The sequence below is a fragment of the Agrococcus sp. KRD186 genome, from assembly GCF_017168255.1.
Lineage (GTDB): Bacteria > Actinomycetota > Actinomycetes > Actinomycetales > Microbacteriaceae > Agrococcus.
In genome coordinates this window covers 321,750-379,420 of the sequence record NZ_JABFAP010000001.1, presented here as the reverse complement: position 1 = coordinate 379,420, position 57,671 = coordinate 321,750, and the positions used below count along the sequence as shown (strand labels likewise).

Annotated in this window: 49 protein-coding genes and 2 pseudogenes; 13 read left to right on the top strand and 38 right to left on the bottom strand. The window is 72.1% G+C overall.

Annotation, left to right across the window (positions count from 1 at the left end; translation table 11 throughout):
- Positions 1-31: 31 nt before the first annotated feature.
- The 3 genes and pseudogenes from J1M46_RS01920 to J1M46_RS01910 form a co-directional block, all read left to right on the top strand.
- Positions 32-538: pseudogene (locus J1M46_RS01920) on the top strand (transposase); the annotation flags it as partial.
- A 6-nt stretch (positions 539-544) separates the two neighbouring features.
- Positions 545-751, top strand: a pseudogene (locus J1M46_RS01915) (IS3 family transposase); the annotation flags it as partial.
- 25 nt (positions 752-776) lie between these two features.
- Positions 777-1,094 (top strand): hypothetical protein, encoded by a 318-nt coding sequence (locus J1M46_RS01910; protein ID WP_206446291.1) that lies wholly within the window; start codon positions 777-779, stop codon positions 1,092-1,094.
- A gap of 102 nt (positions 1,095-1,196) precedes the next feature.
- Here the strand turns inward: J1M46_RS01910 and J1M46_RS01905 are convergent, their stop codons facing one another.
- The 12 genes from J1M46_RS01905 to truB all read right to left on the bottom strand — a co-directional run bounded on the left by J1M46_RS01905 (position 1,197) and on the right by truB (position 10,527).
- Complete coding sequence (locus tag J1M46_RS01905) at positions 1,197-1,679, bottom strand: hypothetical protein (RefSeq protein ID WP_206446290.1); 483 nt, start codon at positions 1,677-1,679, stop codon at positions 1,197-1,199.
- A 46-nt stretch (positions 1,680-1,725) separates the two neighbouring features.
- Positions 1,726-2,697: a hypothetical protein gene (locus J1M46_RS01900; protein WP_206446289.1), complete on the bottom strand. Its 972-nt coding sequence runs from the start codon at positions 2,695-2,697 to the stop codon at positions 1,726-1,728.
- Positions 2,698-2,784: 87 nt separating this feature from the next.
- Positions 2,785-3,726 (bottom strand): cation diffusion facilitator family transporter, encoded by a 942-nt coding sequence (locus J1M46_RS01895; RefSeq protein WP_206446288.1) that lies wholly within the window; start codon positions 3,724-3,726, stop codon positions 2,785-2,787.
- Between the two features lie 13 nt (positions 3,727-3,739).
- On the bottom strand, positions 3,740-4,696 hold the full coding sequence (locus tag J1M46_RS01890; RefSeq protein ID WP_206446287.1) for an aldehyde dehydrogenase family protein: 957 nt from the start codon (positions 4,694-4,696) through the stop codon (positions 3,740-3,742).
- Positions 4,696-6,135, bottom strand: coding sequence for an aldehyde dehydrogenase family protein (locus J1M46_RS01885; RefSeq protein ID WP_206446286.1), 1,440 nt, complete (start codon positions 6,133-6,135; stop codon positions 4,696-4,698). The genes J1M46_RS01890 and J1M46_RS01885 overlap by 1 nt, the downstream gene beginning before the upstream one ends.
- Before the next feature lie 8 nt (positions 6,136-6,143).
- Positions 6,144-7,154: a deoxyribose-phosphate aldolase gene (gene deoC, locus J1M46_RS01880; protein WP_206446285.1), complete on the bottom strand. Its 1,011-nt coding sequence runs from the start codon at positions 7,152-7,154 to the stop codon at positions 6,144-6,146.
- Positions 7,155-7,223: 69 nt separating this feature from the next.
- The gene (locus tag J1M46_RS01875; protein WP_241248979.1) at positions 7,224-8,192 is read right to left on the bottom strand and encodes a bifunctional riboflavin kinase/FAD synthetase; all 969 of its coding nucleotides are present in this window, start codon (positions 8,190-8,192) and stop codon (positions 7,224-7,226) included.
- Positions 8,189-8,602 (bottom strand): hypothetical protein, encoded by a 414-nt coding sequence (locus J1M46_RS01870; protein WP_446698586.1) that lies wholly within the window; start codon positions 8,600-8,602, stop codon positions 8,189-8,191. The genes J1M46_RS01875 and J1M46_RS01870 overlap by 4 nt, the downstream gene beginning before the upstream one ends.
- A 12-nt stretch (positions 8,603-8,614) precedes the next feature.
- On the bottom strand, positions 8,615-8,926 hold the full coding sequence (locus J1M46_RS01865; RefSeq protein WP_206446283.1) for a type II toxin-antitoxin system PemK/MazF family toxin: 312 nt from the start codon (positions 8,924-8,926) through the stop codon (positions 8,615-8,617).
- Entirely contained in the window at positions 8,923-9,198 is a 276-nt protein-coding gene (locus tag J1M46_RS01860) for a hypothetical protein (protein WP_206446282.1), read from the bottom strand. Before J1M46_RS01860 ends, J1M46_RS01865 begins: the two co-directional genes overlap by 4 nt.
- Before the next feature lie 39 nt (positions 9,199-9,237).
- The gene (locus J1M46_RS01855) at positions 9,238-9,609 is read right to left on the bottom strand and encodes a hypothetical protein (protein WP_342384223.1); all 372 of its coding nucleotides are present in this window, start codon (positions 9,607-9,609) and stop codon (positions 9,238-9,240) included.
- A gap of 12 nt (positions 9,610-9,621) precedes the next feature.
- Positions 9,622-10,527 (bottom strand): tRNA pseudouridine(55) synthase TruB, encoded by a 906-nt coding sequence (gene truB, locus J1M46_RS01850; protein ID WP_206446281.1) that lies wholly within the window; start codon positions 10,525-10,527, stop codon positions 9,622-9,624.
- A gap of 33 nt (positions 10,528-10,560) precedes the next feature.
- On the opposite strand from truB, the gene J1M46_RS01845 reads away from it, so the two are divergent.
- On the top strand, positions 10,561-11,565 hold the full coding sequence (locus J1M46_RS01845) for a ketopantoate reductase family protein (RefSeq protein WP_241248978.1): 1,005 nt from the start codon (positions 10,561-10,563) through the stop codon (positions 11,563-11,565).
- On the opposite strand, the gene J1M46_RS01840 is transcribed toward J1M46_RS01845, so the two are convergent.
- Positions 11,562-12,263 (bottom strand): uridine kinase, encoded by a 702-nt coding sequence (locus J1M46_RS01840; protein WP_206446280.1) that lies wholly within the window; start codon positions 12,261-12,263, stop codon positions 11,562-11,564. The genes J1M46_RS01845 and J1M46_RS01840 overlap by 4 nt on opposite strands.
- 76 nt (positions 12,264-12,339) lie before the next feature.
- Positions 12,340-13,623 carry a DUF418 domain-containing protein gene (locus J1M46_RS01835; RefSeq protein ID WP_342384222.1) on the bottom strand — a complete coding sequence of 428 codons (1,284 nt, stop codon included), beginning with the start codon at positions 13,621-13,623 and terminating at the stop codon, positions 12,340-12,342.
- Between the two features lie 38 nt (positions 13,624-13,661).
- Between J1M46_RS01835 and J1M46_RS01830 the strand changes: the two genes are divergently transcribed.
- The 3 genes from J1M46_RS01830 to J1M46_RS01820 all read left to right on the top strand — a co-directional run bounded on the left by J1M46_RS01830 (position 13,662) and on the right by J1M46_RS01820 (position 16,648).
- Positions 13,662-14,534, top strand: a complete 873-nt coding sequence (locus J1M46_RS01830; RefSeq protein WP_241248977.1) for an A/G-specific adenine glycosylase — start codon at positions 13,662-13,664, stop codon at positions 14,532-14,534.
- 93 nt (positions 14,535-14,627) lie between these two features.
- A complete protein-coding gene (locus J1M46_RS01825) occupies positions 14,628-16,040 on the top strand; it encodes an RNB domain-containing ribonuclease (RefSeq protein ID WP_206446279.1) in 1,413 nt (470 codons plus the stop codon).
- 134 nt (positions 16,041-16,174) lie between these two features.
- The gene (locus tag J1M46_RS01820; RefSeq protein ID WP_206446278.1) at positions 16,175-16,648 is read left to right on the top strand and encodes a hypothetical protein; all 474 of its coding nucleotides are present in this window, start codon (positions 16,175-16,177) and stop codon (positions 16,646-16,648) included.
- Between the two features lie 414 nt (positions 16,649-17,062).
- Here J1M46_RS01820 and rbfA read toward each other — a convergent pair whose 3' ends face one another.
- From rbfA to nusA, 4 genes are all read right to left on the bottom strand, one after another.
- Positions 17,063-17,506 carry a 30S ribosome-binding factor RbfA gene (rbfA, locus tag J1M46_RS01815; RefSeq protein ID WP_206446277.1) on the bottom strand — a complete coding sequence of 148 codons (444 nt, stop codon included), beginning with the start codon at positions 17,504-17,506 and terminating at the stop codon, positions 17,063-17,065.
- A gap of 65 nt (positions 17,507-17,571) precedes the next feature.
- Entirely contained in the window at positions 17,572-20,274 is a 2,703-nt protein-coding gene (gene infB / locus J1M46_RS01810; RefSeq protein WP_206446276.1) for a translation initiation factor IF-2, read from the bottom strand.
- A gap of 110 nt (positions 20,275-20,384) precedes the next feature.
- Complete coding sequence (locus J1M46_RS01805; RefSeq protein ID WP_206446275.1) at positions 20,385-20,633, bottom strand: YlxR family protein; 249 nt, start codon at positions 20,631-20,633, stop codon at positions 20,385-20,387.
- Between the two features lie 28 nt (positions 20,634-20,661).
- Positions 20,662-21,651 carry a transcription termination factor NusA gene (gene nusA, locus J1M46_RS01800; RefSeq protein WP_206446274.1) on the bottom strand — a complete coding sequence of 330 codons (990 nt, stop codon included), beginning with the start codon at positions 21,649-21,651 and terminating at the stop codon, positions 20,662-20,664.
- 150 nt (positions 21,652-21,801) lie between these two features.
- On the opposite strand from nusA, the gene J1M46_RS01795 reads away from it, so the two are divergent.
- A complete protein-coding gene (locus tag J1M46_RS01795; protein ID WP_206446273.1) occupies positions 21,802-23,280 on the top strand; it encodes an amino acid carrier protein in 1,479 nt (492 codons plus the stop codon).
- Here J1M46_RS01795 and J1M46_RS01790 read toward each other — a convergent pair whose 3' ends face one another.
- Complete coding sequence (locus J1M46_RS01790; RefSeq protein WP_206446272.1) at positions 23,281-25,044, bottom strand: proline--tRNA ligase; 1,764 nt, start codon at positions 25,042-25,044, stop codon at positions 23,281-23,283.
- Positions 25,045-25,137: 93 nt separating this feature from the next.
- Between J1M46_RS01790 and J1M46_RS01785 the strand changes: the two genes are divergently transcribed.
- Entirely contained in the window at positions 25,138-26,607 is a 1,470-nt protein-coding gene (locus J1M46_RS01785) for an IS1182 family transposase (RefSeq protein WP_446698548.1), read from the top strand.
- A gap of 184 nt (positions 26,608-26,791) precedes the next feature.
- Here J1M46_RS01785 and J1M46_RS01780 read toward each other — a convergent pair whose 3' ends face one another.
- The 8 genes from J1M46_RS01780 to ispG all read right to left on the bottom strand — a co-directional run bounded on the left by J1M46_RS01780 (position 26,792) and on the right by ispG (position 34,533).
- On the bottom strand, positions 26,792-27,553 hold the full coding sequence (locus J1M46_RS01780) for a hypothetical protein (protein ID WP_206446271.1): 762 nt from the start codon (positions 27,551-27,553) through the stop codon (positions 26,792-26,794).
- Positions 27,550-28,542 carry a vWA domain-containing protein gene (locus J1M46_RS01775; RefSeq protein ID WP_241249202.1) on the bottom strand — a complete coding sequence of 331 codons (993 nt, stop codon included), beginning with the start codon at positions 28,540-28,542 and terminating at the stop codon, positions 27,550-27,552. The genes J1M46_RS01780 and J1M46_RS01775 overlap by 4 nt, the downstream gene beginning before the upstream one ends.
- Positions 28,542-29,531: a VWA domain-containing protein gene (locus J1M46_RS01770; protein WP_206446269.1), complete on the bottom strand. Its 990-nt coding sequence runs from the start codon at positions 29,529-29,531 to the stop codon at positions 28,542-28,544. The genes J1M46_RS01775 and J1M46_RS01770 overlap by 1 nt, the downstream gene beginning before the upstream one ends.
- A complete protein-coding gene (locus J1M46_RS01765) occupies positions 29,522-30,019 on the bottom strand; it encodes a hypothetical protein (RefSeq protein WP_206446268.1) in 498 nt (165 codons plus the stop codon). Before J1M46_RS01765 ends, J1M46_RS01770 begins: the two co-directional genes overlap by 10 nt.
- Complete coding sequence (locus tag J1M46_RS01760) at positions 30,006-30,860, bottom strand: DUF58 domain-containing protein (RefSeq protein WP_206446267.1); 855 nt, start codon at positions 30,858-30,860, stop codon at positions 30,006-30,008. The genes J1M46_RS01765 and J1M46_RS01760 overlap by 14 nt, the downstream gene beginning before the upstream one ends.
- A 43-nt stretch (positions 30,861-30,903) precedes the next feature.
- A complete protein-coding gene (locus J1M46_RS01755) occupies positions 30,904-31,911 on the bottom strand; it encodes an AAA family ATPase (RefSeq protein ID WP_342384221.1) in 1,008 nt (335 codons plus the stop codon).
- 146 nt (positions 31,912-32,057) lie between these two features.
- Positions 32,058-33,389 carry an MFS transporter gene (locus J1M46_RS01750; RefSeq protein ID WP_206446265.1) on the bottom strand — a complete coding sequence of 444 codons (1,332 nt, stop codon included), beginning with the start codon at positions 33,387-33,389 and terminating at the stop codon, positions 32,058-32,060.
- Position 33,390: 1 nt separating this feature from the next.
- Positions 33,391-34,533, bottom strand: coding sequence for a flavodoxin-dependent (E)-4-hydroxy-3-methylbut-2-enyl-diphosphate synthase (gene ispG, locus J1M46_RS01745; RefSeq protein WP_206446264.1), 1,143 nt, complete (start codon positions 34,531-34,533; stop codon positions 33,391-33,393).
- Positions 34,534-34,869: 336 nt separating this feature from the next.
- Here ispG and J1M46_RS01740 point away from each other — a divergent pair, with 336 nt between their 5' ends.
- On the top strand, positions 34,870-35,841 hold the full coding sequence (locus J1M46_RS01740; protein ID WP_206446263.1) for an RNase H family protein: 972 nt from the start codon (positions 34,870-34,872) through the stop codon (positions 35,839-35,841).
- Positions 35,842-35,853: 12 nt separating this feature from the next.
- On the opposite strand, the gene J1M46_RS01735 is transcribed toward J1M46_RS01740, so the two are convergent.
- Positions 35,854-37,182 (bottom strand): M50 family metallopeptidase, encoded by a 1,329-nt coding sequence (locus J1M46_RS01735; protein WP_206446262.1) that lies wholly within the window; start codon positions 37,180-37,182, stop codon positions 35,854-35,856.
- 47 nt (positions 37,183-37,229) lie between these two features.
- On the opposite strand from J1M46_RS01735, the gene J1M46_RS01730 reads away from it, so the two are divergent.
- Entirely contained in the window at positions 37,230-37,889 is a 660-nt protein-coding gene (locus J1M46_RS01730) for a hypothetical protein (RefSeq protein WP_206446261.1), read from the top strand.
- On the opposite strand, the gene dxr is transcribed toward J1M46_RS01730, so the two are convergent.
- Complete coding sequence (gene dxr / locus J1M46_RS01725) at positions 37,886-38,974, bottom strand: 1-deoxy-D-xylulose-5-phosphate reductoisomerase (RefSeq protein WP_206446260.1); 1,089 nt, start codon at positions 38,972-38,974, stop codon at positions 37,886-37,888. The two genes, J1M46_RS01730 and dxr, sit on opposite strands and share 4 nt — an antisense overlap.
- The gene (locus tag J1M46_RS01720) at positions 38,971-39,468 is read right to left on the bottom strand and encodes an OsmC family protein (RefSeq protein WP_206446259.1); all 498 of its coding nucleotides are present in this window, start codon (positions 39,466-39,468) and stop codon (positions 38,971-38,973) included. Before J1M46_RS01720 ends, dxr begins: the two co-directional genes overlap by 4 nt.
- A 61-nt stretch (positions 39,469-39,529) precedes the next feature.
- Here J1M46_RS01720 and J1M46_RS01715 point away from each other — a divergent pair, with 61 nt between their 5' ends.
- Together J1M46_RS01715 and ald are read left to right on the top strand one after the other, a co-directional pair.
- Positions 39,530-40,864: an aminotransferase class III-fold pyridoxal phosphate-dependent enzyme gene (locus J1M46_RS01715; protein WP_206446258.1), complete on the top strand. Its 1,335-nt coding sequence runs from the start codon at positions 39,530-39,532 to the stop codon at positions 40,862-40,864.
- Entirely contained in the window at positions 40,864-41,976 is a 1,113-nt protein-coding gene (gene ald / locus J1M46_RS01710; protein ID WP_206446257.1) for an alanine dehydrogenase, read from the top strand. The genes J1M46_RS01715 and ald overlap by 1 nt, the downstream gene beginning before the upstream one ends.
- On the opposite strand, the gene J1M46_RS01705 is transcribed toward ald, so the two are convergent.
- The 8 genes from J1M46_RS01705 to J1M46_RS01670 form a co-directional block, all read right to left on the bottom strand.
- Positions 41,943-44,777 carry an FtsK/SpoIIIE domain-containing protein gene (locus J1M46_RS01705; RefSeq protein WP_206446256.1) on the bottom strand — a complete coding sequence of 945 codons (2,835 nt, stop codon included), beginning with the start codon at positions 44,775-44,777 and terminating at the stop codon, positions 41,943-41,945. The two genes, ald and J1M46_RS01705, sit on opposite strands and share 34 nt — an antisense overlap.
- 66 nt (positions 44,778-44,843) lie before the next feature.
- Complete coding sequence (locus J1M46_RS01700) at positions 44,844-46,997, bottom strand: transglutaminase-like domain-containing protein (RefSeq protein WP_206446255.1); 2,154 nt, start codon at positions 46,995-46,997, stop codon at positions 44,844-44,846.
- Positions 46,994-48,172 (bottom strand): DUF58 domain-containing protein, encoded by a 1,179-nt coding sequence (locus tag J1M46_RS01695; protein ID WP_206446254.1) that lies wholly within the window; start codon positions 48,170-48,172, stop codon positions 46,994-46,996. The genes J1M46_RS01700 and J1M46_RS01695 overlap by 4 nt, the downstream gene beginning before the upstream one ends.
- A gap of 14 nt (positions 48,173-48,186) precedes the next feature.
- On the bottom strand, positions 48,187-49,164 hold the full coding sequence (locus tag J1M46_RS01690; protein WP_206446253.1) for an AAA family ATPase: 978 nt from the start codon (positions 49,162-49,164) through the stop codon (positions 48,187-48,189).
- A gap of 7 nt (positions 49,165-49,171) precedes the next feature.
- Positions 49,172-54,901 carry an Ig-like domain-containing protein gene (locus J1M46_RS01685; RefSeq protein WP_206446252.1) on the bottom strand — a complete coding sequence of 1,910 codons (5,730 nt, stop codon included), beginning with the start codon at positions 54,899-54,901 and terminating at the stop codon, positions 49,172-49,174.
- Complete coding sequence (locus J1M46_RS01680) at positions 54,898-56,256, bottom strand: serine/threonine-protein kinase (RefSeq protein ID WP_206446251.1); 1,359 nt, start codon at positions 56,254-56,256, stop codon at positions 54,898-54,900. The genes J1M46_RS01685 and J1M46_RS01680 overlap by 4 nt, the downstream gene beginning before the upstream one ends.
- Complete coding sequence (locus J1M46_RS01675; RefSeq protein ID WP_342384220.1) at positions 56,256-57,098, bottom strand: PP2C family protein-serine/threonine phosphatase; 843 nt, start codon at positions 57,096-57,098, stop codon at positions 56,256-56,258. The genes J1M46_RS01680 and J1M46_RS01675 overlap by 1 nt, the downstream gene beginning before the upstream one ends.
- A gap of 71 nt (positions 57,099-57,169) precedes the next feature.
- Positions 57,170-57,671 (bottom strand): hypothetical protein (locus J1M46_RS01670; protein WP_206446250.1); only part of this gene is annotated, 502 nt, incomplete at its 5' end.

The window sequence follows — 57,671 nt, the reverse complement described above, 5'->3', positions numbered from 1 at the left end:
CAACCGGCCTGTAAACAGTCGATCACACACAGACCGCTGCCGACGCCGGATCCAGCAGACCATCCACGGCCGCAAGGGCAACCCGCTCTACGCCGCCCGCCACACCCTGCCCACCGGCGCCGGCCTACTCACCGAACGGCAGCAACGATGACTCGAGACGCTGTTCGACGCCGACGAGGACGTCGGGGTCGAGGTGACCTGGGACATCTATCGACGCATGATCACGGCCTCCCGAGATCCTGACCGGGCGCACGGCCGAGCGCTCCTGCGGGCGCTGATCGACTCGGTCAGCAGCGGCGTCCCCGACGCGCTCGAGGAGGTCATCACGCTCGGGCGGACACTGAAGCAGCGCGCCGCCGACGTGCTCGCCTACTTCGACCGACCAGGCACCAGCAACGGACCGACGGAGGCGATCAACGGCCGCCTCGAGCACCTCCGCGGCTCCGCGCTCGGCTTCCGCAACCTCGCCAACTACGTCGCCCGATCCCTGCTCGAAGCCGGCGGCTTCAGACCGCTACTACACCCTCAAATGCGATGAGCCGTCAATGCCGTGGCCGAGTCGTGGTTCTCGATGCTGAAGAACGAGATGTACTACCGGCAGCGGTTCGCCACGAGGCGCCGCGCACGCTTCCACGTGATGCAGTACATCGAGGTGTTCTACAACCGGCAGCGGCTCCACTCGAGCCTCGGCTACCGCACCCCCGCCGAGGCGCGCGCCGACTACGACATTCAGGCCGCGACCGCGGCCTGATCCGCATAGAGATCGTCTACGAAACTTGACACAGCCCAAGCTGACCGTGCTGCACGGGCACGGGCCGAGCCTCGAGAGCCCCTCGATCGGCGCGGGGTGGGACGACATCACTGCGGCGATCGCGCGACTGCGCCCCGACGTGCTGACCGTGCCCTACGTCATGCTCGGCTGCACCGACGGCCGGCACGCGCACCGCATCACCGACCGCGTCTACCGCTTCGCGCCGTTCGAGATGAGCGCTGCGGAGCGGCTCACGCTGCACGCACGAGACGAGCGCATCCGCATCGACACCTGGCTCGCCGGCTGCCACTGGTACGCGCAGCTGCTGACGACCGCCTGCTGAGCCCCTACTTCGTCTGCGACAGGGCGTGCGAGTGCGGGCTTCTCCCTAGCGCCCGACTTGCGGAAACTCAGATCAACACCATGCCAAACGCCGGCGCGAGCCTCAAGCATGCACGTGCGGCTCGTGCTCGACGTTCGCGGCTGCCAACCTTGCACGATCGTTCTTCGTCGGTATGGGCAACGCAGCCAGAACCAGACCGAGGAGGCCCCCAATCGTTGCCGCAACGCCGACCCACACGATGACGAAAGCCGGAAGCTCCGCAGCACTCGTTATCCCCCGAGTATCAGCGATTGCGCTGCTCATCGTGCCCGAAGCGAACAGCGAACCAGTAAAGATGACCCCGACAAGCAACATTGCGCCAGCAACCAGCACAACACGTCGACGAATCTTGCCCCATGGGGCCTTGAAATGATCCAGCATCCAGGCCATACCGACCGTAAGCGCGATGCTCGTGAGGGACCAGCAGATACCCAACACGATCGCTGGAACCAAGTTGGGACCCGCCGCTAACTCCACATACGCGACACTCAGTTCGCGGTCAACAGCCATGGGCGCGGCCACAAACGCACCCAGCGTGCCGACCACGATCGACGTAGATCCTGTGACGAGAATCGATTTGCGCATGATCTCGCTACCAATTGCAAACCGCTGATACGGGCCAAACGGTACCTATTCGGGACATCCAGTTGGGGTTGCTGGGCCTAGCAGTCTCGAGATCCCAAGTCCCATACTCCAGGTGACCGCCTAGGACGTGGCATTTCCATTGCTGCTTCATACTGTCCCGCACTGCTCCAGCGGGCATATAAGCACCGAAGCTGCCGACCAGAAGACTCCAGCCCTCATTGCTGAACTGAGTGATGTCGCCGCCCGAATACATCGCCCGGCCGTAGGCAGACAGCCATGCCGACAACTTTCTTCCTGGATTGCTAGCGAGATAGTCCGAGATGAACGCCTTTAGCAAGACCTTTCCAGACCAGGTCGGATCTGCGATGAGCGGATACGTAAAGTCGCCGGAGGCATGGTCCACCACCTGAACGAGGCTTAAGCCATCGACGACATACCGGGTCGGCACGGTTCGGCCAGTTGCATCGAACGCCCACGGTGCTTCAACGGCGCCGATCGTCCTACCTTCCGAATTGAGAGTCAAGACCTCGCCTAGGTCGTTCAGTTCGAGAGCCGCGATGTCGCCGCTGAACTCGTACAGGTACTCGGTGGGGGAATCCTCGGAAGCGATGACCGTCGTGACCTGCACAGCGGTGTCCTGAATCGCAAGAACCGACGCGTAGTTCGCGTCTTCTGAAGTAAAGACCAGGGTTCGGTCCGCACTTTCGAATGGCGTTTGGTCCGACAAAGGGAAACCAAACGCCACGGACACCCCGTCGAGGTCGACTGTGACTTCATCAGCATCAGAGTTCGCCAGCGACCCAGCCGCATCGAGCTCGCTGGACAGCCGCATTCCTGGGCTCGCCGCTACTGCATCAGCGACCTGGTCGGGGCTGCTCAGATCTATAACCTGCTCGTCGGAAGATGGTAGTGCCATACCGCAAACTGCGAGCGCTCCGACCGCCGCGCCTGCGATGATGGATTTGCGCCGAGGTTGCACGACATCTCCTTTGGTGACGTTCTGCAGAGACTATGTTACTTTGACGCGCCGTGGCAACGGATCGAGCACACCCGACACCGCGATCGGTCAGGCGTGCAGGTGGGGCTCGTGGGCGGCGTGGCCAGGGGGCTCGAGCTGGAAGGTGGCGTGCTCGAGCTTGAGCGGGAAGTGCTCGGCCGCGCATTCCTGCAGCGCGTCGAGGATGCGCGGCGTGTGGCCGTCGCCGAAGCAGCCCTCCGCCACCACGACGTGCGCGGTCAGCTGGTGCATGCCGGTGCCGAGCGTCGAGACGTGCAGGTCGTGCACCGAGACGACATGCTCGATCTCCATCAAGTGGGCGCGCACGTCGTCGAGGTCGAGCTGCTCGGGCGCCGACTCCAGCAGGATGCGGCCGGTGTCGCGCAGCAGCACGATCGAGCGCGGCACGATCAGCGCCGCCACCAGCGCGCTCGCGATCAGGTCGGCCTGCTGGAAGCCCCATACCCAGATCGCCACCGCCGCCGCGATCACCGCGACCGATCCGATGGCGTCGTTCAGCACCTCGAGGAACGCCGCGCGCAGGTTCAGGCTCGATCCCCGGCCGCCGGCGAGCACCGCGAGCGAGACCAGGTTGCCGGCGAGGCCGACGACGCCGAAGACCAGCAGCAGCGGCCCGGGCACGTCGGTCGGCTCCCCGAGCCGGCGCACGCCCTCGATCACCACCACGAGCGCGACGATCAGCAGGGCCGCGGCCTGCGCGGCCGCCGCGAGCACCTCGACCCGCACGAGGCCCCAGGTGCGGCGGCCCTGCGGCGGCCGCCGCAGCAGCCGCTGCGCGCCGAGCGCGACGCCGAGCCCGGCGACATCCGTCAGCATGTGCACGGTGTCGACCAGCAGCGCGAGCGAGCCGGTGACGATCGAGCCGACGATCTGCGCGAGCAGCAGCACCGCGGTGATGCCGAACGCGACGGCGATGCGCGTCGTACCCGACGCATCCACCCCGCCCGAACCTGCCGCGATCCCGTGCGCGTGCGCGTGACCCCCCGACATCGCTATCGGGGCGCTACAGGCGCGACTTCGTGTGCCAGATGGTCTTCGTCTCCGTCAGGGCGAGGATGCGCTGCGGCGTCTCGGGCGCGATGCCCGGCTCCGGGCGGATGACGCGCTTCAGCGTGTCGGCGGCGGACTGCTCGAGCGAGATCCAGTCGAGCGAACCCGCCCCGGTGAGGTCGAGCGCGTTGACGTCGGCGTGGCTCGCGAGCCAGGGCGCGAGCTCTGCCGCGTCGCCCGTGAGCACGTTGACGACGCCGCCCGGCATATCGCTGGTGGCGAGCACCTCGGCGAGCGAGATCGCCGAGAGCGGCGCGGATCCGGGCACCACGACGACGCTATTGCCCATCACGAGCGCGGGCGCGACCACCGAGGTGAGGCCCAGCAGCCCCTCGCTCTGCGGCGCGATGATCGCCACGACGCCGGTGGGCTCGGGCACCGAGATGTTGAAGTACGGCCCCGCGACGGCGTTGGCGTTGCCGCCGATCGCGGCGATCTTGTCGGTCCAGCCGGCGTGCCACACCCACAGATCGATGGCGGCCTCGACCTGCTTCGCCGCGCGCGCGGCGGTGAGGCCCGAGGTCTGCACCAGCTCGTCGACGAACTGCGCCTTGCGGCCCTCGAGCACCTCGGCGACCCGGTAGAGCACCTGGCCGCGGTTGTAGGCGGTCGCTCCCGCCCAGCCGGGCTGCGCCTTGCGGGCGGCGCGCACGGCCTCGCGGGCATCCTTGCGCGACGCCTTCGCGACGTTCGCGACGAAGCGCCCACGGGCATCCGTCACCTCGGTGACACGGCCCGACTCGCTGCGCGGGAAGGCGCCGCCGATGAAGAGCTTGTAGGTCTTCGGCACATCAAGGCGAGCGGATGCGGCGCGTGCGGCCGCGCGGGAGCCGGCCGGGCGCGCCGTGGTCGCCTCGGTTGCCGCCGCCTTGGTCGCGGTGGCCGTCTTGGAGGTCTTGCTGGTGGCCATCACTTGCCGCCCTTCAGGTACGCCTGCATGCCCTGCCGGCCGCCCTCGCGGCCGTAGCCCGACTCCTTGTAGCCGCCGAAGGGGCTCGCGGGGTCGAACTTGTTGAACGTGTTCGTCCAGACGACGCCCGCGCGCAGCTTGTCGGCGACGGCCAGCACGCGGGAGCCCTTGTCGCTCCAGATGCCGGCCGAGAGGCCGTAGGGGGTGTTGTTGGCCTTCGCGATCGCCTCGTCGGGCGTGCGGAAGGTGAGCACCGACAGCACCGGACCGAAGATCTCCTCGCGCGCGATCGTCGAGGAGGCCTCGACGCCCGTGACGACCGTCGGCGCGAACCAGTAGCCCTCCTTGGGCAGCTCGCAGGGGGCGCTCCAGGCCTCGCCGCCCTCGGCGATGCCGGCGTCGACGAGCCGCGTGATGCGCTCGAGCTGCGCGGTGGAGTTGATCGCCCCCACGTCGGTGTTCTTGTCGAGCGGGTCGCCCAGCCGCAGGGTGGCCATGCGCTCCTTGAGACGATCCATCACCGCGTCATGGATGTTCTCCTGCACCAGCAGGCGACTGCCGGCGCAGCAGACCTGGCCCTGGTTGAAGAAGATGCCGTTGACGATGCCCTCGATGGCCTGGTCGAGCGGGGCGTCGTCGAAGACGATGTTGGCGCCCTTGCCGCCGAGCTCGAGGGTGAGCTTCTTGCTCGTCCCGGCGAGCGCCTTGGCGATCTCGCGGCCCACCGCGGTGGAGCCGGTGAAGGCGACCTTGTCGACATCGGGGTGGCGCACGAGCGCCGACCCGGTCTCGCCGGCGCCGGTGATGAGGTTGACGACCCCTGCGGGCAGGCCCGCCTGCTGGCAGATGTCGGCGAACAGCATCGCCGTCAGCGGCGTGGTCTCGGCGGGCTTGAGCACCACGGTGTTGCCGGCGGCCAGCGCCGGGGCGATCTTCCACGACAGCATCAGCAGCGGGAAGTTCCAGGGGATGATCTGCGCGGCGACGCCGTGCGCTTGCGGGTTGGCACCGAGCCCGACCCAGTCGAGCTTGTCGGCCCAGCCGGCGCAGTGGAAGAACCACTGGGCGACCAGCGGCACGTCGGCGTCGCGGGTCTCCTTGATGGGCTTGCCGTTGTCGAGCGACTCGGCGACCGCGAGCTCGCGCGCCCGCTCCTGCAGGATGCGAGCGATGCGGAAGAGGTACTTGCCGCGGTCGCGGCCCGACATGGGGCCCCAGACGTTGCGGTAGGCCTTGCGCGCGGCGGCGACCGCCGCATCCACGTCGCCTTCGTCGGCGGCGGCGAACATGGCGATCTGCCGCTCGGTGGAGGGCGAGACGGAGGCGAAGCTCGTGCCGCCGCCCGGGCGCCACTCGCCGCCGATGAACAGGCCGTACTCGTCGCGCAGACCCAGGATGGAGGTCGACTCGGGAGCCGGTGCGTAGTCGAGGAATGTCATCGCGTGCCTCAGTCGATCGTCACGTAGTCGGGGCCGGAGTAGCGGCCGGTGGTGAGCTTCTGGCGCTGCAGCAGCACGTCGTTGAGCAGGCTCGAGGCGCCGAAGCGGAACAGGTGCGGGTCGAGCCACGCCTCGCCGCAGGTCTCGGCGACCGCGACCAGGTACTTGATGGCGTCCTTCGAGGTGGAGATGCCGCCGGCGGGCTTCACGCCGATGCGCTCGCCCGTCAGCCGCTCCCAGTCGCGCACGACCTGCAGCATGAGCGCCGTCACCGGCAGCGTCGCCGCCGGCTGCACCTTGCCGGTGGAGGTCTTGATGAAGTCGCCGCCCGCGAGGATCGACAGCCAGGAGGCGCGGCGCACGTTGTCGTAGGTGACGAGCTCGCCGGTCTCGAGGATGACCTTCAGATGGGCGTAGGTGCCATCGTCGCGGCGGCAGGCGTCTTTCGTCTGCACGATCTCGTCGAAGACCTTGCCGTAGTTGCCCTCGAGGAAGGCGCCGCGGTCGATGACCATGTCGATCTCGTCCGCGCCGGCGGCGACCGCGTCGCGCGTGTCCTGCAGCTTCACGCCGATGCTCGCCCGGCCGGAGGGGAAGGCGGTCGCGACAGCCGCGACGTTGATGCCGTCATCCTTGCCGGCGCTCCAGGCAGAGCCGAGCGCCTCCACCGCATTGCCGACCATGTCGCCGTAGACGCAGACGGCCGCCGGGCGGGGCGTGGACGGGTCGGATGCGTCGGGCACGAGTGCCTTCGCCACCAGTGAGCGCACCTTGCCGCGGGTGTCGGAGCCCTGCAGCGTCGTCAGGTCGATCATGCGGATGACGGTGTCGAGCGCCGCCGCCTTCGAGGTGGTCTTGATGGAGCGGGTGCCGAAGGACGCGGCGCGGGCCTCGAGGCCCACGGCGTCGACGGTCGGGAGCCCCTCGAGGTGCTGCCGGAGCGCGACCTCTGAGAGGTCGCCGCCGAGCAGCTGGACGGCGCGCTCTGCCGGGGCGAGCGCTTGACTGGGTGTGGTCACGCTGTTCCTTCTGCTGAAGCTGCGGTGCGGATCTCCGCCAGGTGGTTCGCGGCTTGCGTGCAGGGAAGTCTACCCAGCGAGGAGCGGCGCCACGGCCTCGCGCGTGTGCTCGACGTCGCGGTGCATCTGCGCGATCAGCTGGTCGAGTCCCTCGAAGCGGTGCATGGGGCGCACGAAGTCGACCAGCTCGAGCGTGATCGGCCGGTGGTAGAGGTCGAGGTCGACATCGAGCAGGTAGGCCTCGACGGTCTTGGCCTGCACGCCGTCGAAGGTGGGGTTGTCGCCGATCGAGACGGCGGCGGCGAAGGTGCCGGCGTCGACGTGGGCGATCGCGGCGTAGACGCCGTCGGCGGGGATGTAGCCGTCGACGGGCGTACCCAGGTTGGCGGTCGGGAAGCCGAGGGCCTTGCCGCGCTGGAAGCCGCGCACGACGTCGCCGCGCAGCCGGTGGCGGCGGCCGAGCATCTCGTTGGCCTCGTCGATGCGGCCGAGCTCGAGCGCCTCGCGGATCCAGGTGGAGGAGACCCGGCGGCCGTCGGTGAAGCAGATGTCGTCGATCGACTCGACGCGCACGCCGCGCGGCTCGCCGAGCTCGCGCAGCAGCGCGGGCGTGCCCGCACCCTTGAAGCCGAACCGGAAGTCGTCGCCGACCAGCAGCATCCGCGCCCCGAGTCCGTCGAAGAGCACGCGCTCGGCGAACTCCTGCGGGGGCTGCGCTGCGGTGGCCCTCGTGAACGGGATGACGATCACGCGGTCGGCACCGGCGGCGCGCAGCAGCGCGATCTTGTCGTCGAGCGAGGTGAGCGGCAGGGGTGCGATGTCGGGGCGCACCACCTCGAGCGGGTTGCGGTCGAAGGTGACGACCGTGGTCGCGAGGCCCTCGGGCTCGGCCAAGGCGCGGAGCTGCTCGAGGATGCGCCGGTGGCCGATGTGGACGCCGTCGAACTTGCCGATCGTGACGGCGCTGGGCACGGCCTCGAGCTCGTCGATCCAGGCCATCGGGTCGGGCTCGGATGCGGCCTGGGCGGCGGCGCTCATGCGGCCACCCGCTCCCGGCTGACGCGCAGCCACCACAGGCCCAGGAACGGCAGCACCGCAGGGATGAACAGGTAGCCGATGCCGAAGTAGCTCCACACCGAGGGGTGGCCGAACAGCTCGGGGGCGACGAGCGAGAGCGTGCCGACCACGAGCACGCCGGCGAGCTCGAAGCAGACGGCGGCGAGCGCGACCTTCCTGGCGGTCTCGCTGCGCTGCATCGCGAGCGCGACGGTGGCGACGATGTAGACGACCGCGGCGACCGCGCTCAGCGTGTACGCGAGCGGCGCCTCGTCGAAGCGCTGCACGATCTGCACGAAGGAGCGACCGGTCGCGCCGATCGCCAGCACCGCGTAGACCGCGATGAGGACCCGGCCGATGCCTGCATGCCTGCGCTCGCTCACTCGATCGATTCTATGGGGCCCTCAGAGAGCCAGCGCGACCCGGAGCGCATCCCCGACTTGGCGCATCGCGAACGGGCTCAATGCACCACGGAGTCGGCCGAGCTCTGCCGGAAGGAGTTCGACGATGATGTCTCCGAGGACGGAACCCACAACAGGCTCGCCGTGGCTGAGCACGACGATCGACGGCATCGTCGGTTTCGGCGTCGTGGTGATGCGGGCAGCGAGGCAGGAGCCCAGGCGGGCGTTGCGGTCATTGCTGGAGACGATGACGAAGGGCTTCGCGCCGTAGCCCAGATCAGCCATGTACACCTGCCCGCGCAGCGGCGTGCTCAATCCGAGCCTCCGCGTCGGCGCCCCCGGATCGCTGCGAAGTGCTCCTGCAACTCTGCGTCCTGCGCGAGCTGCTCGTACCCGATGCTGAGCACGTGCTCCGTCACGAAGTCGAGGCGCTGGCGCAGCAGTGCATGCACGAGGCTCGCATCGGAGACGCTCACATCATCGATGCCCGCATGCTTCGCGGCATCCGGGGACGTCCTCAGCAGTTCGAGGTCCGCCTGGTCCTGAGGCGTCAAGGGGACACTCAACCGCTTGTGCGTCGTCGTCATGCATCAGATTCTTGCATCACCGGGCAAGGAGTACAAGCGTCAGCCGCCCTGCACGAACCAGATCTGGTGCATCCGGTAGGCCATCACCGCGACCGCCAGGATGGCGATGCCGACGATGAGGGTCTGCCACTCGCTCTTCTTGTCGATCAGCGCCCACATGACGGCCGCCGGCGGGATGAGCAGCGCCGAGATCAGGTAGACCCAGTACTCGAACAGGTCGCCCGTGGGCCCCGCGCCCATGAAGGGCGCGATGATCGAGGCGACGACCTGCACGATCAGCGTCAGCAGGGTGAGCGCCGCCGCGCCCAGGATCCAGTCGTTGAAGGGCTTGCGCAGCAGCCCGACGATCACCACGGCGAAGCCGATCACGGCCAAGCCGATCGCCTGCGCGAGCATGAGCCAGTCGATCACGCGTCCTCCAGTTCAGACGGTCGGGAAGTTCGTCACCGGCAGCAGCCGGTTGCCCGAGACGCGGGCGATGCCGATCAGCCGCTCGCCGTGCACGGCGGCAACGATGCCGCTCTCGCCCTCGAGCGCGGGCGTCTTGCGGCCGTGCATGAGGTTCGCGGCCCGCTCGTCGTCGAGCTGCGCGACAGGCAGGATGCGCGCGGCGGCCTGAGCAGGCGGCACGAGCAGCCGGGCCGCGCCCGTCTCGGGCAGCGCGTCGGCGATCGGTGCGCCGTCGACCTCGAACGGCCCCACGCGCGTGCGGCGCAGCGCGCTCAGGTGCCCGCCGACGCCGAGCGCCTCCCCCAGATCACGCGCGAGCGCACGGATGTAGGTGCCGCTCGAGCAGTCGACCAGCACGTCGACCTCTGCGGGCAGGTCGGCGGATACGGCGGGCCGGAAGGCGAGCACGTCGAAGCGGGAGACGGTGACGGGCCGGGCGGCCAGCGCCAGCTGCTCCCCCGCCCGCACCCGGCTGTAGGCGCGCTCGCCGTCGACCTTGATGGCGCTGACGGAGGAGGGCACTTGCTCGATCTCGCCCGTCAGTGCCCCGATCGGCGCCGTGAGGTCGTCGCCCGACAGGTGCGACGCATCCGCCGTCGTGGTCACCTCGCCCTCGGCGTCGTCGGTGGTGGTGGCGGAGCCCAGCGCGATGGTCGCCGTGTAGGTCTTGTCGAGGCCGACCATGTGCGTCAGCAGGCGCGTGGAGGGGCCGACGCCGAGGATGAGCAGGCCCGTCGCCATCGGGTCGAGCGTGCCGGCGTGGCCGACCTTGCGGGTGCCGAGCGCACGGCGGGCGCGGCTGACGGCGGTGTGGCTCGTGATGCCCTGCGGCTTGTCGACGAGCAGGATGCCGTCGGGGCTGGAAGGGGCTGCTGGCACCCTGCGAGCCTACCGGCGGATAGCCTGGCCGGCATGGCGATGGACGACTCGACAGCACCCGCGCGGCAGCGCATCGCGGTGATCGGCGCGGGCGCGATCGGGGGCGTGATCGCGGCTCGGTTGGATGCGGTCGGTCACCACGTGACGGTCACGGCGCGGGGCGAGAACCTGGCGGCGATCCGCGCCGAGGGGCTGCGCATCAAGGGCGGCTTCGGCGCGCACACGGCGCCGGTGGCGGCGCTCGAGGTGCTCACGGAGGCGCCGGATGCGGCGATCCTGGCCGTCAAGGCGACCGGCGCCGTCGAGGCGCTGGAGGCGAACCGGGCGGCGCTCGCGGGGGTGCCGCTGCTGGTGGTGCAGAACGGGCTGGGCGGCGAGCGCGCGGCCGCACGGCTGCTCGGGCACGAGCGCGTCGCCGGCGGCATCTCGCTCATGGCGGCGAACTCGCTCGAGCCCGGCATCGTCACCGTGACGGCTGACGGCGACACGATCGTGGGCGGCGTCGAGGGGGCGCGCTTCGCGGCGCTGCTGGGCGATGCGCTGCCGACGAGCGAGACGCCCTCGATCGAGGGCGCGCAGTGGACGAAGCTGCTCATCAACATGGTGAACGCCATCCCCGCCATCGTCGGGCACTCGGTGCAGGACGTCATCAGCGACCCGGGGCTGCGACGCGTCATGCTCGCCTCGATGCGCGAGACCGCCCGCACGGGGTTCGCCGCGGGGGTGGCCTTCCAGCCGCTGCAGGGCCTCACTCCGCTGCTCGTGCGGCTCGTCGCCTACGCCCCGCGCCGCATCGCGCAGCAGGTGCCGCTGCGCATCAGGGAGCGCCTGGGCGCGGTGCCCAACCTCGGCTCGACGCAGCAGTCGATCCGGCGCGGGCAGCTGACCGAGGTCGACGCGATCAATGGCGCGGTGGTGGATGCGGCGGTGCGGCTCGGGCGCGAGGCGCCCGTCAACGCGGCGCTCGTCGAGCTCGTGCACGAGGTGGAGCGCACGGGCGACTTCCTGCCGCCGTCGGTGGTGCGGGGTCTCGCCTAGCAGCTGTCGGCGAAGGACTGGAAGGGCTTGCGCCAGTCGGTGTTGTCGACGATGAAGGTGGCCTTGCGGCGCGGGGTGGAGTTCGACTCGTAGAGGTCGTGCGCCTCGCGGTAGCGGCGGTGCGACTCGTGCTGCACGTCCGGGTGCGCGCCATCCCGTGCGCGCATCCGCTCGCCTCTGACCCGGTCGCTCGCCTCCAGGTAGACGACCGCGTGCCACTTGCCAGCGAGCGCCGGGCGCTGCAGGAAGACGCCGTCGACGATGAGCACCGCATCCGGACCGGCCGTCCGCCACTCCATCTCGACCGACGCATCCCTGTGCAGGTCGAAGGCGGCGGTCTGGAACCCGGTCGAACCGCCCATCCGGAACGGGTGCAGCAGCACCCGGTCGAGCAGCTCGGTGTCGAAGGCATCCTCGTAGTAGCCCTTGGGCGAGTCGCGGCCCTGGCGGTAGCGGAACGCCTGCGGGCGGTGGAAGTCGTCGACGCTGGCGCGGAACGCCTCGGCGCCGGCGCGCGCGAAGGCGACCTGCAGTGCATCGGCGAAGTGCGTCTTGCCGGTGCCGTCGCGGCCCTCGACCGCCACCAGCCGGCGGCCGCTCGGGTTGCGGCGCAGCATGAGCTCGGCCAGCTGCGTGTAGAGCTGCTTCTGCTCGGGCGTCCACGACGCGGCCCGCATGAGGAGTGCGCTGTCGACCATGCGGCCAGCCTAGACGGCCGCGGGTCGACGGGCTCGGTGCGCGCGGCGTGCGGCGTGCGGCGTCAGGCGACCGGCGTCAGGCGACCGGGGTCGGCGGCGCCACCGGGCGCTTGCCATAGGCGAGGCGGCGCAGCAGCACCTCGGCGGGCCCGCGCGTGCCGGCCCGGTCGAGGATCGCGGCGATCACGAGCGTGACGAGCCAGACGCCGACCGCGTAGCCGGTGGCCGCGAGCGGCGTGAGCTGCGCGCCGAGGCCGAAGCCCCATGCCGCGAGCACGGGCGCGAAGAGCACCGACTGCGCGAGGTAGCCGCTCAGCGAGCGCTTGCCGAGGGCGGCGATCGCGCCGGTGACGATGCCGCGACGCTCGCCGACGGCGGCTGCGACGAGCCCGAACAGTGCGGCGTAGCCGATGCCGCCGGCCACGCCGGCGAGGCTCGAGATGCCCATCGTGCCCCAGGAGATCGCGGGGTCGAACAGCATTCCCGCGAACTGCAGCGCGGCGAGCGCGCCGCCCGCCCAGCCGATCGCGATGCCGATGATCGCGATGCGGATGAGCAGGGCGCGGTGCTCGGCCGGACGGTCGAGCAGACCGCGGCGCGCCGCCAGGATGCCGAGCACCACCGCGAGCGGCACGGTCAGGGCGAGCACCTGGCCGGGCGTCGCCAGGAGCCACAAGCCGATGCTCTGCAGCATGAACAGCAGGTAGTTCGATTCCGCCGGCGGCATCGGGAGGCTGCCGCTTGCGAACTGTGAAGGGTCGCCGGCGACGCCGCTGCTGAGCACGAGTCCGCTCACGAGGCTGAAGAGCCCGAACAGGCTCAGCAGCCCGACGAGCACCCACGCGACGATTCGCAGCGTGCGATCCGAGCGGCGCAGCAGCAGCCACGTCACGATGAGCCCGACGAGCCCGTAGGCTCCGACGATGTCGCCGAACCACAGCAGCAGCGCGTGCACGGCGCCGAACGCGAGCATCCACGCGTGCCGGCGCTGCAGCAGCCGCCTCGCATCGCGCCACGGTGTGCCCGCGGCGGCCTGTCTGCTGTACATCTGCCAGATGCCGTAGCCGAACAGGAACGCGAACAGCGGGTAGGCGCGGCCGTCGATCGCGACCAGCGAGAACAGCTGGTAGGCGAGGTCGGCGCCCTCGTAGCCGATGCCGTGCGCGTTCGTCAGCCCGCGCTCGGCGGCGTAGAGCCACCACGGCACGTTCGCGACCGCGATGAGCAGCAGCATCAGACCGCGCGCGAGATCGGGGGCGAGGCTGCGGCCTCGCGCGGCGGTCGCCGCAGCGGCCAGGTCGACCTCGTCGTTCGGTGCGTGCGGCTGCGGCATCTGCGGGTGAGGGTGCGGGACGGTCACCTGCCCGACGCTATCGAGCGGCCGTCTACGCTGGCTGGATGCCCGGCGACCTCCCGATGAACGAGCTCGCCGAGTGGTACCTCGACAGTGCCCGCGACCTGCCCTGGCGGCGCCCGGAGTTCGACGCCTGGGGCACCCTCGTGAGCGAGATCATGCTGCAGCAGACCCAGGCCTCGCGCGTCGCGGTCGAGATCGACCGCTGGCTCACCCGCTGGCCGACGCCGGCCGACCTCGCCGATGCGCCCACGCACGAGGTGCTGCGCCAGTGGGGCACGCTCGGCTACCCGCGGCGAGCGCTGCGGCTGCAGGACACCGCACGTGCGATCGTCGAGCGGCACGGCGGCGCGGTGCCCAGGGATGTGGATGCGCTGCTCGCGCTGCCGGGCGTCGGCGACTACACGGCGCGGGCCGTCGCCGTCTTCCACTACGGCGACCGCCACCCGGTGGTCGACACGAACGTGCGGCGGGTCGTCGCCCGTGCGGTGCACGGGCAGGGCGAGGCAGGGCCCGCGCGGCGACGCGACCTGGCCGACGCCGAGGCCCTGCTGCCTGCGGACGCGCGGGACGCATCCGTCATCTCCATCGCGCTGATGGAGCTCGGCGCGCTCGTCTGCACGGCCAGGAAGCCGGCCTGCGAAGCATGCCCCATCGCCGACGCGTGCGCGTGGCGCGCGGCCGGCTACCCGCCGTACGAGGGCAGGCGCGCGCCGCGGCAGTCGACCTTCGCCGGCAGCGACCGACAGGCGCGCGGCACCGTGCTGCGGGCGCTGCGGGGCCTCGACGTGCCGCTGACCGACGCGGAGGCGGCGCAGCTGTGGCACGACGCGGAGCAGCTCGAGCGGGCGCTCGCGTCGCTCGCCGCCGACGGACTGGTCGTGCGAGCCGGCGCCAGCACCCGCCTGCCCGACTGACGATCTCAACGTGTGAGGTGACAGCTCGGCGCAGGGGATGCGGCGAGCCACCACCTGACACGTTGAGAATCAGCGGGGCATAGGTTGGTGCCCATGCCGGCACGACACCAGCGACTGACCGAGACCACCGACGAGCTCGATGCGGCGCTCGCCGCCATCAGGGCAGAGCTCGAGCTGACGAGCGAGTTCCCGCCCCAGGCGCAGGCCGAGGCCGAGGCCTTCGCGGCCGACCCGCAGCTGCCGGAGGCCGACCAGACGGGCGTCGCGTTCGTCACCATCGACCCGCCCGGCTCCACCGACCTCGACCAGGCGCTGCACATCGAGCGCGCCGGCGAGGGCTTCGTGGTGCGCTACGCGATCGCCGACGTGCCCGCCTTCGTCTCCCCCGGCGGCGCGATCGACGCCGAGGCGCGGCGGCGCGGCCAGACGATGTACGCGCCCGACGGCCGCGTGCCGCTGCACCCGCCGGTCGTGAGCGAGGGCGCAGCGAGCCTGCTCGCCGGGCAGGAGCGCGGCGCCTACGTGTGGTCGATGCAGCTGGATGCGTCTGGTGACGTCACCGAGACGACCCTCGAGCGCGCACGAGTGCGCTCGCGCGAGCAGCTCACCTACGAGCAGGCGCAGGAGCGGGTCGAATCGGGCGATGCGATGCTCGGGCTGCTGGCGACGGTGGGCGAGCTGCGCATCGCGCTCGAGGAGGCGCGCGAGGGCGCGAGCCTCGACATGCCGGAGGAGCAGATCGAGCGCGACGGCGAGAGCTTCGTGATCGAGCGGCGCGTGCTGCTGCCGGTCGAGCGCTGGAACGCGCAGATCTCGCTCATGACCGGCATGGAGGCGGCGAACCTGCAGCTGCGGGCGAAGCGCGGCATCCTGCGCACGATGCCGCGGCCGCCCGAGGGCGACGTGCACCGCTTCCGCAAGGAGGTGCGGGCGATCGGCGAGGAGTGGGCGAAGGGCGAGCACTACGGCGCGTTCCTGCGGCGGCTCGACCGCGAGAAGCCGACCACGCTCGCGATCCTGCAGGCAGCCAGGCGGCTCTTCCGCGGCGCCGGTTACGACGTGCTGCACGACGGCTCGCAGGCGGCTGAGCTCGAGCAGGCCGCGATCGGTGCCCCCTACGCGCACACCACCGCGCCGCTGCGCCGGCTCGTCGACCGCTACGTGCTCGCGCACTGCGAGGCGATCGCCAACGGCCGCGAGATCCCCCAGTGGGCGGCCGACGGCCTCGAGGGGCTGCCAGAGATCATGCAGCGCTCGAGCCAGCTGGCGAACCGCCTCGAGCGCGAGTCGATCGACGCCGTCGAGATCGCCGTGCTGCAGGGCCGCATCGGCGACGAGTTCGACGCGGTGGTGGTCGAGAGCCGCAAGGAGGGCGCGACCATCCAGCTGATCGACCCGCCCACGGAGGCCAGGTGTGAGACGGATGCGGAGCCCGGCTCGCGCATCAGGGTGCGGCTGACCGAGGCAGACCTGGGCAAGCGGCTGCTGCGGTTCGCCCAGGTGTAGCAGGTGACTTCTGCGGCACTGGTCGAGGTGCCGGGGAACTGCGGCACGCGAGAACGCGCAACGGAGCCACCGCGAGGTGGCCTCGGCTAGCGTTCGACTTTCAACGCGTCAGTGGCAGGTGGAACTCTCAGTCCATGTTCTTGTTCTACGTCGATGAGTGTGGGGACAACTCATTGGCTCGCGACGCTGGCGGCACGGGATTGAAGGCCGGTGTCAGCGAGTTCTTCACGCTGTCGGCAGTGGGAATCAGAGATAGTTCACGTGGCGCAATCGCACGCGATCTCGTCAAGATCAAACGAAAGTGGCTGGGCTTCGAGAGCTCGCACGACCTGACCGGGTGGTCCGCTACGGAGATCAAGGGACGACATCTCGGGCGCGCCGCACGATCGGTCGCGGCGGGGAAGCGACTGCCTCGGCCGCTGGGATTCTCGTTGCTGACGAACCACGATGAAGTCGACGGATTGTTGCGAGACCTCGGCCTAATCTTCACGCGGTACCGACCGATCACCTTCAGCGTCACCGTGACAAGCGCGAGCATGGCAAACGTTCCGACGCGTTCGATCCGGTGGGAGTCGCCTACGCCTACCTTCACCAGCGAGTGGCGTTGACGCTCGAGCACCTCTTCGAAGGCGAGAGGTCGATACGGAGCTGAGTTCTTGGGATCGCGAACTGATTCAGTTGGCCGATATCGTCGCGTACTCGGCCACCGAATGTGTGCGATCCGGGAGCGCACCAGCGCACGCGAGCTACCTGTGGACTCAGATCCGATCGACGCTCGCGATGCATTGGCGTACCGGATCACCGGCCGGACGGGGCTTCGCTGCACATCCCCCAACTGCAGCCATGCCCGATCTGGGGTGAACGAAGTAACCGGCACTAGTTGGGGCCACCGGATATCCGGAAGCGGGCTGACTAGCGCCGGTGCAACTGACGCTACCAGCCGCGGCGGTGCTCGTCCAACGGCCGTCCGACCGCTTGTGGACGCATTGAGGGCTATCGCCCACTCGACGACCGTGGCTGGCTCAGGCCTCGTCGCGCTCGTCGTCCTCGTGCGGCTTGCGGTACGGGTCGGCGTCGCCGGCGTACTTCCCTGCGGCAGCCGCCTCCTGGGCGGCCTTGTCGCGCATCCGCGCCTCGTCGAGCAGGTGCTCGATCGACGCCGCGTTCTCGGGCAGCGCGTCGAGGAAGAACTCGATCGCCGGCGTCAGGCGCAGCGAGAGCCCCTTGCCGATCTCGCGCCGCACCACGCCCTTGGCGCTCGCGAGGGCGATGGCCGTGTCGGCACGCTCCTCGTCGCTGCCGTAGACGGTGTAGAAGATCGACGCGTGCTGCAGGTCTCCGGTGACCCGGACATCCGTGATCGTCACGAAGCCGAGTCGCGGATCCTTCACCTCGCGCTCGAGGGCGCGCACGGTGATCTCGCGGATGCGGTCGGCGATCTTCCTCGCCCTGGGGTTCTCCTTCATGACTTCCTCCAGTCTCTGAAGACGGGTATGGGGCGACCGTGGCCGCCCCATACCTTGTCACGCGATCAGACGCGCGGCTTCTCCACCATCTCGGTGGTCTCGATCTCGTCACCGATCTGCAGATCGTTGAACTTGCCGAGGCCGATACCGCACTCGTAGTCCGTCTTCACCTCGGTGACGTCGTCCTTGAAGCGGCGCAGCGACTCGATGGCCAGGCCATCGGCCAGCACGATGCCGTCGCGGATGACGCGGGCCTTCGCGTTGCGGGTGATCGTGCCGGAGCGGACGATCGAGCCCGCGATGTTGCCGAACTTCGACGAGCGGAAGACCTCGCGGATCTCCGCCACACCCGACCTGACCTCCTGGTACTCAGGCTTGAGCATGCCCTTGAGCGAGTTCTCGATGTCATCGATCGCTGCGTAGATGACGTTGTAGAACCGCACGTCGACACCCTCACGGGCGGCGCGCTCACGAGCCTTCGGGTCAGGGCGCACGTTGAAGCCGATGATGACGGCGCTGTCGACCGTCGCGAGGTTCACGTCGGACTCCGTGACGCCACCGACACCGCGGTGGATGATCCGCAGGTCGACCGTGTCGTCCACCTCGATCTTCAGCAGCGACTCCTCGAGCGCCTCCACGGCACCCGAGACGTCACCCTTGATGATGAGGTTGAGCGTCTCGACCTTGCCCTGCTCGAGCTGGGTCTTCCAGTCCTCGAGCGACAGGCGCTTGCGTGCCTTCGCCAGCTGGGCGTTGCGCTCGACGGCCTCACGCTTCTCAGCGATCTGACGCGCCGTGCGGTCCTCCTCGGTCGAGATGAACGTGTCACCTGCACGGGGAACGCTCGAGAGGCCCTGCACCTGCACCGGCATCGAGGGGTACGCCTCCTGCACCATCTCGCCGCGGTCGTCGACCATCGCGCGGACGCGGCCGTAGGCCGTTCCCGCCACGATGGCGTCGCCGACGCGCAGCGTTCCGGACTGGATGAGCACGGTCGCGACCGAGCCGCGGCCCTTGTCGAGGCGAGCCTCGATGGCGACGCCGCGCGCCTCCTTGTTCGGGTTCGCGCGCAGGTCGAGGCCGGCGTCCGCCGTCAGCAGCACCGCCTCGAGCAGCTCGTCGATGCCGGTGCGAGCCAGCGCCGAGACGTCGACGAACATCGTGTCGCCGCCGTACTCCTCTGCCACCAGGCCGTACTCGGTGAGCTGCTGGCGCACCTTGGCCGGGTTGGCGTCGGCCTTGTCGACCTTGTTGACCGCGACCACGATCGGCACGCCTGCGGCCTGCGCGTGGTTCAGCGCCTCCACCGTCTGCGGCATGATGCCGTCGTCGGCCGCGACCACCAGGATCGCGATGTCGGTGACCTGCGCACCGCGGGCACGCATGGCGGTGAACGCCTCGTGACCGGGGGTGTCGATGAAGGTGACCGAGCGGTCCTCGCCCTCGTGCTCCTGCCAGACCTGGTAGGCGCCGATGTGCTGGGTGATGCCGCCGGCCTCGCCCTCGATGACGTTCTCGTTGCGGATCGCGTCGAGCAGGCGGGTCTTTCCATGGTCGACGTGACCCATGACGGTGACCACCGGCGAGCGGTACTCCAGGTCCTCCTCCGACTCGTCCTCGAGCTCCTGCGCGAGATCGATGTCGAAGCCCTCCAGGAGCTCCTTGTCCTCGTCCTCGGGGCTGACGATCTGCATGCGGTAGCCGAGCTCGGCGCCCAGCAGCTCGAAGGTCGCCTCGTCGAGCGACTCGGTCGCCGTCGCCATCTCACCCAGGTGGAACAGCACGGTCACGAGGTCGCCGGGGCTCGCGTCGATCTTCTCGGCGAAGTCGGCGATCGACGCACCGCGGCGCATGCGGACGACGGTGGTGCCGTCGCCGCGACGCACCTTGACACCGCCGATCGACGGGGCCTCCCGCATCTCGAACTCGAGCCGCTTCGTGCGCTTCGACTTGCGCGACTTGCCCTTGGCGCCGCCCTTGCCGAACGCGCCGGCAGTGCCGCCGCGCCCACGACCGCCGCCGCGGCCCGCGAAGGCGGGACCGCCGCGACCGGGAGCGCCGGGACCGGGAGCGCCGGCACCGGGACGCTGGAAACCGCCACCGGGACGACCGCCCTGTCCAGGACGGCCACCGGCAGCACCGGTGCGCGGAGCGCCCGGGCGGGGAGAGCCGGGACGGGGTGCGCCCGGGCGCGGCGCACCGGGGCGCGGCGCTGCCGGACGAGCGTCGCCGCCCTGCTTGCTGGTGAACGGGTTGTTGCCGCCACGGGGACGGCCCATGCCCTGGCTGGAGGCGAAGGGGTTGTTGCCGGGCCGGGGCGCGCCGGGGCGCGCCATGGGGCGCGGGATGGCGTTGGGCGTCGGGCCGGATGCGGCGTCGCCAGCGGGTGCGCCGCCGTCGGACTTCGGCGCCTCGGCCTGCGCAGGCTGCTGGGCAACGGGTGCCGGAGCAGCCTGCGGCGCGGGTGCCGGGGCGTCAGCCTTCGGGGCCGGTGCATCGGTCTTGGGAGCCGGGGCAGGCTTGCTCGCGGCGGGTGCCTTGGCTGGAGCCTTCTCAGGGGCCTTGGCGGGCGCTGCATCGGCCTTCTTCTCGGGCGCTGCACCAGCGCCGTCCGCCTCGAGGGCGGCCTTGAGCTTGCGAGCGACGGGGGGCGCGACCGCTGAGGCGGGCCCCTTGACGAACTCGCCCATCTCCTTGAGCTTGGCCATGGCGACCTTGCTCTCGACGCCGACTTCGGCGGCGATCTCGTGAACGCGTGGGTTTGCCACTTCTCTCCTGTCCTGGTCCGCCCAGGACAGGGCGGACGTCAATAGCTGACGGGTCTCATTTCGAGCTGCTCATCAGTTGTCCATGTGGGTTTCGTTCCTTCGGTCGGGGCTCAGACGAGCCCGTCCTGTGCCCATCGGGCGATGGGCGAGGTATCCAGGTGCCGCTGGCGCAGGGCCCGCGGGATCGCGCGCACTGCGCGTTCCGCGCACTGCTGCGTCGGATGCACCCACGCGCCTCTGCCGGGAAGCCGTCGATCGTGATCGACGACCGCCGCGTCGCCCTGCACAGCGATCCGCACCAGGAGTGCGGGTTCGGAGCGCGCGCGACAGCCAAGGCACGTACGGATGGAGTCCAGCATAACAGGCGACACGCCCGGGCGGCTGAGGTCAGTCCTCCATGACGGAGTCGGGCTGGATGTCGATCTTCGCGCCGGTGAGCTTCGCGGCCAGTCGCGCGTTCTGCCCCTCGCGGCCGATCGCGAGGGAGAGCTGGAAGTCGGGCACCAGCGCACGCACGGCCCTGGTCTTCTCGTCGAGCATGAACGCATCCGACACCCGTGCGGGGCTGAGCGCGCTGGCGACGAAGGCGGGCAGGTCGTCGGAGAAGTCGACGATGTCGACCTTCTCCTCCCCCAGCTCTGCCTGCACGGCGCGCACCCGCGCGCCCATCTCGCCGATGCAGGCGCCCTTGGCGTTGATGCCCGGTTGCGTCGCGCGCACGGCGATCTTCGAGCGGTGGCCGGCCTCGCGGGCGATCGCCACGATCTCGACGGCGCCGGAGGCGATCTCGGGCACCTCGAGCGCGAACAGCCGGCGCACGAGCGAGGGGTGCGTGCGGCTGACGGTCACCTGGGGCCCGCGCTGGCCGCGCTCGACCTTGGTGATGTAGACGCGCATCCGCTTGCCGTGCTTGTACTCCTCGCCCGGTGCCTGCTCCTCGGGCGGCAGCAGCGCCTCCATGTCGTCGCCGAGCTTGACCTGCACCATGCGCGGGTTGGTGCCCTGCTGCACGACGCCGGCGATGATGTCGCCCTCGCGATCCTTGTAGGCGCCCAGCACGGTCTCGTCGCTCTTGTCGCGCAGCGCCTGGAAGATGACCTGCTTGGCGGCGGTCGCGGCGATGCGGCTGAAGTCGTCGGTGGTCGCGATCGATTCGCCGATGCGGTTGCCATCCTCGTCGAGCTCTGGCTCGTAGAGCGTGACCTCGCCGGTCTTGCGGTCGATCTCGACGCGCGGCTGCGGCGCCGCGGGGTCGGGCTTCTCGCCCGAGCGCACGTGCGCCTGCAGGATGGCCTGCTCGGTGATGCGGATCAAGTCGTCCTGGGAGATCTCCCGCTCGCGCTCGACGGTCTTCAGCACGTTCAGATCGATCTTCACTTGTGGGCTCCTTGTTCCTGCGGTCCGTTCGGCAACGAATGCCGACCGGTCAGTCTACAGGCACGCCGGGGTCGACGGGGCGGGGCCGGATGCCTCACATCACCGCCCGAGCCGGGACCGAGCCGGGTCATAGGTCTACTGTGATTGCTCGTGGACGCATTCAACGATCTGATCCTGACGGCCGGCGACTTCTGGTGGACCTGGATCGTGCTGCCCATCCTCGCCGCACTGGGCATCTACTTCACCGTGCGCAGCGGCGTCGTGCAGCTGCGACTGCTGCCGGCGATGTTCACGGTGCTCGGCGACAAGACGCCGAAGGCCCGCGACGGCAGCGCGCAGTCGGTCTCCGCCTTCCAGGCGTTCACCATCTCGGCCGCCAGCCGCGTGGGCGTCGGCAACATCGCCGGCGTCGCCACCGCGATCGCGATCGGCGGCCCCGGCGCGATCTTCTGGATGTGGACCATGGCGTTCGTCGGCGGCGCCTCCTCCTTCATCGAGTCGACGCTCGCCCAGCTCTACAAGCACCGCTACAGCGACGGCTTCCGCGGCGGCCCCGCGTACTACATGCAGCGCGGCCTCGGGAAGCGCTGGATGGGCATCCTCTTCGCGGTCATCCTGATCGCCGTCTTCCCCTTCGCGTTCTCCTCGCTGCAGGCCAACACGATCGTCGCGACGATCAGCTCGACTGTCGGCACGGATGCCCCCTGGCTCGCCTGGACGCTCGGCATCGCGGTCGCGATCCTGACGGCCCTGATCATCTTCGGCGGCGTGCGCCGCATCGCGAAGGTCACCGAGACGCTCGTGCCGGCGATGGCGCTGCTGTACCTGATCCTCGGCATCATGATCGTGGCGATGAACATCACCGAGGTGCCGCGGGTGCTCGGCGAGATCTACGCCGGCGCCTTCGGGTTCCAGCAGGTCGCCGGCGGTGCGATCGGCACGATCCTCATGCAGGGCGTCAAGCGCGGCATGTTCTCGAACGAGGCCGGGCTCGGCTCTGCGCCGAACGCCGGCGCCTCGGCCGCCGTCACGCACCCCGCGAAGCAGGGCCTGGTGCAGACCCTCGGCGTCTACTTCGACACGTTCCTGGTCTGCTCGATCACCGCCTTCATCATCCTGGTCTCGACGCCCGACCTCACCGGTGCCGAGGGCGGCATCAGCCTCACCTTCGACGCGCTCACCGGCCAGCTCGGCGCGTGGGCGGGCATCGCACTGTCGGTGATCGTGTTCCTGCTGGCGTTCTCGTCGATCATCGGCAACTACTACTACGGCGAGTCGAACATCGAGTTCATCACCGAGCGCCCCTGGGTGCTGACCGTCTACCGCGTGCTCGCGGTGGTGGCCGTGGTGGGCGGCTCGGTGATCGCGACGGCGACCATCTGGAACACCGCCGACCTGCTCATGGGCCTGATGGCGATCGTCAACCTGGTCGCGATCGGCCTGCTCTCGGGCGTCGCCTTCAAGGTGCTGAAGAACTACGACGAGCAGCGCCGCGCGGGCAAGGACCCGGTCTTCACCCGCGACATGCTGCCGGAGGTGCGCGGCATCGAGGTGTGGGAGGACGTGCAGACGGTCACCGGCCAGTGGGAGGTCGTCGAGCCCGAGGCGGAGACCGAGCGCCCGCGCTGACTAGCGCCCGAGCGCAGCCTCGAGGTTCGCGATCTCCACCTTCGAGCGCTCCCCCGTCGCGCGGTCCCAGACCTCGACCGAGCCCTCGACAGCATCGCGGCCGACGACCACGATCTGCGGCACGCCGATGAGCTCGGCGTCGCCGAACTTGACGCCGGGCGAGACCTTGGGGCGGTCGTCGAAGAGCACCTCGAGGCCGCGGCCCTCGAGCTCGGCGACCACCGTCTCGGCGACGCCGAAGATGGCCTCGTCACGGCCCGTGGCGACCACGTGCACGTCGAACGGCGCCACCTCGCGCGGCCAGATGAGGCCCTTCTGGTCGTGGGCGATCTCAGCGATCGCGGCCAGGTTGCGGGTCACGCCGATGCCGTACGAGCCCATCGTGACGGTGACGAGCTTGCCGTTCTGGTCGAGCACCTTGAGGCCGAGCGCCTCTGCGAACTTGCGACCCAGCTGGAAGACGTGGCCGACCTCCATACCGCGCTCGAGCGTGACGGGGCCAGAGCCGTCGGGAGCGGGGTCGCCGGCACGCACGTCGGCGGCCTCAACCCATCCGTCACCGACGAAGTCGCGACCGGCGACCAGCCCGAAGACGTGCTTGCCGGGCTCGTTCGCACCGGTGATCCAGCTCGAGCCGTCGACGACCCGCTTGTCGAGCAGGTAGCGGATGCCGGTTGCGGCCTGCTCGCCCAGCACTGCGCCCGATGGCGACCACGGGCCGATGTAGCCCTTCACGAGGCCAGGGTTGGCCGTGAAGTCGTCCTCGTCGGCCGCGATGACCTCAGCCGGCTGGAACGCCACCTCGACACGCTTCTCGTCGACCTCGCGGTCGCCGGGGAGACCGATGATGACGAGCTCGCGCTCGCCGCCGGGGTGCGTGAGACGCAGCACGACGTTCTTGAGCGTGTCGGCGGCTGTCCATGCTCGGCCATCCTCGCGAGGGAAGCGCGCGTTCGCGTCGGCGACGAGGGTCTCGATCGTCGGGGTCGCCGGCGTCTCCCGCACCACCGCGTCCGCCTGCCCCTCGATCGCGATGGGCGCCGGCACGACGGTCTCGAACTTCTCGACGTTGGCGGAATAGCCACCGGCCGAGCGCACGATGGTGTCCTCGCCGACCGGCGTCGGGTGCATGAACTCCTCGGACTTCGAGCCGCCCATGGCGCCGGCGTCTGCATCGACGATGACGTAGTCGAGCCCGAGGCGCTGGAAGATGCGCTCGTAGGCATCGCGCTGGCCCTGATACGAGGCCGCGAGCCCCGCGTCATCGACGTCGAACGAGTAGGCGTCCTTCATCGTGAACTCGCGGGCGCGCAGCAGACCGGCCCGGGGGCGCGCCTCGTCGCGGTACTTGTCCTGGATCTGGAAGATCGTCAGCGGCAGCGACTTGTAGCTCGAGACCAGGTCCTGCACGAGCAGCGTGAAGACCTCCTCATGCGTGGGGGCGAGCAGGTGGTCAGCGCCCTTGCGGTCCTGCAGCGTGAAGATGCCGTCGCCGTACTCCGTCCAGCGACCGCTGCGCTCGTACGGCTCGCGCGGCAGCAGGCCGGGGAAGAGCACCTCCTGGGCACCCACCGCCTCCATCTCCTCGCGCACGATGCGCTCGATGTTGCGGCGCACCCGCAGGCCCAGCGGCAGCCACGAGTAGAGGCCGGCCCCTGCGCGGCGGATGTAGCCGGCGCGCAGCAGCAGTCGGTGGCTCGCGACCTCGGCCTCGGCCGGGTCCTCGCGGAGCGTGGTGAAGAAGAGCTGGGAGAGGCGGATCACCCTTGCGAGTCTAGGTGCGTGGGTCAGATCCTTTCGGGTAACGCGCCGGGGGCGGATCCGGTGGCCAGCGCGGGACGCTGGGAGAATCGGTGCATGACGGTGGCTGCTGGCCCGGAGGGCCTGTTCGAGATCGAGCCGGGTGAGGCGCGGGCGACGAGATCGGCGGCGCCGGCCGCCGCGGCCAAGACGTTCCGCGGCTACGACCAGAGCCAAAGCTTCCTGCTCCCGCCGAGCCTGGATGACTGGCTGGACGAGGACGATGAGGCCCGGTTCATCTCCGAGGTCGTCGAAGACATCCTGGATCTGTCGCCTGTCTACGCGTCGTACGCGTCCGCCTCGGGCGCACCTCCGTATGACCCGCGGATGATGCTGAAGCTACTGCTGTTCGCGTACGCGACGGGCGTGACCTCGTCTCGTGAGCTGGAGCGGCGGTGCAAGCGCGACATCGCCTTCCGGTGGCTGTCGGGCAATCAGGCGCCGGACTACCGGTCCCTGGCCCGGTTCCGTCGCCGCCACCTGGACGCCCTGCCGGGGCTGTTCCTGCAGGTGCTGCGCGTGTGCGCGCAGGCGGGACTGGTGCGGTTGGGGCGGGTCGCGCTGGATGGCACGAAGGTGGCCGCGAACGCGTCCCGGCACAAGGCGATGAGCTACGAACGGATCGTGCCGAAGATCGAGCAGCTCCAAGCCGAGGTCGACGCGCTCCTGGCCGAGGCGGAGGCAGTCGATGCGGCCGAGGATCAGCAGTTCGGTGAGGACCGGCGCGGGGATGAGATCGCCCCGGAGCTGGCCCGCCGCGAGGGACGCCTGGCGAAGCTGCGGGCGGCGAAGGACGCGATCGAGGCCGAGACGGCCGAGAAGGCGGCAGCCGCGGCGCGGAAGAAGGCCGAAGCCGCCGGCCAGCCCGCCGAGCAGGCCGACGCGGCCGTGGCCGCCGCGGTCGACAGGGCGGCGCCGAAGCCGAAAGCGCAACGCAACTTCACCGATCCCGAGGCGCGGATGATGAAGACCAACCGCGGCTTCGACTACGCGTTCAACGCCCAGGCCGTCGTCGATGAAGCCCACCAGATCGTGCTGACCGCCGAGGTCACCCAGCAGGCCACCGATGTCCAGCAGTTCGTCCCGATGACCGTCCAGACCACACGGAACCTCGACGCAGCGGGGATTGATCGTGCCCCGGGCGCCGTCCTCGCTGATGCGGGCTACTGCTCGGAAGCCAACCTCGAAGCTGCCGAAACACTGGATGCGCAGGTCTTGATCGCGACGGGACGGCAACGCCACGGCGAGCAGTTCCCCACCACCGGCGTGGCAGAGCCGGCCCCGGAGGGCGCGAGCCGGCGGGAGAAGATGGCGCACGCGCTACGCACCGAGCAGGGCCGTGCCGGCTACGCGCGCCGCAAAGCGATCGTGGAGCCCGCGTTCGGGCAGATGAAGACCCGGCAGAACGCCGGACAGCTCCGGCTGCGCGGACTCGCCGGCGCGCAAGGCGAATGGCTGCTCCACACGATCTGCCACAACCTGCGCAAGCTCCGCGGCGCTACCGACGCCGGGCTGGCGCCCGCGTAGCCCTCCACGGGGGTCCTGGGCGTCGCGGCGTCCGCCGACAGCCACCACGAGCCCCTTGCCGTGCGATCCTGACGCTCGCACGCCGGAACATGCCGCCCGTGCCCCGCTCCCCGCTCGTCAACGCGCGACGCCAGAGCCAACGCCGCCGCTCATGTCACCGATTCTGACCCGCGCACCTAGAGACTCACCAGGGCTGCTCGACGCTCGGGCCGCCGCCGGGCTCTTCGCCCTCGTCGTACTGGTCCTGCTGCTGCTGCTCCTCCTGCGCATCCTGGTTCTGATCCTCGAGCTGCTCCTCCGGCGTCTGCGGCTCGCCATCGCCATCGCCCTCGCCCTCGCCTTCGCCCTCGCCGTCCTGCGACGACCCGGCCTCGATCTTCTCCTCGATGCGCGGCACGGCGGCCTCGAACTGCGCGGCCGTGTCGGCCTCGCCGGGCAGGGGCGTGTCGATGCAGCCCTCGGGCTGCGCCGCGATGAGCGCGAGCGCCTCGGTGTAGAAGCCGTTGGCAGCCTGCGTGTCCGACGCCTCGCGCGCCACGTCACCCTGCTTCTCGATCGCGGTGACCAGCGATGCGACCATGACGCAGTGCTCGTTCATCTGCGGCGCCGTCGTGGGCTCGCCATGCAGCGCGATCGCCTCCTCGATCTTGGCACGGCCCTCCTCGAGGGTGCCAGCCATCGTGAGGTTCACACCGACGGCGAACGGCGCCTTCCACGGCTCGGTCCAGTTCCAGGTCTCGAGCCCCCGTGCCGCCTCCGCGCCCTGCGAGTAGGCCCGCGACTCGAAGCGATCGATCGCGCTCTCGCTGAGCACGTTCACGCTGATCAGCTTCGTCGCCAGGATGATCGCGACCAATGCGAACGGGATGAGCCCGAGCATCAGCCACCAGCGCAGCGTGCGGCGCTGGTCGTCGGTGATCACCCGGCGGCGGAGGAGGCGCTTCATCGCTGCTCCCGCTTCGGCAGGATGCCGCTCGTGGTGCGCAGCGAGCGGGCCAGGCTGAAGCCCTCCCAGGCGAGCAGGAGCGCGATGGGGATGCCGAAGATCCAGGCGACCTCGAGGCGCGCCTCCTCGGTGCGGTCGAGGTTCGCCTCGCCGTCGAGCGCCGCCATCGGGCCCAGCGCATCCTCGATCGGCAGGCCGGGCGCGCGGTGCAGGTAGGTGATGCCGAGCTGGTCGGCGATGCCGCGCAGCCTGCCCTCGTCGATGCGGCTGATCGCGTCGCCGCCGGCCGGGTCCTGCAGGTACTGCTGCTGCTGGCCGGCGTCGAAGCTCGAGACCCGCATGCGCCCGCCCTGCTCGGTGCCGTAGCCGAGCACCAGCCCGCGGTCGATCTGGCCCGCGAGGTCGTCGAACGACTGCGGCTCCTCCTCGGCCGTGTGCTCGCCGTCGCCGAGGTAGAAGACGACGGCGGGGCTGTTCGGATCCTCGGCCGCGCTGCGCTCGAGCTCGGTGCGCAGCAGGTCGTGCGCGGCGGCGACGGAGGTGCCGCGCGACTGCAGAGCGATCTCGGGCCGCAGCGCGCGCACCATCTCGATCACCGCGGAGCCGTCGTCGGTGAGCGGCACGCGCAGGCTCGCCTGCGAGTCGAAGGAGATCACCGAGATATCGGCGCCGGCGAACGAGCGGGCGATCTCGACGACATCCGCCTGCATGCCCGTCAGGCGCGGCTCGGTGCCCCAGTCCTCGGCGGCGACCGACTGCGAGGTGTCGATCATCACGAACACGCGCGCCTGGATGGAGGCGGTCGGCACTTCGCCGCCCGGCAGCGCCGGCCGGAAGGCCATGGCGACGGCGAGCAGCACCAGCAGCGCGCGGCGCATCCAGGCGAGCCGGCGCCCGCGTGCGGCGACCAGCTGCCACAGGCACAGCCCGAGCGCGAGCGCGCCGACGGCGATCACGACGATCGGCAGGGTGGGGTGGAAGCTCAGCATCACAGGCGCACACTCCACGCGATCGCGCACACGCCAGCGACGACGATGAGCACCACGAGCGGCAGCACGCCCGGCCGGTCGACCACCTGGATCTGCGGCGGCGTCTCGATGTAGCCGGCCTCGATGGCGTTGACCCGGTCGATGATCTGCGGCACCGTCTGGGCGAAGTCGAGCGGGAAGTAGGCGCCGCCGGTGCCCTCGGCGGTCTCGCGCAGCTCCCGCGAGACGGGATCGCCGCCCCAGTCGAACGGGTTGATGGCGTAGACGCGCACCTCGTGGTCGACGGCGAGCTGGCCGGCCTGCGGGAGGCTGAAGATCTGCTGCCCGTTCACCATGTTGTCGGTGGCGAGGATGATCGAGCGCGGTCGCTCGCTCGCCTCCAGGTCGGCGAAGTCGAGCACGCAGGAGGCGAGCCCGTCGCCCACCAGCGAGGCGCCCAGGCCGCTGGCGGTGCCGGCGAGGTAGTTGAACTGCTCGTCGGGCCCGAGCGTGCCGTTCAGCGCCCGCTCGTAGCGGCCCAGCTGCTCGGCGATGTAGTCGTAGTCGCTCGTGAGCGGGAACGACATGACGCTGGACGCGTCGAAGATGCGCATGCCGATGCGCTCGCCGTCGAGCCCCGCCGCGATCTGCTGGTAGACGCCCAGGATCTCGGCATCCACGTCGACCATCGAGCCGGAGACGTCGAGGCACAGCACGATGTCGCGCTTGTAGTCATCCTCCTGATTGGCGTGGATGCCGGAGGGGCGTGCCGCGACCGCTCCGGCGACGAGCGCACCGACGACGGAGGCGAGCAGCGCGCCGCCGATCCACAGCCGGTAGCGCAGCAGCGCCCCGCGGAAGGCGGCGAGCCCGGTCATGCGGTCGACGTGCGCGACCGGCAGGCCGCGGTCGCGGCGGTGGCGCGGCAGCCACAGGCCGAGCACGGCGAGCACGACCGCGACCACGCCCGCCAGGGCGAGCATCCACGGCCACAGCAGCATCACATCCACGTCGCCACCACCTGCCTGGCCGAGGCGATCGCGGCATCCGGGTCGTGCTTGGCGGCGCGGCGGAACGACGAGGGGTAGTACTGCGAGACCGCGCCCTCGACCGAGGGCAGGTCGGCCTCGCCCAGATCGCGCAGCGTCATCACCTCTGCCACCACGCCGGTCGACTCGTGGGCGAAAAAGCGCAGCACCATGCTGAGTCGCTGCGAGAGCTCGCGCGGGTCGAGCTCGCCCGCCTCGTGCTCGGCGACCACCTCGTCGATCATCCCCAAGTACTTCTGCTTCACGCTGCGCACGTCGATCGGCACGGGCGGCGGCGGTGGCGGCGTGAGGATGCCGCGCGGCCGCGTCCACAGCCACGAGAAGGCGTACAGCGCGATCACCACCAGCAGCGCGCTCGCGCCCAGCACCCACCACGGCCAGTAGCCGAAGGGGCCGTAGGTGTCGGGGGCGGGCAGCATCGCCAGCCCGGCAGCCTCAGCGGCGCGCACGGCGGTGCCTCACGAGCAGCTGGAAGAGCGATCCGATGGCGGTCTCGGTCGATGCGATGCGAGCGGATGCGATGCCCAGGGTGCGCAGGCCCGTCTCGAGCCGCTCCCGGCGCTCGGCGCTGGCGCCGTCGAAGGCCTTCCGCAGCCCGCGGTCGCGCCGCAGGAAGGCGGGCAGCCCGGTGCCGGTGTCGACGCCGACGAGCTCGCGGTGGTCGCCGGCGCGCGACATCAGGTCGGCGTCGCCGATCGAGACCCACAGCACCTCGTGCCTGGCGTGCAGGCGCCCGAGGTGCACGTCGAGGTCGTGCGTGTAGGCCAGGTCGTCGGCGACCACGACGATCAGCGAGCGTCGACGCATCCGCCGCACCGCATGCTCGAGCACGGACTCCAGATCCGAGCGCGGGCCCTCGACCGAGATGGCCTCGTCGATGCGCCGCAGCATGCGCTCGAGGTGCGACTCGCTGCCGCCCTCCGGCATGTCCTGCCGCCGCTCCTCGTCGCCCATCAGCAGCGCGACGCGGTCGCCGTGGCGGGTGGCGAGGTAGCCCAGCACGCCCGAGACCAGGATGGCGAGCTCGCGCTTCGACTCCCCCGACTCGGCGATGGCCGCCATGTTGCGGCCGGAGTCCACCACCAGCAGCACGTTGTGCTGGCGCGAGGCGATGTAGCGCTTGACGAGCGGCACGTGGCTGCGCGCGGTCGCCTTCCAGTCGATGTCCTTGACCTCGTCGCCCGGCTGGTACTCGCGCAGGTCGTCGAAGTCGTGGCTGCGGCCATGGTGGATCGAGGCGTACTCGCCGTCGAGCAGCTCGAGGGTACGACGATGCGCGTGAATCGACATGGTCGTCTTCACTTTGCGCAGCCGCCGCTGGGTCGTCACGGCGCTACGGGGTCCGCACTGCGCCGAAGATGGCGTCGATGATCTGCTCGCTGGTGACGCCGTCGGCCTCTGCCTCGTAGCCGAGGATCAAGCGGTGGCGCAGCACGGCGTGCCGCAGATCCTTGACGTCCTCCGGGATCACCCAGTCGCGGCCCTGCACGAGCGCGAGCGCCCGCGAGGCCATCGAGAACGACAGCGAGCCGCGCGGGCTGGCGCCGTACTCGATGTAGCCGGCCAGCTGCGCGCCGATGTAGTCCTCCGCGTGCCGCGTCACGTACATCAGCTGCACGACGTAGTTCGTGATCGCCTGGTCGACGTAGACGCGCTTGACGAGCCCCTGCAGGAACCGCACCTCGTCGAGGGTGACGACCGGCTTGTCGTGGTCGTCGTCGAACACACCGGCCTCGGCGCGGCGCACGATCTCGGCCTCCTCGGTCGGCGACGGGTAGGTGAGGATCTCCTTGAGCAGGAAGCGGTCGAGCTGCGCCTCGGGCAGCGTGTAGGTGCCCTCCTGCTCGATCGGGTTCTGGGTCGCGAGCACGATGAACGGCGAGGGCAGCGGGAAGGTCTCGCCGCCGATCGACGTCTGCCGCTCCTGCATCGCCTCGAGCATCGCCGACTGCGTCTTGGCGCTCGAGCGGTTGATCTCGTCGAGCAGCACGAAGTTGGCGTGCACCGGGCCCAGCTGGGTGCGGAACTCGCCCGAGTGCTGGTTGTAGATCTGCGTGCCGACGATGTCGCTGGGCAGCAGGTCGGGCGTGCACTGGATACGGTGGAACGAGGCCGAGACCGCCCGCGCGAGCGTCGCCGCGGCGGTCGTCTTCGCCAGGCCCGGCACCGACTCCATCAGCACGTGGCCGCCGGTCAGCAGCGCGACCAGCAGCGAGCGCAGCAGCTGGTGCTGGCCGACGACGGTCGACTGGAAGGCCTGCTCGATCGAGCGGATGATCGTCGTGGCGCGCTCGAGCTCCTCGGGCGTGATCGGGTCCCTGCCGGGCACTGCTTGGGTCACGCGTCGCTCCTCGCGGTCGGTCGCCGCTGGGCGGCTGGTCTGACGGGCTCTCGCCCCGGTCACGGTATCTGCTCGGGCCAGCATCTCGCTGGAGGTTCGGTGGGCGGATGCGGTGTGCCGCCCATGCGGGCCGGCCCCGCGGGCGCTCACCCCGGTTGCGTCGCTCGTCCCCGCGTCGCGAGCACCGCGGTGACCGCGAGCACCGCGATCACCGGCACCATCGCGAGGTTGAGCCCGGCGTAGCCGACCACGCCCAGGATCGGGCCCGCGGCGGCACCGGCGGCGGCCGCGCACAGCCCCATCACCAGATCCGACCGGCCCTGCAGCGCCGGGCGCAGCGGCAGCTCGACCGCCGCGGCGACGAGCGTCGAGCCGGCGACGGTCGCCGCGCTCCAGCCCAGCCCCAGCAGCGCCAGCCCGATGGGTGCGAGGCCGGCGGGCAGGGCGAGGTTCGCCGCGATCGCGAGCAGCAGGATGCCGGCGCCGGTCAGCACCGTCGCTCGGGCGCCGACGCGGTCGGTGAGCCAGCCGAAGACCGGCGAGAGCGCGTACATGCCTGCGGTGTGCGCGCTCATCGTGAAGCCGATGACGCCCAGGTGCTGGCCCGCCTGGTCGAGGTGCACCGGAGTGAGCGCCATGACGCCCACCATCGTCGAATGCGCGGCGGCGACCGCGATCACGGCGGCGAGGGCACGCGGATGCGCGCGCAGGCGCAGGCGCGGCCGCTCGGTCTGGGTGGGCAGGCCGACCCGGCTCTCCAGCAGCGGATCCGGCCGCAGCAGCACCCACAGCACGGCGGCCGTGATCGCCATCGCGACGGCCGAGATGACGTAGGCGCCGACCAGGTGCGGCAGCCCCAGGGCCAGCCCCAGCGTGTCGCCGGGGCCGATGAGGTTCGGGCCGATGACGACGCCGATGGTCGTCATCCACACCACGAGCGACAGGTCGCGGCCGCGGCGGCGGGGCGTGGAGAGATCGGTGGCGGCGAAGCGCGACTGCAGGTTCACGGCCATCGCGCCGCCGAGCACGAAGAAGCCGGGCAGCACGATCGCGGGCGAGCCGAGCGTGCCGCCGATGGCGAGCAGCACGGCGCCGGCGAGCGCCAGCAGCGTGCCGCTGGTCAGCGCGATGCGGCGGCCGCGGCGCTGCGCCAGCCTCGCCAGCGGCACCGCGAGCGCGGCACCGCCGAGCGTCAGCAGCGTGGCGGCGAGGCCGGCGAGCTCCGCGCGGCCGGTGACCTGCTCGACCAGCAGCGAGCCGACGCCGAGCGCGACGCCGTTGGAGAGCCCCCCGAGCGCCTGCGCGAGCGAGAGCACCACGAGCGTGCGGCGCTGCGCGGGGTGCGGCCGATCCGGGGTCGCCCCGGCAGCCCCGAACTCAGCCTCGGGCCGTGCATCGTCCGCGCGTGCGTCCGCTGCCGGCGCGGCCGCACCGGAGACGGACTCGCTCCGCGGCGGCTCGCCCGGCGGCTCGCTCATGTCAGGCCGTGACGACCTCGGCCTCGCCCGCGGGCAGGCCCTGCTCGTCCGCGATGCGGCGCGCCTCCTCGATGAGGGTCGCGACGATGTCGGCCTCCGGCACGGTCTTGACGACCTCGCCCTTGATGAAGATCTGCCCCTTGCCGTTGCCCGAGGCGACCCCGAGGTCGGCCTCGCGGGCCTCGCCCGGGCCGTTCACGACGCATCCCATGACCGCGACCCGAAGCGGCACCTGCACGTCCTTGAGGCCCTCGGTCACCGCATCCGCCAACGTGTACACGTCGACCTGCGCGCGGCCGCAGCTCGGGCAGGAGACGATCTCGAGCTTGCGCTCGCGCAGGTTGAGCGACTGCAGGATCTGCATGCCGACCTTGATCTCCTCGACCGGCGGCGCCGAGAGCGAGACGCGGATGGTGTCGCCGATGCCCTCGGCGAGCAGGATGCCGAAGGCGGTCGCCGACTTGATCGTGCCCTGGAAGGCCGGGCCCGCCTCGGTGACGCCGAGGTGCAGCGGCCAGTCGCCGCGCTCGGCGAGCATGCGGTAGGTCTTCACCATCACGACCGGGTCGTTGTGCTTGACCGAGATCTTGAAGTCGTGGAAGTCGTGCTCCTCGAACAGGCTCGCCTCCCACATGGCGCTCTCGACGAGCGCCTCGGGGGTCGCCTTGCCGTACTTCTCGAGCAGGCGCGGGTCGAGGCTGCCGGCGTTGACGCCGATGCGCAGGCTCGTGCCCGCATCCTTCGCGGCCTTCGCGATCTCGCCGACCTTGTCGTCGAACCTGCGGATGTTGCCGGGGTTGACGCGCACGGCGGCGCAGCCGGCGTCGATCGCCTGGAAGACGTACTTCGGCTGGAAGTGGATGTCGGCGATCACCGGGATCTGGCTCTTCTTGGCGATGATGTGCAGCACGTCGGCGTCGTCCTGGCTGGGCACCGCGACGCGCACGATGTCGCAGCCGGTGGCCGTGAGCTCGGCGATCTGCTGCAGGGTGGCGTTGATGTCGGTGGTCTTCGTCGTGGTCATCGACTGCACCGAGACGGGTGCGTCGCCGCCGACGAGCACCTTGCCGACCTTGATCTGCCGGCTCTTGCGGCGGGGCGCGAGCGTGAGCGGCTCGGGCTTGCCGAGGTTGATGGCTGCCATGGCATCAAGACTACGCGCCGCGGCTATGAGCGCCGACGCGGCCTGGCACCCCGCGGCCGTCCCGCGCCCGTCCGCTCGACGCTCGACTCCCTCGACCCGCTCGCGCTTCCGGGACCCGCCCAGCCCGCTCGCGCTTCCGGCGTTCAGACGGATCCTTGGAATCGCATCCTCCATAATCGCGTTCTGGAACCACAGACCCGTCTGAAGCGCCTCGATCGTTGGGCGGGCGGAGGCCGAAGCACGCGCGTGCCCACGCCCGCGCCCGCGCCCGCGCCTCGATCGTTGGGCGGGCGGAGGCCGAAGCACGCGCGTGCCCACGCCTGGCAGGATCGACGGGTGATCACCGCAGCGGCAGACGGCTCCTCCCTCGGCAATCCCGGCCCCACCGGCTGGGGCTGGTACATCGACGACGCGCGCTGGGCCGCCGGCGGGCAGCGGCTCGGCACGAACAACATCGGCGAGCTGAGCGCCGTGCTCGACCTGCTGCAGCAGACCGACGGCGTCGCCGAGCTGCACGTCCTGTGCGACAGCCAGTACGTCATCAAGGCGATCACGCAGTGGATGCCGGGCTGGAAGCGCAAGGGCTGGAAGAAGGCCGACGGCAAGCCGGTGATGAACGTCGAACTCATGCAGCAGCTCGACCGGCTGATGGCCGAGCGCAAGGCGGCGGGCGGCGTCGTCACCTTCGAATGGGTGAAGGGCCACGCCGGCCACGCGCTCAACGAGGCCGCCGACCGGCTCGCGAACGGCGCGGCGGCCGCCTACCAGCGGGGCAAGGTGCCGGATGCGGGACCCGGGTTCGGCGGCGTCACCGGCCCGGGTGCACCCAGCGTGGGCACCGCCGCGGTGCCGTCGGCCGACGCGACGCCCGCTGCGCCCGCGCCCGCGGCGAATGCGTCCGCTCCGTCCGCGCCCGCTGCGGCTCCGACCGCCGCCCCCGACCTCTTCGACGGCTTCGACTTCCTCACCGACACGCCCGCGGAAGCCGAGGTCGTGCGGCTCGAGCGCTCGCTGCTGAGCGACGAGGTGCGCGCCGACCCCGCCTCGGTCGCGGCGCTGCTGCACCCCGAGTGGGAGGAGATCGGCGCCTCCGGCCGGCGCTGGAGCCGCGACGAGCTGCTCGCCGAGATCGCGCCGCTGCCGAAGCCTGTTGAGCTCGAGCTGCTCGCGAGTCACGAGCTCGGCGACGACACGCTGCTGCTCGTCTGGCGCTCGGTGGGCGACGAGACGGCGCTGCGCAGCAGCCTCTGGGTGCGCACCGGCGGCCGCTGGCGCCAGCGCTTCCACCAGGGCACCCGCGAGGCGTAGCCGCCGCGCGGCTCAGCCGCCGAAGACGCTGATCGGCTTGACGATGTCGGCGTAGATCAGCAGCGCGCTCATGATGCCGAGCACGGCGGTCACCGCGAGGGTCACCGGCACCCACTTGGCCGTGTCGAGCGGTGTGGCGACCTTCCCGCGCAGCTTCGCCCATCCGCGTCGCACCGCGTCGACGATCGCGCCCAGCACGTGCCCGCCGTCGAGCGGCATCAGCGGGATGAGGTTGAACACGAACAGCGCCACGTTGAGGCTCGCGATCAGCTGCACCATGGCGCTGATGCGCTCGAGGATGGGCACCTGGTCGAGCGCCGCGATCTCGCCCGCCATGCGGCCGACACCGACGACCGACATCGGCCCGTTCGGGTCGCGCTCCCCGGGCCCGAAGGCGGCCGCTGCCACGTCGACGAGCCGCTGCGGCAGGTTGATGATGAGCTCGCCCACCCGCACGACGTTGTCGCCGACGGCCGGCAGCACGGCGCTCACCGGCTGCTGCTCGACCTCGTAGCGCGGGCCGATGCCGACGAAGCCGACAGTCTCGGTGATCGGCTCGCCGTCCACCTCGACCATCTGGCCGGTGTCGTCGAAGACGTAGCGCTCGCTGGCGAGCGGCGAGACCTGCACGGTCACCTGCTCGCCGCCGCGCTCGACGACGAACGGCACCCGCTGCCCGGCGAGCTCGCGGATCGCGCCCTGGATGTCGTCCCAGCGGCCGATCGGCTGCCCGGCGATCGCGACGATCCGGTCCCCCGGCTCGATGCCGGCCTCTGCGGCCGGCGCGAGCGGGTCGCTCGGCTCGCAGTCGGTGCGGTCGGCGGATGCGGCGATGACGCACTCGTTGACGCTCGCGACCGTGGTCGAGGGCACGGCGATGCCGAACCCGCTCAGCACGATGCCGTAGGCGACGATGGCGATCAGCAGGTTCATGGTCGGGCCGCCGAGCATGATCACGATGCGCTTCCAGGTGGCCAGGCGCCAGAACGCCCGCTCCTCCTCGCCCTCGTGGATCGTGTCGGCGCTCGAGTCGCGCGCATCCTGCACGAGCGTGTCCAGGAAGCCCGTGGACGCATCCCTCGACTCGCCGCCGGGCTTCAGCGGCGGGAACATGCCCGACATCGAGATGTAGCCGCCGAGCGGGATCCACTTCATGCCGTACTCGGTCTCGCCCTTGCGGAACGAGAAGATGGTCGGCCCGAAGCCGATCATCCACTGGCCGACGCGCACGCCGAAGAGCTTCGCGGGCCACAGGTGCCCGAGCTCGTGCAGGCCGATCGAGACGGCCAGGCCGACGACGACGACGAGCACGCCCACGATGTAGAGGAGGACGGCTTCCATCGAGCGACAAGGCTAGCGCCATAGCCAATGTGCCTACGCTGGCGAGCATGTCGAGCAGCCCAGCATCGCGCCGCGGCCCGGCCCCGCGCCGCGGCCCGGCCCCGCGCCGCGGCCCGGCCCCGCGCCGGCCGGTCGCCGAGCGGGTGCCCGCCTCGCGCCTCGACGGCCGCGCGATCGTGCTGGGCGCGATCGGCCGGCTGCTGGTGGTGCTGCTGGCCTGGGCGATCACGCGCCCCGCGCCCGATCCGGTCGCGCAGACGGCGCACGTCGAGGGCGGGCTGCCGCGCTCGGTCGCCGGCTGGAGCGGCGGGCAGCTGGCGAACGCCGCCATCGTCATGCAGGCGGGCCGCGATCTCGGGCTCGGCGAGCGGGATGTGCGCATCGGCGTGATGACGGCGATGGGCGAGTCGAGCCTGCGGGTGGTGGACCACGGCGACGACGCCGGCCCTGACTCGCGCGGCCTCTTCCAGCAGCGCACCGGCTGGGGCGCCTATGAGGTGCGCATGGATGCGTACGGCTCGGCCGTGCTCTTCTACCGGGCGCTCGCCAGGCTGGAGGGCCGCGAGCAGCTGGCCCCGACGCGCGTCGCGCACGGGGTGCAGATCAACCTCGACCCCGATCACTACGCGCGCTGGTGGGACGACGCCGGCGCCGTCGTCGAGGCGATCGACGCCGCCGACGTCGAGGTGGTGGTGGTCCCCCGCTAGCGGTTCACGCCGGCGGCCTCGTCGGCGGCGCGGCGCGCCCAGCGCTCGGCGGCGAGCACGCTCTCGAGCGTCAGCTCGCCCGGCTCGTGCTGCTCGAGCACCCGCTCGATCGTGGGGATGATGTCGAGGAAGCCGATCTCGCCCAGGTGGAAGGCCTGCACCGCCTGCTCGTTCGCGGCGTTGAACACCGCCGGGAACGTCGAGCCAGCCCGGCCGACCCGCTTCGCGAGCGCCACCGCGGGGAAGGCCTCCTCGTCGAGCGGCTCGAACTCCCAGCTCGAGCTGCGCGTCCAGTCGAGCGGCGCCCCGACGCCGGCGATGCGGTGCGGCCAGTCGAGCCCGAGCGAGAGCGGCAGCCGCATGTCGGGCGGCGAGGCCTGCACGATCGTCGAGCCGTCGACGAACTCGACCATCGAGTGCACGATCGACTGCGGGTGCACCGTCACGTCGATCTGCTCGAGCGGCACGTCGAACAGCAGGTGCGCCTCGATCACCTCGAGCCCCTTGTTGACCATCGTGGCCGAGTTGGTGGTGACCATCGGCCCCATGTCCCACGTGGGGTGCGCGAGCGCATCCGCCGGTGACACATCCGCCATGCGCTGCCGGCTCCAGCCCCGGAACGGGCCACCGGATGCGGTGAGCACGAGCCGTCGGACCTCACCGTGGGTGCCGGAGCGCAGGCACTGCGCGATGGCCGAGTGCTCCGAGTCGACCGGCACGATCTGGCCGGGCTGCGCGCGCGCCATCACCAGGTCGCCGCCGGCGATGAGCGACTCCTTGTTCGCGAGCGCGAGGGTGCGGCCGGCGTCGAGCGCGGCGAGCGTGGGCGCGAGCCCGACCGAGCCGGTGATGCCGTTGACCACCACGTCGGCCTCGACCGACTCGATCATGGTGACCGCCGCATCCGCCCCCAGTGCGGCCTCGCCGCCGAACTCGGCCTGCTGGGCGTCGAGGCCGGCCCGGTCGCTGCCGGCGACGAGGCCGACGACCTCGAAGCGCTCCTGGTTGGCGCGGATGACGTCGAGCGTCTGCACGCCGATCGAGCCGGTGGAGCCGAGCAGGATGACGCGGCGGCGCTCGCTCATGCCGCTCCCCCGCCCGCGACGACCTCGCCGGCGACCAGGATCACCGGCTCGTGCAGCACCGGGAAGGCGACGGATGCGGCGATGAAGCAGTCCTCGGCCGCCTGCCCGTGCGCGTCCAGCGCGTCTGCGGCCTGGGACGCATCCGTGATCGTCACCACCGGGCGCAGCAGCGCGCTCGTGAAGCGGCCGCCGGTGCCGGCGGTCTCCATCGTGCCGGTCGCCTCGTCGCGGTAGGCGGTGACGACGATGCCGCGGCTGGCGGCCTGGTGCAGATAGCTGAGCATGTGGCACTGCGCGAGCGCCGTCAGCAGCAGCTGCTCGGGGTTGTGGCGCCGTGCGTCGCCGCGGAAGGTCTTGTCGGACGAGCCCAGGATGTCGGGCAGCCCGTCGATGCGGATGACGTGGTCGCGGGTGTAGGAGCGGTAGGTGGCGGTGCCCGTCTCACCCGCCCCGGTCCACTCGACCTCGACGGCGTAGCTGTGCTGCATCGGCATGCCGTCAGCCTAGGGCTCTGGCGCTGGTCGGGGCCATGCCGCTCGGCGTAGGATCGGCGGTATGACTGACATCGTCGCGCCTGCGCTCTCCCGCTCCATCGTCACCGAGATCCCCGGCCCGAACAGCCGCGCGCTGCTGGAGCGCAAGGAGCGCGTGGTCGCGAAGGCGGTGCCGCACCAGCTGCCCGTGTTCATCGAGTCGGCGCACGACGCGATCATCACCGACGTCGACGGCAACCGCTTCATCGACCTCGGCTGCGGCATCGGCGTGACGACCATCGGCCACACCAACGACAAGGTGGTGGATGCGGTGCGCGAGCAGGTGGGCAAGCTCACCCACTCGCTGTTCGGCACCACGCCCTACGAGCCCTACGTGCGGATCGCCGAATACCTCGCCGCCCACACCCCCGGTGACCACGACAAGAAGTCGTTCTTCGTGAACTCGGGCTCGGAGGCGGTCGAGAACGGCGTGAAGATCGCCCGCAAGTACACCGGCCGCCGCGCGGTCGCCGTCGTCGAGCACGGCTACCACGGCCGCACGAACCTGACGATGACCATGAACTACAAGCCGATGCCGTACGCGGCCGGCATGGGTCCGCTGGCCTCCGATATCTTCCACGCGCCGGGCTCCTACCCGCTGCAGGACGGGCTGAGCGGCGCAGAGGCCGCTGAGCGCACCCAGTACCACCTGGAGAAGCACGTGGGCGTCGAGGACCTCTCGTGCCTGGTGATCGAGCCCATCCAGGGCGAGGGCGGCTTCATCGTGCCCGCCGACGGCTACCTGCCCGCCATGCAGGAGTGGTGCACCGCGAACGGCGTCGTCATGATCGCCGACGAGGTGCAGTCGGGCATCTGCCGCACGGGCGCGACCTTCGCCTCCGACCACTTCGGCTGGGTGCCGGACCTGGTGCTCTCGGCCAAGGGCATCGCCGGCGGCCTGCCGCTCGCGGGCGTCACGGGCCGCGCCGAGATCATGGACAGCGTGCACGTGGGCGGCCTCGGCGGCACCTTCGGCGGCAACCCGATCGCGTGCGCCGCGGCGGTGGCGGTCTTCGAACAGATCGAGGCCGACGACCTGAACGGCGAGGCGCAGCGCATCGAGCGCGTCATGCGCCCGCTGCTCGACGAGCTCGCCGAGCGCCACCCCGAGATCATCGAGGTGCGCGGCAAGGGCGCGATGCTGGCGGTCGAGCTCATCGACCCGGAGACGGGTGCGCCGATCCCGGCGGCGCCGATCTCGGCGGCCGCAGGCCTCGACGGCGTGCTCGTGCTGACCGCAGGCACCGACTACAACGTGCTGCGCTTCCTGCCCAGCCTGGCGATCACCGACGACCAGATCCGCGAGGCGATCGACGTGATCGGCCGCGCGCTGGCGTCGAGCCTGAGCGCCGCCTGATGCGGATCGGGGTCCCGCGCGAGACGAAGGCCGACGAAGCGCGGGTCGCCCTGACGGCGACCGGCGCGACCGAGCTCGTCGTCCGCGGCCACGAGGTGCTGGTGGAGACCGGCGCAGGCGCCGGCAGCGGCTTCCCGGATGCCGTCTACGAGGAGGCCGGCGCGTGCATCGTCGCGACGGCGGCCGAGGCATGGGCGGCCGAGCTGGTGCTCAAGGTCAAGGAGCCGACCCCGGCGGAGTACGGCTTCCTGCGCGACGACCTGACGCTGTTCGCCTACCTGCACCTGGCGGCGGAGCCGGCGCTGGCGCAGGCGCTGCTCGACGCGGGCACGACGGCGATCGCCTACGAGACGGTGCGCGCACCCGACGGCTCGCTGCCGATGCTCGCCCCGATGAGCGAGGTCGCCGGCCGGCTCTCGGTCGTGCAGGGCGCCTCGCTGCTGACCGCCCCCTCGGGCGGTGCGGGGCTGCTGCTGGGCGGCGTGCCCGGCACGCGTGCGGGCCACACGGTCGTCGTCGGCGGCGGCGTCGCCGGCACGGCCGCGGTCGAGATGGCCGTCGGTCTCGGCTCGCGCGTGACCGTGCTCGATGTCTCGCTCCCGCGCCTGCGGCAGTTCGACACCATCTACGGCGGCCGCGTGCAGACGCTGCACTCGAACCGCGTCACCGTCTCGGAGGCGGTGCGCGACGCCGACCTCGTGATCGGCTCGGTGCTCATCCCCGGCGCGAAGGCGCCGAAGCTGGTCACCAGCGACATGGTCGAGGCCATGCGGCCCGGCTCCGTGCTGGTCGACATCGCGATCGACCAGGGCGGCTGCTTCGCCGATTCTCGGCCGACGACCCACCAGCAGCCGACCTTCCGCGTGCACGACACCGTCTTCGCGTGCGTCACGAACCTGCCGGGCGCGGTGCCGCGCACCTCGACCGAGGCGCTCACCAACGCGACGCTGCACGCCACCACCCGGCTAGCCGGTCTGGGCTGGCGCGAGGCGCTGCGGGCGGATGCGGGACTGGCGGCCGGGCTCAACACCACCGGCGGGCAGGTGGCCAATGCCGCGGTCGCGTCGGCGCTCGAGACTCAGGCGACACCGCTCGCCTCGCTGCTGGGGTAGCGCAGCCGCTCGAAGCGGCCGGCGTCGAGCACCCAGGCCGGTGCCGAGCGCATCGGCGGCGGCGGCGGCGCGTGCCGCAGCACCTGCCGCAGTTGCCGCTCGTCCACGCCGAGCACCAGCACGGGCCGCTCGGCGCGCAACCGGTCGAGCTCGCCCCACGCCGCCTCCCACTCGCCGACCGAGCCGAGCACGAGCGCCGGCGGGCCTGAGGCGCCGCCGCCTCCGTGTGCAGCGCCACCGTGTGCAGCGCCTCCTTGTGCAGCGCCTCCGGCGGCGCCTTGCCCCGGCTTCGCCGAGCGCGCCGCCAGGTCGAGGGCGGCGAGCGCGGGCGGCAGTTGCGCACCGGGGCCGAGCACCACGGCGACCGGGCCCTCCGGCAGCGGCACCGCTCGGGGCTCGCGCCTGGCCACCGCGGCCTCGGGCAGCGCGAGCTGGACGCGCTCGTCGTCGAGCCAGCCGGCGCCGGGCGGCAGCGATCCGTCGTGCACGTGCCCGGCACCGCCGGCGACGATGTGCTCCTGCCTGCTGGCGATGCGCAGCAGGATGCGCAGCTCGGCCAGCGGCGCGATCTGCCCCATCGCGGTCGAGACCCGGCGGGCGGTGAGCGCCACCGGCGACCCCTCCCGCATGCGGCGCGCGAGGGTCTGCGCGACGCTCGACTGCTGCTCCTCGCTGAGGCGAGCCAGCTGCAGGTCGAGGTCGTCGACCACCAGCGGGCCGGGCTCCTGCAGCGCATCCCAGAGCGCGTCCTCGCGGTCGACGACCGTCGTGCCGAGCTGGCCGGCGAGCAGCTCGGCGAGGCTCGTGCGGCCGCTCGCCGCTCCCCCGACGACCAGCAGCGCGCCATCGGTCGCCGGCCGCCACAGCACCGGCGCGACCAGCTGCTCGGCGGGCCGGTCGACGAGGCCCAGGCGGATGCCCGCGGGCGCAGTGCCCGAAGGCCCACCGGTGCCGGCCGTCTCAGCGGCGCGGGCCGTCCCGGCGCTGCCGGCCGTCCCGGCGGCCGCGGCGCGGATCGCGGCGTCGACGGCCGCCAGCGCCAGCGAGGCCGGCAGCGGCTCGCGCCACGGCCGCGGGGCGCGCGGCTGCTCGGCGGCCGCGGCGACGAGCGCGGCCAGGTGCGCGGGGCCGGCCAGCGCAGCCTGCGCCGTGCGGGTGGCGCCGCCGCTGACCCGCACGACGCAGCGGCCGCGCGCCGCCAGCGGGATCGACGCGGCCGAGGCGGAGCCTGTGACGGCGACCGCGTCGTGCTCGTCGGTGACGCGCAGCGAGATGCGGATGCCGCAGTTGGCCAGCAGCGAGTCGCGCACCGCCTCCGCGGGCCGCTGCGTGCACAGCACCAGGTGCACGCCGAGCGAGCGGCCGCGGGCGGCGAGGTCGACGAACAGCCGGTGCAGATCGGGCAGCTCGGCGAGCATGGCGGCGAACTCGTCGACCACGATCACCAGCCGCGGCATGCCGACAGCCTCCTCGATCGATCGCACGGCCTGCTCGGCCAGCAGCCGCTCGCGGCGGCGCAGCTCGGCCTTCAGGCTCTCGATCGCGCGCACCGCACCGGCCTGGTCGAGATCGGTCATCACGCCGACGCAGTGCGCCAGGCCCAGCAGCGGCGCGAAGGAGGCGCCGCCCTTGAAGTCGACCAGCAGGAACGAGACCTCCGCGGTCGAGCGCCCGGCGGCCATCGCCGCCACCCAGGCGATCAGCAGCTCGCTCTTGCCCGAGCCGGTCGTGCCGCCGACCACCGCGTGCGGGCCGTCGCGCACGAGGTCGAGCTCGATGGGCGCCTCGTCGGCGAGGAAGACCGCCGCGAGCCCGCCGTCGGCCACCGGCAGCGCCTCGAGCTCGACGTGGGCGGGCAGGCCGCCCGCCAGCCGGATGCCGGCGTGCGAGGCCGCGGCGGCGAGGGTCTCGACCGCCGCGAGCGCCTCGCGCTCGGCGATCGCCGCGGGCGTGCAGGTGCGCTCGCCGACGCGCGCCGCATCGAGCGCGGCGTGCACGACGATGCGGCATTCGCGCGGCAGCTGCGAGGCGTGCTCGGCCACCGCGATGGTCACCTCCACGCCGTCGCCCACCAGGCGCACGCTCGACCCCGGCTCGCGGTGCAGGGGATGCGGCAGCTGCGCCAGCCAGTCCCAGGCCGGGTCGGCTGGGACGATCGCCTCCGCAGCATCCGGCGGCACCGCATCCGCCGCCTGCACGACCGCCGAGCGCGCGAGCGCGAGGGCGACCAGCGGTGGCCCGACGATGCCGATGCCCTCGCGGGCGTCGACCACGAGCGGGCCGTCGACGAGCGCCGCCGCGGAGCGCAGCCGCTCGGCCTGCTCGGCGGCGCCAAGCCTGCGCACCGCCGGGTCGCTCGCCGGCACATCGCCCTCGACGGCGATGCCCGAGGCCAGCGGTCCGGTGCCCAGCACCACCGGCACCGGGGCGCCGGGCTCGCGCCGCCAGCGGTGCGGGTCGTGGGAGGGGCGGGCCGCCACCGCCCGCGGCCCCGGGTGCGCGGCGGCGAGCTCGGCCCGCTGCTCGTCGAGCGCAGTGTCGATGCGGTTCGCGACCTCGGCGATCTCGGCCCGCCAGCGCGCCGCCTCCCGCGCGCGCCGCCGCTTGCGATTGCGGCGGCCGTCGCCCATGCTCGCCAGCGCGATCACGGGGCCGAGGATGGCGAAGACCAGCACCGTGGGCGTCTGCAGCAGCAGCCACATGGCACCGGCGCCCAGCACCGGTGCCAGGCTCGCCAGCAGCGGGAACGGCGCCGGCTCGGGGTCTGCGGGCGGGCGCGGCAGGTCGATGCGGGTCGGCATGGCGGCAGGATGCGCCACCGGCGACTGCTCGCGCGGCGAGGGACGGCGGGCCTGTGGAGAGCCGCGCTACCGGCGCACGAGCGAGGCAGGGTTCAGCCGCGTCAGGAGCGGCTGCAGCCAGCCCTGACCGGCGTCGCGCGAGTCGAGCACGGCCCGGCCCAGCAGCCAGGTCGCGTCGACCTCTGGCTCGCTGGGCGGGTCCGCCGCGAACACGGCGCGGTCGACGCGGTGCGCGAGCTCGCGCATGCGCGCGTCGGCGGCCGCCTGCTCGAGGCGCGTGCCGCCGGGCGGCAGCGTCTCGCCGCGGTCGCGGAGCCCGTCGACCACCTCGGCCCACGCGCCCTCCGCCCGGTCGCGCGGCTCCTCGGCGCTGCGTCGCCGCCGGCGGCGCACGACCTTCGCCACCACCAGCCCGACCGGGATCGCGGCGACGAGCGCCAGCAGCCCGAGCACCGCGGCGCCGGCCGCGAGCGCCTGCAGCAGGCGCGTCACGCCGTCGTCGATGTCCTGGGGCGCGCTGGGTGCCGCCGCGTCGCCGGCTTCGGTCTGCCCGCCGGGGGCCGGCGCGGGCGCCTGCTGCATCGGCGGCTCCTCGACGGTCGTCGGCGAGCCCTGATCCTGCTCGGGGATCGGCCGCGGTTCCGGCGTCACGTCGAGCCCGACCCAGCCGGCCTCCGTGCGCACCTCGATCCACGCATCCGCATCGGCCCCGACGACGACGGTCGGCTCGCCGGACGCGATGCCCTCGGGCGTGAAGCCCACGACCACCCGGGCGTCGAAGCCCAGCTGCCGTGCCAGCAGCATGGCGGCGGTGGCGTACTGCTCGGCGTCGCCGATCATCGGCTCGGCGAACAGCTCCTCGAGCCGCTCGAGCGAGTGCCCGGGGCGCGAGGGAGCCTCATCGGCCCCCACGCCATGGCTGACGTAGCCGTCGGCGCGCAGCCCCTCGAGCATCGCGGCGAGCCGCTCGCTGGGCGTCGCCGCCGCGCCCGTCCATGCCGCGAGCCTGCTGAGCATGGCGTCGGGCAACGACTGCGAGCCCTGCCGTGGGTCGGCGGGCTCGAGCGCGGCGACGGCCTCCGGCGCGACCATCGGGTGGCCGGGCTCGGAGAGCATCTGGTAGCCGTCGCCGGGCGCGATGCCGAGCTCGAGGTAGTAGGTGCTGAGCGCGTCATTGCTGTGCAGCCCGGCGGCGAGCCGCTCGGCACCGTCGCCCACGAAGCGGATCGCCGAGGGGCTGCCCACCACGGGCAGCCACGGAGTGGTCAGGGCGTCGACCGTGACGCCGATCACCCGGCCGTCGCCCGGCTCGGCGATCGGCACGCGCTCGAACGCCGAGCGGCCGACGCCCAGCACCTCGCCGTCGTAGCTCTCCAGCACGGCGGTGCGGATGCGGTCCCCCGGCTCGAGGCCGGTGACCGTCAGCTGGGCGGCGTCACGGCTCTCGGGCGACCAGTAGGAGCGGTAGGCCGCCAGCGGCGAGGCGCCCTCGAGATCGATCGACGAGGGGCTGTCACCGCGCAGCACCGTGCGGTCGGGCAGCGTCACGACCGCGCCCGCCGCGCCCGCGGCACCCACCGCGAGCACCGCGACCACCGCGCCGGCGCCGACCCGGCGCGCGAGCGACGAGAGCGCGCGGGGCGCCCTGCGGCGGCGGCGCGCCTGCCGCACGATGGCGACGTACGCGGCGATCGGCACGATCGCGGCGAGGCCCGTCAGCCACGGGCTGGGCAGCTCGTGCGGGCCCCACAGGATCGACCAGGCCGCGACGGCGGCGGGCACGAGCGCCGCGGTCTCCGCCCGCTTCGAGCGCAGCGCCAGCGAGACGCCGATGATCGTGGCGGCGAGCACCAGCACCACCGGTGCCATGAGCAGCGAGTCGCCGGTGCCGACCGGCAGGCCGATGGTCAGCAGGCGGCGCCAGGCGAGCACCACCGCCGCGGCGGCGTCGGCGAAGGCCGGCAGCCACTCCCCGCGGGGGATGCGCTGGGGTGCGGTGAGCGGCACGGCGAGCAGCGCGAGGGCGGCGAGACCGGTGAGGATGATCGTGATCGACGACCAGCGGCGCACCGTGCCCAGCCATGCGATCGCGGCCCCGACGAGCAGCACGACGGCGAGCGCCACCACCAGCTGCAGCGTGCCGAAGATCCACCACATGGGGACGCAGGCGGCGCCGATGGCGAGCAGCAGCATGGCGACGGCGGGGGCGCGCTGGATCATCGCTGCCTCGACTGCCCGATGCCGCGCGAGAGATCCTCGATGGCGCCGACGGTGACGACATCGGCGTCGCCGAGCCGCGAGCGGGACGGCAGCGCGCCCACCGCGGCGCGCACGACCACCGAGACCACGCCGGCGGGCATGCCGTTGGCCGCCGTGCGGAGCGTGCGCGGCGACACCGTGGAGCCGGTGATGAGCCAGGCGAGGCTGCCGGGAGCCGCCCGCCGGGAGGCGCGAGCGGCCGCAGCGATGCCGAGCTGCTGCTGCGGCTCGAGCACGGCGAGCGCATCCAGCAGCCGATCGCGGGTGGCCGCGTCGATGGCGTGCGCCTCGCCGCGCTCGCCGCGCGGGCTCTCGACGATGCGCAGCGTGCGGCGGTCGGCCATCGCCGCCAGGCCCAGGGTGCCGACCAGCGAGAGCGCGAGCTCGAAGTCGTCGCCGTCGTACTCGCGCGGATCGGTGGAGAGCACGATCAGCGTGTCGGCGCGCCTGGACGGCTCGAACTGCCGCACGAGCAGCGTGCCCAGCCGGGCGCTCGAGCGCCAGTGCACCAGCCGGCGGTCGTCACCCGGCGCGTACTCGCGCAGGCTGTGGAAGGAGACGTCGTCGGCGGTGCGCTCGGCGGCCGCCTCCCCGTCGAGGTCGCGCACGATGCCGCCGGCACCCCCCGGCAGCCGCACGACGCGCGGGTGCACGACGAGGGTGCGTGAGTCGGTCAGGCGGTGGCGCCGCTCGAGCACGCCGAAGGGGTCGGTGCGGATGATGGTGGCCGGGCCGATGGTGCGCAGGCCGCGCCTGGAGGTGTCGAGCGGCACGGAGCGCACCACGCGGCCGTCGACCTCGATCGGCGGGATCTCCAGCACCACCTCGTCCTCGCCGACGACCAGGTCGACCTGGCTGGGCGTCACCGCGCGGGTCGGCCGCGACACCTCGACGAGCGCGAGCGCGTCCGCCCCCACCGGCACCCGCTCGGCGCTCAGGCCGATGCGCGCCCTCGCCCAGCGCGCGCCCACGATCCACGGGATGGCACCCAGCAGCAGCACCGCGGCAGCCACGGCGGCGACCAGCGCCTCTGTCCAGCCCAGCGCGCGCGCCAGCACGAGCCCGAGCACGACCACCGCGACCAGCGTCCAGCCCCACGGCGTGAGCGTGCGCGTGACGGCGTCGAGCAGGCGCATCCCGGTGCTCGGTCTCAGCGCCTGGGCGGCGCCACCGTCAGCATCAGCTGCTGCACGATGCTCTCGGGGCGCACATCATCGAACTCGGCCTCGGGCTGCAGCACGAGCCGGTGCGCGAGTGCCGGCACCGTGAGTGCCTTGACGTCGTCGGGGGTGACGTAGTCGCGGCCATGGATCGCCGCCCATGCCCGGGACGTGCGCACGAGCGCGAGCGCGCCGCGCACCGAGACGCCCAGCCGCACCTCGTCCGCCTCCCGGGTGGCCTCGACCAGGCGGGCGACGTAGTCGACGATCGACGCCTCGACGTGCACCTTCCTGATCCGGGCCGCCATCGCCTGGATGAGCCGCGCATCCGCCACCGGCTTGATCTCCTCGGGTGAGACCTCTTCGCCCGAATCGGTGAGGATGCGCAGGGTCGAGGCGTGGTCGGGGTAGCCGATGGAGGCCTTGAGGGCGAAGCGGTCGAGCTGCGCCTCTGGCAGCTGGTAGGTGCCGGCGTGCTCGATCGGGTTCTGCGTCGCGATCACCATGAACGGATGCGGCACCGGGTGCGCGATGCCGTCGACGGTGACGTGGCCCTCCTGCATCACCTCGAGCAGCGCCGACTGCGTCTTCGGGCTCGCGCGGTTGATCTCGTCGGCGAGCACCACGTTGGCGAAGACCGGGCCCGGGCGGTACTCGAACTCGCCGCGCCCCTGGCTCCAGACGCTCACGCCGGTGATGTCGCCCGGCAGCAGGTCGGGCGTGAACTGGATGCGGCTGGCGGTGCCGTCGATGCTGGCAGCGAGCGCCCGGGCGAGCGAGGTCTTGCCGGTGCCGGGGTTGTCCTCGATCAGCAGGTGGCCGTGGCTGAGCATGGCCGTGAGCGAGAGCTGCACCGCGTGGGGCTTGCCCACCAGCACCCGCTCGACGCGCTCGACGACGTGCTCGGCCAGCTCCTGGATGCTCGCGACATCGACCTCCACGGGCGACTCCCTCCGGTCGATGGTCATGGCCTGCTCACAGCCCGCAGCCCGCGACGGTCGGCTCGACGTCGCGATGCGGTCCGGACTCCAGATAGGTTACGACGCCCCACGCCCGCACCTGCGTCGCCCCCGCCGGGACGGGCTCGGATGCCGGTTGCTCGGCGCGCCACGTGCCGCCGACGAGGTAGGCCGCGACGACCTCGCTCTGGAGGACGGCGCCGGCGTTCGCGGGCGGGGTGGCGTTCAGCGGTGCGAGCGGCGTGCAGGCGTTGACGGTGGCCTCCAGGCTCAGCGGCATGCCGGTGCCGACCGCGGTCGGATCGGAGCACACCTTCGAGGGGCCGGCGCCAGGGGGCGCGCAGACGCGCAGGTCGACGGATGCGTCCCGCCCGTAGGCGAAGGACGTGGTGGTCGGGGTGAGCCACGAGTTCACGGCCACCCTGGTCCAGCCCGGCTCGGTCGCCTGGGGCGACTGGCGCACCCGCGCCTCGAACCACATGTCGCTGGGCAGCGAGGGGACCTGCGTCAGCTGCAGGTCGAGCGCGTCGTCGCGCACCTGCGCGTCGCCGGCGGCGACCCGCACCTGTGCGGCATCGACCGGTGCCGGCTTGCCGAAGACCGGTTCGGAGACGGAGACCGAGCAGTGCCAACCGTTGTCGGCGGTGACTGCCACGACCACGCGCGAGCCCTCCGCCACCGAGAGCGTGGCGCTCGTGGCGGTGGTGCCCGCGGGCTCGCCCGTGCCGCTGCTGTCGCAGCTGAGCGCGGCGGCGTCGCCGACCGGCACGATGCGCGCGGCGTAGGCGACGCGCGTCGCGCCACCGGCGTCGACGCGCGACCAGCTGGCGGTCACGGTGCCGGGCGTGCGGCCGGTGATCAGCACCGGCGTCGTGGCGGGCTCGCCGACGGCCGTGAACGGCACCGGCGCGCTGGGCCAGTGCCAGCCCTCGTCGGGGACGCCGGCGGCGTTGGTGGCCGCGACGGCCACCGAGTACGCCAGCCCGGGCGACAGCTCGGTCACGACGGCGCTGCGCTCGGTGGCGCCCGCGCGCAGGACGCGGTCGGCCCCGTTGCCGGTGATGCGCACCAGGTAGCCCTCGATGGGCGTGCCGCCCTGCGGCTGCGGCACGGGCTGCCACGTGACGCGCACCGAGCCGGGCTCGCCCGTGGGCGTGGCGGTGATGCCCCGCACGATCGCGGGCCGCCGGTCGGCGTGCACGGGCTCCGAGGCGGCGGACTGCGCACTCGGGCCCAGCGCGTTGACGGCGACGGCGCGCAGCCGCAGCTCCACGCCGGGCGGCAGGCCCTCGATGCGGCAGCGCGGCTCCACTCCGCACTCGTAGCTGACGTCGCCGCCGATGATGCGGTAGCCGGTGATCGGGCTGCCGTTCGCGGCGGGTGGCTCGATGCGCATCGTGACCACGCCGTCCACGTGCTCGTCGAACGCCTGCACGGGTGGCGCAGGCGCATCCGGCACGTCCTGCACCGTCACGGTGATCGGGCTCCAGACGGCGCGACCGGGCACACCCGTCGCGTCGACGACCAGCACGCGGACGATGGTGGTGCCGATCTGCGCCGTGTCATCCACGTCGATGGTCACGGTGCCGCCGTCGAGCGAGGCGCTGATGCCGCGCTCGGCGGCGCCCTCCTCGCTGATCGCGCCGATGCGCAGCGGCACGGTCGGGAGGGGGTTGGAGGCCTCGTCGTTCGCGAGCGGCTCCACCTGCGCGCTCCTGCCGCGCTGCACGGTGACGGCGTCGGCGACCGGGGCGGCGAGCGGCCTGGTGGAGGTGATCACCTGCAGCCGCACGGCACCGTGCTGGCCCTCGCCCGCGGCGTCCCACACGCCGATGTCGACATCCTCGGTGGTGCCCGCGGCGGTGCCCTCGAGCGCGGCGACCGTGAGCGTCGAACCGGTGACGGAGGCGCGGAAGCCCGGCGGCACGCCGTCGAGGATCGCCCACGTGGCCGCCTGCAGCCGGGCGGGATCGGGCGAGCGGGTGATGCGGGTCAGGTCGATCTCGCGCTCATCGCCCGGCTCGAGCCTGACGTAGGCGCCGAGCACGCTGAGCGGCTGATCGTCGCCGGGCACGACCTCGATGGGCAGCACGATGGTGCCGATGCGGCCCTCCGGATCGGTCGCGCTGTCGCCGTCGGTCACCTCGAAGCTGATGCTGGCCGGGCCGTAGTAGGTGGGGGGAGGCGAGAAGCGCAGGGTCTTGAGGTCGATCACCGGGTTCGCCCCGGAGTCGGGCGAGACCTCGACGGTGCTCGCGTCGGTGAGGAAGACGCCGCGGCCGTCGACGGTCTCGACGACATCATCGATGGCGATCTCGATCGTCTCTCCCGCCTGCACCGTCAGCGGCGCGACGTCGGCGCGCAGCTGCGGCAGCGCGTCGAGCCGTCCCGGCACGGCGATCACGGCGGTGCCGATCGCCGAGGGGTCGTCGCTGCGGCTGATGGTGAACGGCACGAAGCGGGTGCGGTCGGTGACCGCGAGCTCGACCGCGCCGTCGTCGCGCAGCTGCACGCCGGCGGTCTCCAGCGGCAGCGCGGCCTCGAGCACGTCGCTGCGGCCGTCCCGCACCGATGCGTGCGCGAGCGGGTCGATGACGACCGCCTCAGCGTCGGCGATCGACTGGATCGCGACCTGCACGTCCTCCACGTCCGGCGCGGGCGGCGGCGCGTCGGGGTCGACCTCGACGCGCAGCCAGCTGGTGGCGCTCGATCCGGCCGAGTTCTCGACCGTCACGAGCACGCCGATCGCCGAGGTGTCGGCACCCGCGGTCACCATCACGGCGCCGTCGCGCTGCTCGGCCGTCGCTCCGGTCGTGACGGCCTCCACTGCGACGATCTCCAGCGGCAGCCCCGCGGGGTCGCTGTCGTTCTCGAGCACGGGCACCACGAGCGTCGAGTCGGGCCGCATCTGCGCCTCGTCGGGCTCGAGCACCGGCGGCAGCGCCGGCCCGGGCTCGACGACGGCGATCCGCACGAGCCCCTCCGCGACCGCGCCGAGGTCGTCCTTGATGCGGTAGCGGAACTCGTCGGTGCCCGCCGAGTACTCGCCCGCCTGGTAGCGCAGCGTCGACGAGCGCCCCGACTGCGTGACGAAGCCGAGCGCCGGCGCGGCCGACGGCCCGAGCAGCTGCACGGGGTCGCCGTTCGGGTCGGCGTGCGAGAGCGGCAGCGGCAGGTCGACGCTCGCGCCCGCGACGACGCGGGCCTCGATCGTCGGTGCGATGGGTGCAGCGTTCGTCCGCTGTGCGGCGTCGGTGACCCGCAACGTGATGTCGGCGCTCGCCGTCTGCCCATCGGGGCCGCGCACCGCGTAGGTGGCCGTGAACGTGCCCGGCTCCTCTGCGGCGACGTAGCGCATCCGGTCGCCGTCGACGAACAGCAGTCCCGCCTCCGGCGCCGCCACCGGCTGCGGCTCGAGAGCGATGGTCAGGCCGTCGGGCTGCTCGTCGTTGGCGAGCACCGGGATATCGACCAGACCGCCGGGTCGCACCGAGATGACGTCGTCGCGCGCGATCGGCGCCTGCACGGCCGCCGTCGCCGACTGCGACACCCGCAGCTCGCCGGTCGCCGAGGTCAGGCCGTTCGTGACCGTGTACGTCACGCGCGCGTCCCCGTCGAGATCATCGGCGAGCGAGAGCCGCACGCGGTCGCCGTCGAGCACCTCGGCGCGCACGCTCTCAGTGTCGGAGGATGCCTCCGTGATCGCCACCACGCCGCCGGCCGGGTCGTGGGCGAGCGAGTCGACCTCGACCTCGGTCGCGCTGATCGCCGCCACCGTGGCCCGCGCCGGCCGCGTCACCGGTGCCGAGGAGGCGTCGGTGCCCTCCAGCACGCGCACGACCACGAGCCCGTCCCTGGTCGACTCGCCGTCGCTGACGACGTAGCCGAAGCGCAGCAGGCCGGGCTCGGTGGGGCTGACCCTGATGGTGCCGTCGGAGAAGTCGGGGGTGGCTGGGGCGGCTCCTGCGACCACGTTGTGGAGGCTCAGCTCGCCGGATCCGCCGCGCGCGGCCAGCAGCGGCTCGAGCACGAGCTCCTGCCCCACGCGCGTGACGGCGGTGACCGGTTGCGCCGTGATGGGCACGGTGCCCGCGTGCACGGTGAGCGCGATCGCCTCGGTCACCTCGTGCTCGCCGTCCGTGACGGTCACGCGCACCTCGCGCTGGGCGCCCGCCCGGCCGTCGCGGAACTCGAGCCTGCCGTCGTCGCGCACGCTGACCTGATCGGGCTCCTCTGCGGTGGCGGAGAGCACGGCGAGCGGGTCGCCCTCGGGGTCGACCCAGCCGTCGAGCGCATCGAGCACGATCGAACCGCCGGCCTCGAGCGTCGCCTGCAGCGGCCGGACGAGCTCCGGCGGCTCGTCGCCCGAGCGGATCGTGACGGTCGCGACGGCCTGGCCGCTCGTGGTGCCGTCCGAGACCCGGTAGCTGACGCGGGCCTCCCCCGACTCCGGCGCCTCCAGCCGGATGCTGCGGCCGTCGGGCATGAGGGAGACGGATGCGTCGTCGCGGTCGACCTGCGCCTCGGTGATGACGATGGGGTCGCCGTTCGCATCGCTGTCGTTGAGCAGCACCGGCAGCAGCGTGACCGCGCCCGGGCGAGCGCCGAGCTCGTCGTCCTCGGCGACCGGCGGCGCAGGGTCGGCCTCGACCGTCTCCTCGATCGTCTCGCCGTCCGCGGGGTCCTCGGGGGTCGGCTCGTCGTCGGCGAGCTGCCAGCCGGTGATGCGGCTGCCGTCGCGATCGATCGCCCAGGCGTCGCCCGTGCCGGGGTCGACGACCGCGGTGGCGCTGCCGCGCTGCAGGATGCGCAGCTCGGCGTCGAAGGCGACGTCCTCGAGGCTCAGCACCACCGGCTCGGCACCCTCGCAGGAGCGCCAGGCGGTGCCGTCGTGCCAGACCGCGAAGATGCACTCCTCGCCCACGACGGGTTCCGCGGCCTCGCCGCCGGCACCGGAGGCGAGCACGGTCGAGCTCGGCACGCCCAGCTGCTGGCGCACGAGCGTGCCGTCGGCGGCGTAGACCACGCTCGCGGACGCCGCGCCGGGCTCCTGCAGGCGCACGCCGCCGGCATCCAGCACCGTCTGCCAGGTGCGGGTGGAGAGCACGCCGGAGCCGGAGTCGTAGAGCACCCAGTCGTCGCCGAGCACCGTCAGCTGCAGGTCGGGCGCCGAGGGCGACACCGGGGCGCGGTCGCTCGAGACGATCTCGCCAGCGGCGTCGACCCGCAGCACGCGGCCGAGCCCGGGCGAGGCGGCCAGCAGGCCGTCGTCGGTGAGCACGGCCACGCCGCCGCGACCGAGCGCGACGACCGCCTCCCCGAGCGGAGCGCCCTCGGCGAGCGCGCCGGTGGTGGTGCGCCAGACGTCGCCGGTCGTCGGCGAGGTGACGATGATGCGGTCGCCGCGCACGCCCACCTCCGCCTCGGGGGCGATCGGCACCGCCGGGCCCGGCTGCGCGGCGCCCTCGCGCACGACGCGGGCAGTCGATGCGTCGCGGTCGATGATGACGGTGCCGCTGGCGGCCTGCAGCGCCAGATCGGCGGAGCCGGCGTTCACGACCCGTTCGATCGAGCTGTTCGCGGTGTTCGCGAGCCCGATCACCCCGGCATCGGCGTTCGCGATCCAGACGCTCGAGCCGTCGAGCTGGGGCTCGAGCGATGCGTAGCCGGGCGTCAGCACCGCCCCGGCGACGACGCCGGCAGCCAGCAGGCTGCCCAGCGCGATACCGGCGACACGGCGCTTCACGGCAGTGGCTCCGCGCACGCCCTGGTGGGCTCGCCGGTGCTGCCGTCGCGGTTGACGGCGACGTCGATGCAGAGCTGCTCGCCCGGCTCACCGGTGAGCGAGAACTCGCGGCCGCCCTGGATGAACGCATCGCCCGTCGTGGTGCGCACGTGGTAGCTGTCGGTGCCCACCAGCCCAGGGTCGTCCCAGCTGAAGACGACGCGACCGGACTCCGGCGCCGCCGTGACCTCGGCGACCACGGGGATCTGCTGCGAGACGCTCGAGAGCGCCATGGCCGCGACCGCGACGATCCCGAGCACGACGATGCTCGCGACGCCGACCCCGACGCCGATCGCGAAGCGCTTCGGCTTCTGCGGCTGGCGCCTGCCGGTGGACTGCGAGATGTCGACCCGGCTGCCCGTGATGCCCGCGCCCCTGCGCGAGCGGCGCGCGCGCAGCCGCAGCGCATCCGAATCCTCCTCGACCGCGGGCTCGGGCGCGGGCTCGGCGGCCCACGCGTCGACCTCGACCTCGACGGCGGTCTCGTCGAAGCCGAGCTCGCGCTGCACGGCCTGCAGCTCGCGCAGCATCGCCTCGACGGATTCGTAGCGGTCGCTCGGCTTGGCTGCGAGCGCCTTGTCGAGCACCGTGCGCAGCGGCACCGGGATGGCGCGCGAGGGCAGCAGCTCGTGGTTCATGATGCGGCTGCTGAGCGCGTCGTGGTCGTTGGCCCTGCCGGGCTGCTCTGCGGGACTGCGCCCGGCGATGAGGGAGAAGATCGTCGCGCCGAGCGACCAGACCTCGGTGGCGACGGTGCCGCCGGTGTCGCCGCGCAGCACCTCGGGTGCCGCCCACGGCACAGAGACCCCGGCCGCCTCGGTGGTGTCGTGCTGCAGGCCGGCGATGCCGAAGTCGCTCAGCACCGGGTGGCCGAAGGAGGTGGTGAGGATGTTGGCGGGCTTGATGTCGCGATGCAGCACGCCGCCGCGGTGCGCGGTCTCGACCGCGGCGCCGATGCGGATGGCCACGCGCAGCGCCGCCTCGACCGGCAGCGGCTCGGTGCGGAAGCGGTCGCCCAGCTCGGGGTTGGCGAGCTCCATCACCAGGTAGGGGCGGCCGTCGCTCGCGACGCTCGCGCCGTAGACGGTGAGGATGCTGGGGTGCGAGGAGAGGCGACCCATCAGGTTGACCTCGGTGCGGAAGGAGCGGCGCACGTCCTCGTCGACGAGCTCGGCCAGCAGCACCTTGACGGCGACCGGCCTGCGCGGCAGCGCCTGCTCGTAGAGGAAGACGTCGGCGTAGCCGCCCGTGCCGAGCACGTGGAGGTGCGAGTAGCCGGGAAGGACCGGCGGCGCGGAGGGGAGCCGCCTGGCCATCAGGCTCGCCTGGTCTCCTCGTCGCGCAGCGTCGCCCGCGGCACGGTGCGGTCGACGTCGTCGACCGTGGGGGCCTTCGTGACGTCGACGACGATGACGGAGACGTTGTCGCGTCCGCCGTTGTCGAGCGCAGCGGCGACGAGCGCGCTGGCGGCGGCTGCGGGCTCCGCGTGCTCACCCAGCAGGCGCTCGATATCGATGTCGTGCACCTCCTTGGTGAGGCCGTCGGAGCAGACCAGCAGGCGCAGCTGGGGCATGATCGGCAGCAGGAAGTAGTCGGGCACCGGGTCGATGCCGGCACCGACGCCGCGCGTGACGACGTTGGCCTCCGGGTGCGTCTCGGCCTCCTCCTCGGTGAGCAGGCCCGCGTCGATCAGCTCCTGCACGACCGAGTGGTCGATGGTGATGCGCGTGAGGCGCTCGCCGAGCATCGCGTAGGTGCGGGAGTCGCCGACGTTGAAGACCGCGAAGTGCGGGGCGTCGTCGTGCATCGCGAAGGCGCAGCCGGTGACGGTGGTGCCTGCGGCGCCCTCGCCGTCGCCGAGCTTCTCGATGATGTCGGTCGCGCGGCGGAGCGCGTCGACGACATCGATCGGCTCGACGGCCTCGAGGTCGGCGAGCCCTCCGAGCTGCTCGGCCACTGCCTTGCTGGCGAGGTCGCCGTGCGAGTGCCCGCCCATGCCGTCGGCCACCGCGAAGATCGGCGGCTGCGTGACGAGGGAGTCCTCGTTGTGCTGGCGACGGAAGCCGGTGTCGGTCAGACCTGCCCAGCGCACTGCGAATCGCTGCCCCTCAGGGCCCTGTGTCGCGTGCTCGCCGGTCGCCGCTCCGATGTGGGTCACGTCCTCCATTCTCCCATGCTCGGGCGGCAGGTGATGCACCACGCCCAGCAACGCGCATCCGCACCGGGTCCTCAGGCCTGCTGGGTGGCTGACGCATCGGGTCGCAGCACCCAGTCGGGAGCGCCTCTGGCGTCGACGATGTCGCGCAGCAGCGGCGCCATCGTGAGGCTCGGATCGACGGCCATCGCGAGCTCGGCGCAGCGTGCCGCGGTGCGGCCCCTGCCCACGAAGAACTGCAGGAAGCCGACGATCACGAGCAGCGGCGCGCGTGCCTCGAGCGGCACTGCCGCGGCGATCGCGCTCCATCGACGGAGCCGCTCGTGCAGGCGCTCCGCGTCGGGCGCCGGCCCGACGCCCATGAAGCGGTTCGCCGCAGTGTCGCCGGCGATCGCGTCGGCATCGCCGCTCGCCGCGAGCGTGGCTGCCGCCGCGTCGGCGCCGTCGATGGCGAGCTCGATCGCCAGATCGCGCAGGAGCGGGCTGGCGACCAGGATGGCTGCGAGCGCCGCGGCCCGCGCCGGATCGACGCCGAGCCCGCCCGGCCCCGAGCCCAGCTGTGGTGCGAGCTCGCAG

What these genes read in the sequence shown, in the direction of transcription:
- J1M46_RS01780 (WP_206446271.1), bottom strand. Translation starts at nt 27,553, where the DNA reads ATGAAGCGCCTCCTCCGCCGCCGGGTGATCACCGACGACCAGCGCCGC.
- J1M46_RS01885 (WP_206446286.1), bottom strand. Translation starts at nt 6,135, where the DNA reads ATGACATTCCTCGACTACGCACCGGCTCCCGAGTCGACCTCCATCCTG.
- J1M46_RS01715 (WP_206446258.1), top strand. Translation starts at nt 39,530, where the DNA reads ATGACTGACATCGTCGCGCCTGCGCTCTCCCGCTCCATCGTCACCGAG.
- J1M46_RS01775 (WP_241249202.1), bottom strand. Translation starts at nt 28,542, where the DNA reads ATGCTGAGCTTCCACCCCACCCTGCCGATCGTCGTGATCGCCGTCGGC.
- J1M46_RS01720 (WP_206446259.1), bottom strand. Translation starts at nt 39,468, where the DNA reads ATGCCGATGCAGCACAGCTACGCCGTCGAGGTCGAGTGGACCGGGGCG.
- ispG (WP_206446264.1), bottom strand. Translation starts at nt 34,533, where the DNA reads ATGGCAGCCATCAACCTCGGCAAGCCCGAGCCGCTCACGCTCGCGCCC.
- J1M46_RS01785 (WP_446698548.1), top strand. Translation starts at nt 25,138, where the DNA reads ATGACGGTGGCTGCTGGCCCGGAGGGCCTGTTCGAGATCGAGCCGGGT.
- J1M46_RS01840 (WP_206446280.1), bottom strand. Translation starts at nt 12,263, where the DNA reads ATGGTCGACAGCGCACTCCTCATGCGGGCCGCGTCGTGGACGCCCGAG.
- J1M46_RS01820 (WP_206446278.1), top strand. Translation starts at nt 16,175, where the DNA reads ATGTTCTTGTTCTACGTCGATGAGTGTGGGGACAACTCATTGGCTCGC.
- J1M46_RS01830 (WP_241248977.1), top strand. Translation starts at nt 13,662, where the DNA reads ATGCCCGGCGACCTCCCGATGAACGAGCTCGCCGAGTGGTACCTCGAC.
- rbfA (WP_206446277.1), bottom strand. Translation starts at nt 17,506, where the DNA reads ATGAAGGAGAACCCCAGGGCGAGGAAGATCGCCGACCGCATCCGCGAG.
- J1M46_RS01695 (WP_206446254.1), bottom strand. Translation starts at nt 48,172, where the DNA reads ATGCGCCTGCTCGACGCCGTCACGCGCACGCTCACGCCGTGGGGCTGG.
- J1M46_RS01760 (WP_206446267.1), bottom strand. Translation starts at nt 30,860, where the DNA reads ATGTCGATTCACGCGCATCGTCGTACCCTCGAGCTGCTCGACGGCGAG.
- J1M46_RS01750 (WP_206446265.1), bottom strand. Translation starts at nt 33,389, where the DNA reads ATGAGCGAGCCGCCGGGCGAGCCGCCGCGGAGCGAGTCCGTCTCCGGT.
- J1M46_RS01705 (WP_206446256.1), bottom strand. Translation starts at nt 44,777, where the DNA reads ATGCCGACCCGCATCGACCTGCCGCGCCCGCCCGCAGACCCCGAGCCG.
- J1M46_RS01730 (WP_206446261.1), top strand. Translation starts at nt 37,230, where the DNA reads ATGTCGAGCAGCCCAGCATCGCGCCGCGGCCCGGCCCCGCGCCGCGGC.
- J1M46_RS01845 (WP_241248978.1), top strand. Translation starts at nt 10,561, where the DNA reads ATGGCGATGGACGACTCGACAGCACCCGCGCGGCAGCGCATCGCGGTG.
- J1M46_RS01700 (WP_206446255.1), bottom strand. Translation starts at nt 46,997, where the DNA reads ATGATCCAGCGCGCCCCCGCCGTCGCCATGCTGCTGCTCGCCATCGGC.
- J1M46_RS01805 (WP_206446275.1), bottom strand. Translation starts at nt 20,633, where the DNA reads ATGCTGGACTCCATCCGTACGTGCCTTGGCTGTCGCGCGCGCTCCGAA.
- J1M46_RS01860 (WP_206446282.1), bottom strand. Translation starts at nt 9,198, where the DNA reads ATGACGACGACGCACAAGCGGTTGAGTGTCCCCTTGACGCCTCAGGAC.
- J1M46_RS01875 (WP_241248979.1), bottom strand. Translation starts at nt 8,192, where the DNA reads ATGAGCGCCGCCGCCCAGGCCGCATCCGAGCCCGACCCGATGGCCTGG.
- J1M46_RS01680 (WP_206446251.1), bottom strand. Translation starts at nt 56,256, where the DNA reads ATGGCCAGGCGGCTCCCCTCCGCGCCGCCGGTCCTTCCCGGCTACTCG.
- ald (WP_206446257.1), top strand. Translation starts at nt 40,864, where the DNA reads ATGCGGATCGGGGTCCCGCGCGAGACGAAGGCCGACGAAGCGCGGGTC.
- J1M46_RS01895 (WP_206446288.1), bottom strand. Translation starts at nt 3,726, where the DNA reads ATGTCGGGGGGTCACGCGCACGCGCACGGGATCGCGGCAGGTTCGGGC.
- J1M46_RS01825 (WP_206446279.1), top strand. Translation starts at nt 14,628, where the DNA reads ATGCCGGCACGACACCAGCGACTGACCGAGACCACCGACGAGCTCGAT.
- J1M46_RS01890 (WP_206446287.1), bottom strand. Translation starts at nt 4,696, where the DNA reads ATGGCCACCAGCAAGACCTCCAAGACGGCCACCGCGACCAAGGCGGCG.
- J1M46_RS01690 (WP_206446253.1), bottom strand. Translation starts at nt 49,164, where the DNA reads ATGACCATCGACCGGAGGGAGTCGCCCGTGGAGGTCGATGTCGCGAGC.
- dxr (WP_206446260.1), bottom strand. Translation starts at nt 38,974, where the DNA reads ATGAGCGAGCGCCGCCGCGTCATCCTGCTCGGCTCCACCGGCTCGATC.
- J1M46_RS01735 (WP_206446262.1), bottom strand. Translation starts at nt 37,182, where the DNA reads ATGGAAGCCGTCCTCCTCTACATCGTGGGCGTGCTCGTCGTCGTCGTC.